53 protein-coding genes (2 of these 53 only partly in view) are annotated in these 56,408 nt (G+C 60.1%); 24 read left to right on the forward strand and 29 right to left on the reverse strand.

The genetic code is table 11. The features are described from left to right. Positions 1–894: the 3' portion of a bifunctional acylase PvdQ gene (pvdQ, locus tag ACTJK7_RS13525; RefSeq protein WP_440779755.1), read on the forward strand. The gene continues 1,443 nt to the left of window position 1, outside the view; the window shows 894 of its 2,337 coding nt (coding positions 1,444–2,337); the start codon falls outside the window, past its left edge; its stop codon occupies positions 892–894. A gap of 62 nt (positions 895–956) precedes the next feature. On the opposite strand, the gene ACTJK7_RS13530 is transcribed toward pvdQ, so the two are convergent. Further along, positions 957–1,958, reverse strand: coding sequence for a FecR family protein (locus ACTJK7_RS13530; RefSeq protein ID WP_108561772.1), 1,002 nt, complete (start codon positions 1,956–1,958; stop codon positions 957–959). Between the two features lie 155 nt (positions 1,959–2,113). Here ACTJK7_RS13530 and ACTJK7_RS13535 point away from each other — a divergent pair, with 155 nt between their 5' ends. Then, a complete protein-coding gene (locus ACTJK7_RS13535) occupies positions 2,114–2,383 on the forward strand; it encodes a PepSY domain-containing protein (protein WP_108561774.1) in 270 nt (89 codons plus the stop codon). Positions 2,384–2,443: 60 nt separating this feature from the next. Here ACTJK7_RS13535 and ACTJK7_RS13540 read toward each other — a convergent pair whose 3' ends face one another. Then, entirely contained in the window at positions 2,444–7,273 is a 4,830-nt protein-coding gene (locus ACTJK7_RS13540; protein WP_440779754.1) for a dermonecrotic toxin domain-containing protein, read from the reverse strand. Between the two features lie 207 nt (positions 7,274–7,480). Here ACTJK7_RS13540 and ACTJK7_RS13545 point away from each other — a divergent pair, with 207 nt between their 5' ends. Next, entirely contained in the window at positions 7,481–8,512 is a 1,032-nt protein-coding gene (locus tag ACTJK7_RS13545) for an Ldh family oxidoreductase (protein WP_108561778.1), read from the forward strand. A 55-nt stretch (positions 8,513–8,567) separates the two neighbouring features. On the opposite strand, the gene ACTJK7_RS13550 is transcribed toward ACTJK7_RS13545, so the two are convergent. After that, entirely contained in the window at positions 8,568–8,885 is a 318-nt protein-coding gene (locus ACTJK7_RS13550) for a DUF883 family protein (RefSeq protein WP_007957537.1), read from the reverse strand. 153 nt (positions 8,886–9,038) lie between these two features. Between ACTJK7_RS13550 and ACTJK7_RS13555 the strand changes: the two genes are divergently transcribed. Next, on the forward strand, positions 9,039–9,293 hold the full coding sequence (locus ACTJK7_RS13555) for a hypothetical protein (protein ID WP_007957535.1): 255 nt from the start codon (positions 9,039–9,041) through the stop codon (positions 9,291–9,293). On the opposite strand, the gene ACTJK7_RS13560 is transcribed toward ACTJK7_RS13555, so the two are convergent. Next, on the reverse strand, positions 9,294–10,208 hold the full coding sequence (locus tag ACTJK7_RS13560) for a LysR substrate-binding domain-containing protein (RefSeq protein WP_440779753.1): 915 nt from the start codon (positions 10,206–10,208) through the stop codon (positions 9,294–9,296). Positions 10,209–10,292: 84 nt separating this feature from the next. Between ACTJK7_RS13560 and ACTJK7_RS13565 the strand changes: the two genes are divergently transcribed. Then, positions 10,293–11,216 carry a carbon-nitrogen hydrolase family protein gene (locus ACTJK7_RS13565; RefSeq protein WP_323151069.1) on the forward strand — a complete coding sequence of 308 codons (924 nt, stop codon included), beginning with the start codon at positions 10,293–10,295 and terminating at the stop codon, positions 11,214–11,216. Between the two features lie 12 nt (positions 11,217–11,228). Here ACTJK7_RS13565 and ACTJK7_RS13570 read toward each other — a convergent pair whose 3' ends face one another. The 3 genes from ACTJK7_RS13570 to ACTJK7_RS13580 all read right to left on the reverse strand — a co-directional run bounded on the left by ACTJK7_RS13570 (position 11,229) and on the right by ACTJK7_RS13580 (position 14,281). Then, positions 11,229–11,702: an LEA type 2 family protein gene (locus ACTJK7_RS13570; protein ID WP_163975095.1), complete on the reverse strand. Its 474-nt coding sequence runs from the start codon at positions 11,700–11,702 to the stop codon at positions 11,229–11,231. Between the two features lie 70 nt (positions 11,703–11,772). Next, entirely contained in the window at positions 11,773–13,239 is a 1,467-nt protein-coding gene (locus ACTJK7_RS13575) for a nucleobase:cation symporter-2 family protein (RefSeq protein ID WP_074690938.1), read from the reverse strand. A 142-nt stretch (positions 13,240–13,381) separates the two neighbouring features. Next, entirely contained in the window at positions 13,382–14,281 is a 900-nt protein-coding gene (locus tag ACTJK7_RS13580) for a LysR family transcriptional regulator (RefSeq protein ID WP_440779751.1), read from the reverse strand. A gap of 99 nt (positions 14,282–14,380) precedes the next feature. Between ACTJK7_RS13580 and ACTJK7_RS13585 the strand changes: the two genes are divergently transcribed. The 6 genes from ACTJK7_RS13585 (at position 14,381) to ACTJK7_RS13610 (ending at position 19,397) form a co-directional block, all read left to right on the forward strand. Beyond that, positions 14,381–15,472 (forward strand): polyamine ABC transporter substrate-binding protein, encoded by a 1,092-nt coding sequence (locus tag ACTJK7_RS13585; RefSeq protein ID WP_108563680.1) that lies wholly within the window; start codon positions 14,381–14,383, stop codon positions 15,470–15,472. Positions 15,473–15,498: 26 nt separating this feature from the next. After that, positions 15,499–16,458 (forward strand): agmatinase, encoded by a 960-nt coding sequence (gene speB, locus ACTJK7_RS13590; RefSeq protein ID WP_108561792.1) that lies wholly within the window; start codon positions 15,499–15,501, stop codon positions 16,456–16,458. Between the two features lie 88 nt (positions 16,459–16,546). Beyond that, complete coding sequence (locus ACTJK7_RS13595) at positions 16,547–17,263, forward strand: helix-turn-helix transcriptional regulator (protein ID WP_085654063.1); 717 nt, start codon at positions 16,547–16,549, stop codon at positions 17,261–17,263. Positions 17,264–17,314: 51 nt separating this feature from the next. Beyond that, the gene (locus ACTJK7_RS13600; protein WP_007957516.1) at positions 17,315–17,656 is read left to right on the forward strand and encodes a nuclear transport factor 2 family protein; all 342 of its coding nucleotides are present in this window, start codon (positions 17,315–17,317) and stop codon (positions 17,654–17,656) included. Between the two features lie 22 nt (positions 17,657–17,678). Next, entirely contained in the window at positions 17,679–18,797 is a 1,119-nt protein-coding gene (gene zapE / locus ACTJK7_RS13605; RefSeq protein ID WP_085654064.1) for a cell division protein ZapE, read from the forward strand. An 18-nt stretch (positions 18,798–18,815) separates the two neighbouring features. Then, the gene (locus tag ACTJK7_RS13610; RefSeq protein ID WP_108561798.1) at positions 18,816–19,397 is read left to right on the forward strand and encodes a DinB family protein; all 582 of its coding nucleotides are present in this window, start codon (positions 18,816–18,818) and stop codon (positions 19,395–19,397) included. Between the two features lie 121 nt (positions 19,398–19,518). On the opposite strand, the gene ACTJK7_RS13615 is transcribed toward ACTJK7_RS13610, so the two are convergent. The 4 genes from ACTJK7_RS13615 to ACTJK7_RS13630 all read right to left on the reverse strand — a co-directional run bounded on the left by ACTJK7_RS13615 (position 19,519) and on the right by ACTJK7_RS13630 (position 24,430). Beyond that, entirely contained in the window at positions 19,519–19,725 is a 207-nt protein-coding gene (locus ACTJK7_RS13615; protein WP_440779779.1) for a hypothetical protein, read from the reverse strand. Between the two features lie 173 nt (positions 19,726–19,898). After that, positions 19,899–22,145, reverse strand: a complete 2,247-nt coding sequence (locus tag ACTJK7_RS13620; protein ID WP_440779750.1) for a TonB-dependent siderophore receptor — start codon at positions 22,143–22,145, stop codon at positions 19,899–19,901. Between the two features lie 145 nt (positions 22,146–22,290). Then, positions 22,291–24,036: a phosphoethanolamine transferase CptA gene (locus ACTJK7_RS13625; RefSeq protein WP_323151064.1), complete on the reverse strand. Its 1,746-nt coding sequence runs from the start codon at positions 24,034–24,036 to the stop codon at positions 22,291–22,293. 211 nt (positions 24,037–24,247) lie between these two features. Continuing rightward, positions 24,248–24,430: a DUF6026 family protein gene (locus tag ACTJK7_RS13630; RefSeq protein ID WP_007957508.1), complete on the reverse strand. Its 183-nt coding sequence runs from the start codon at positions 24,428–24,430 to the stop codon at positions 24,248–24,250. A gap of 274 nt (positions 24,431–24,704) precedes the next feature. Between ACTJK7_RS13630 and gnd the strand changes: the two genes are divergently transcribed. From gnd to ACTJK7_RS13645, 3 genes are read left to right on the forward strand one after another with little or no spacing between them, the layout of a single operon-like run. Further along, positions 24,705–25,685 (forward strand): phosphogluconate dehydrogenase (NAD(+)-dependent, decarboxylating), encoded by a 981-nt coding sequence (gene gnd, locus ACTJK7_RS13635; RefSeq protein ID WP_085654068.1) that lies wholly within the window; start codon positions 24,705–24,707, stop codon positions 25,683–25,685. Further along, complete coding sequence (zwf, locus tag ACTJK7_RS13640; RefSeq protein WP_108561806.1) at positions 25,682–27,205, forward strand: glucose-6-phosphate dehydrogenase; 1,524 nt, start codon at positions 25,682–25,684, stop codon at positions 27,203–27,205. Before gnd ends, zwf begins: the two co-directional genes overlap by 4 nt. Continuing rightward, on the forward strand, positions 27,202–28,011 hold the full coding sequence (locus ACTJK7_RS13645) for an HAD family hydrolase (RefSeq protein WP_440779748.1): 810 nt from the start codon (positions 27,202–27,204) through the stop codon (positions 28,009–28,011). The genes zwf and ACTJK7_RS13645 overlap by 4 nt, the downstream gene beginning before the upstream one ends. A gap of 45 nt (positions 28,012–28,056) precedes the next feature. Here ACTJK7_RS13645 and nhaB read toward each other — a convergent pair whose 3' ends face one another. The 3 genes from nhaB to ACTJK7_RS13660 form a co-directional block, all read right to left on the reverse strand. Continuing rightward, on the reverse strand, positions 28,057–29,559 hold the full coding sequence (gene nhaB, locus ACTJK7_RS13650; protein WP_197868183.1) for a sodium/proton antiporter NhaB: 1,503 nt from the start codon (positions 29,557–29,559) through the stop codon (positions 28,057–28,059). Between the two features lie 74 nt (positions 29,560–29,633). Next, entirely contained in the window at positions 29,634–30,923 is a 1,290-nt protein-coding gene (locus ACTJK7_RS13655) for a hypothetical protein (RefSeq protein ID WP_197868182.1), read from the reverse strand. 285 nt (positions 30,924–31,208) lie between these two features. Then, a complete protein-coding gene (locus tag ACTJK7_RS13660; protein ID WP_064381767.1) occupies positions 31,209–31,475 on the reverse strand; it encodes a hypothetical protein in 267 nt (88 codons plus the stop codon). Positions 31,476–31,821: 346 nt separating this feature from the next. Between ACTJK7_RS13660 and ACTJK7_RS13665 the strand changes: the two genes are divergently transcribed. Continuing rightward, positions 31,822–33,147 carry a sigma-54 dependent transcriptional regulator gene (locus tag ACTJK7_RS13665; protein ID WP_064381766.1) on the forward strand — a complete coding sequence of 442 codons (1,326 nt, stop codon included), beginning with the start codon at positions 31,822–31,824 and terminating at the stop codon, positions 33,145–33,147. Between the two features lie 82 nt (positions 33,148–33,229). On the opposite strand, the gene ACTJK7_RS13670 is transcribed toward ACTJK7_RS13665, so the two are convergent. From ACTJK7_RS13670 to ACTJK7_RS13710, 9 genes are all read right to left on the reverse strand, one after another. Further along, positions 33,230–34,534: a transporter gene (locus tag ACTJK7_RS13670; RefSeq protein ID WP_039768189.1), complete on the reverse strand. Its 1,305-nt coding sequence runs from the start codon at positions 34,532–34,534 to the stop codon at positions 33,230–33,232. 45 nt (positions 34,535–34,579) lie between these two features. Further along, entirely contained in the window at positions 34,580–35,326 is a 747-nt protein-coding gene (locus ACTJK7_RS13675; protein WP_108561815.1) for a hypothetical protein, read from the reverse strand. A gap of 43 nt (positions 35,327–35,369) precedes the next feature. Beyond that, complete coding sequence (locus tag ACTJK7_RS13680; RefSeq protein ID WP_108561817.1) at positions 35,370–36,050, reverse strand: C39 family peptidase; 681 nt, start codon at positions 36,048–36,050, stop codon at positions 35,370–35,372. 63 nt (positions 36,051–36,113) lie between these two features. Beyond that, positions 36,114–37,103: a heme utilization protein gene (locus ACTJK7_RS13685; protein WP_108561819.1), complete on the reverse strand. Its 990-nt coding sequence runs from the start codon at positions 37,101–37,103 to the stop codon at positions 36,114–36,116. Between the two features lie 71 nt (positions 37,104–37,174). Next, positions 37,175–37,744 carry an adhesin gene (locus ACTJK7_RS13690; RefSeq protein WP_102686234.1) on the reverse strand — a complete coding sequence of 190 codons (570 nt, stop codon included), beginning with the start codon at positions 37,742–37,744 and terminating at the stop codon, positions 37,175–37,177. Continuing rightward, positions 37,745–38,194 (reverse strand): hypothetical protein, encoded by a 450-nt coding sequence (locus tag ACTJK7_RS13695; protein ID WP_064381761.1) that lies wholly within the window; start codon positions 38,192–38,194, stop codon positions 37,745–37,747. It lies immediately after the preceding gene. Positions 38,195–38,550: 356 nt separating this feature from the next. Continuing rightward, positions 38,551–39,075, reverse strand: coding sequence for an AAA family ATPase (locus ACTJK7_RS13700; RefSeq protein ID WP_064381760.1), 525 nt, complete (start codon positions 39,073–39,075; stop codon positions 38,551–38,553). Further along, the gene (gene pnuC, locus ACTJK7_RS13705; RefSeq protein ID WP_064381759.1) at positions 39,072–39,635 is read right to left on the reverse strand and encodes a nicotinamide riboside transporter PnuC; all 564 of its coding nucleotides are present in this window, start codon (positions 39,633–39,635) and stop codon (positions 39,072–39,074) included. The genes ACTJK7_RS13700 and pnuC overlap by 4 nt, the downstream gene beginning before the upstream one ends. An 81-nt stretch (positions 39,636–39,716) precedes the next feature. Next, positions 39,717–41,351: a methyl-accepting chemotaxis protein gene (locus ACTJK7_RS13710; protein ID WP_064381758.1), complete on the reverse strand. Its 1,635-nt coding sequence runs from the start codon at positions 41,349–41,351 to the stop codon at positions 39,717–39,719. Between the two features lie 303 nt (positions 41,352–41,654). On the opposite strand from ACTJK7_RS13710, the gene ACTJK7_RS13715 reads away from it, so the two are divergent. Beyond that, positions 41,655–42,485, forward strand: coding sequence for an undecaprenyl-diphosphate phosphatase (locus tag ACTJK7_RS13715; RefSeq protein ID WP_440779746.1), 831 nt, complete (start codon positions 41,655–41,657; stop codon positions 42,483–42,485). Continuing rightward, a complete protein-coding gene (locus ACTJK7_RS13720; protein WP_039768201.1) occupies positions 42,482–42,910 on the forward strand; it encodes a DUF1294 domain-containing protein in 429 nt (142 codons plus the stop codon). The genes ACTJK7_RS13715 and ACTJK7_RS13720 overlap by 4 nt, the downstream gene beginning before the upstream one ends. Here the strand turns inward: ACTJK7_RS13720 and ACTJK7_RS13725 are convergent. Then, complete coding sequence (locus tag ACTJK7_RS13725) at positions 42,907–43,266, reverse strand: MmcQ/YjbR family DNA-binding protein (RefSeq protein ID WP_064381756.1); 360 nt, start codon at positions 43,264–43,266, stop codon at positions 42,907–42,909. The genes ACTJK7_RS13720 and ACTJK7_RS13725 overlap by 4 nt on opposite strands. Then, positions 43,263–44,171, reverse strand: coding sequence for a LysR substrate-binding domain-containing protein (locus tag ACTJK7_RS13730; protein ID WP_011334020.1), 909 nt, complete (start codon positions 44,169–44,171; stop codon positions 43,263–43,265). Before ACTJK7_RS13730 ends, ACTJK7_RS13725 begins: the two co-directional genes overlap by 4 nt. A gap of 127 nt (positions 44,172–44,298) precedes the next feature. Here ACTJK7_RS13730 and ACTJK7_RS13735 point away from each other — a divergent pair, with 127 nt between their 5' ends. Further along, positions 44,299–44,910, forward strand: a complete 612-nt coding sequence (locus ACTJK7_RS13735; RefSeq protein WP_108561829.1) for an FMN-dependent NADH-azoreductase — start codon at positions 44,299–44,301, stop codon at positions 44,908–44,910. Between the two features lie 235 nt (positions 44,911–45,145). Next, complete coding sequence (locus tag ACTJK7_RS13740) at positions 45,146–46,183, forward strand: alpha/beta hydrolase family protein (protein WP_440779743.1); 1,038 nt, start codon at positions 45,146–45,148, stop codon at positions 46,181–46,183. A gap of 4 nt (positions 46,184–46,187) precedes the next feature. Here ACTJK7_RS13740 and ACTJK7_RS13745 read toward each other — a convergent pair whose 3' ends face one another. Together ACTJK7_RS13745 and ACTJK7_RS13750 are read right to left on the reverse strand one after the other, a co-directional pair. Beyond that, positions 46,188–47,375, reverse strand: a complete 1,188-nt coding sequence (locus tag ACTJK7_RS13745; RefSeq protein ID WP_064381752.1) for an MFS transporter — start codon at positions 47,373–47,375, stop codon at positions 46,188–46,190. A gap of 193 nt (positions 47,376–47,568) precedes the next feature. Then, on the reverse strand, positions 47,569–49,155 hold the full coding sequence (locus ACTJK7_RS13750) for an ABC-F family ATPase (RefSeq protein WP_108561835.1): 1,587 nt from the start codon (positions 49,153–49,155) through the stop codon (positions 47,569–47,571). 391 nt (positions 49,156–49,546) lie between these two features. Between ACTJK7_RS13750 and lpxO the strand changes: the two genes are divergently transcribed. Beyond that, the gene (gene lpxO / locus ACTJK7_RS13755) at positions 49,547–50,446 is read left to right on the forward strand and encodes a lipid A hydroxylase LpxO (RefSeq protein ID WP_108563681.1); all 900 of its coding nucleotides are present in this window, start codon (positions 49,547–49,549) and stop codon (positions 50,444–50,446) included. A gap of 42 nt (positions 50,447–50,488) precedes the next feature. Here the strand turns inward: lpxO and ku are convergent, their stop codons facing one another. Continuing rightward, positions 50,489–51,349, reverse strand: coding sequence for a non-homologous end joining protein Ku (gene ku, locus ACTJK7_RS13760; RefSeq protein WP_323151059.1), 861 nt, complete (start codon positions 51,347–51,349; stop codon positions 50,489–50,491). Positions 51,350–51,540: 191 nt separating this feature from the next. Between ku and ACTJK7_RS13765 the strand changes: the two genes are divergently transcribed. Both ACTJK7_RS13765 and ACTJK7_RS13770 read left to right on the forward strand, forming a co-directional pair. Next, on the forward strand, positions 51,541–51,882 hold the full coding sequence (locus ACTJK7_RS13765) for a hypothetical protein (protein ID WP_323151058.1): 342 nt from the start codon (positions 51,541–51,543) through the stop codon (positions 51,880–51,882). Between the two features lie 50 nt (positions 51,883–51,932). Further along, positions 51,933–53,078: a PQQ-dependent sugar dehydrogenase gene (locus ACTJK7_RS13770; protein WP_323151057.1), complete on the forward strand. Its 1,146-nt coding sequence runs from the start codon at positions 51,933–51,935 to the stop codon at positions 53,076–53,078. On the opposite strand, the gene ACTJK7_RS13775 is transcribed toward ACTJK7_RS13770, so the two are convergent. After that, positions 53,071–54,171 carry a GNAT family N-acetyltransferase/peptidase C39 family protein gene (locus ACTJK7_RS13775; protein WP_323151056.1) on the reverse strand — a complete coding sequence of 367 codons (1,101 nt, stop codon included), beginning with the start codon at positions 54,169–54,171 and terminating at the stop codon, positions 53,071–53,073. The genes ACTJK7_RS13770 and ACTJK7_RS13775 overlap by 8 nt on opposite strands. A 92-nt stretch (positions 54,172–54,263) precedes the next feature. On the opposite strand from ACTJK7_RS13775, the gene ACTJK7_RS13780 reads away from it, so the two are divergent. After that, complete coding sequence (locus ACTJK7_RS13780) at positions 54,264–55,838, forward strand: RimK family protein (protein WP_323151055.1); 1,575 nt, start codon at positions 54,264–54,266, stop codon at positions 55,836–55,838. Between the two features lie 7 nt (positions 55,839–55,845). Next, positions 55,846–56,408 carry the 5' portion of a magnesium transporter CorA family protein gene (locus tag ACTJK7_RS13785; RefSeq protein WP_440779742.1) on the forward strand. It continues 361 nt past the right edge of the window, so only the first 563 of its 924 coding nucleotides appear in the window; its start codon is at positions 55,846–55,848; its stop codon lies off the right edge, out of view.

Below are 56,408 nucleotides of genomic sequence, written 5' to 3' on the forward strand. Positions count from 1 at the left end.
GTCCAGCACTCCAACGACTCGGCCTGGCTGGCCAACCCGGCGCAACCGCTGACCGGTTTCTCGCCGCTGATCAGTCAGGACGGTCAGCCTCTGGGCCTGCGCTCGCGCTTTGCGCTGGATCGTCTGGCGACCCTGAGCAAGAAAGGCCAGGTGTCGGTGCAGGACCTGCAACACATGGTGATGGACGATCAGGTGTTCCTGGCGACTCAGGTAGTACCGGATCTGTTGAAGTTCTGCGCTTCCCAGTCTGAAGCCGCGTTGAAATCGGTGTGCAGCAGCCTGAAAGCGTGGGACGGCCGGGCGAATCTGGAGTCGGGCGTTGGCCTGGTGTATTTCCAGAGCATCATGCAAGCGATGCAGCAATCGCCGCAGGCCTGGCGCGTGGCATTCGATCCGAAGGATGCGCAACACACACCGCGCGGGCTGGCTATTGAAAAGCCGGAAGTGGCCAAGGCATTGCGCGAGGCAATGCTGGCGTCGGCCGCGACGGCCGCCAAAATGGGCCTGACCAAGAAAACCCGTTGGGGCGATGTGCAGGTGGTCAGCAGTGGCGGTCAGCAAACGCCGATCCACGGTGGTCCCGGAACGCTGGGCATTTACAACGCCATTCAGAGCGTGCCCCGTGAAGATGGCAGGCTCGAAGTGGTCAGCGGCACCAGTTACCTGCAAGTCGTGACGTTCGATGACAAAGGGCCGCATGCCCAGGGTCTGCTGGCGTTCTCGCTGTCCAGCGATCCGGCGTCGAAATATTCTCGTGACCAGACCGAGGCCTTCTCGAAAAAACAGTGGAGCGTTTTGCCATTCACCGAGCAGCAGATCAAGGCCGATCCGCAGTATCAGGTGCAGACCGTACGCGATGAGCTGGAAAAAACGGGGAAAGTGGCGGCGCAGTAAACAGCTGTTCAACTCGTCTACAGCCGCTAAAGCAGAAGGCCGCTCCCTCACGGGAACGGCCTTCAGTTTTTTGGCGGCTGTTGCGGCATCGGATTGATGACCGGGTTGCCGTCCTTGTTGCGGGTCAGGAAGACCGGCAAGACTTTGGGCAGGGTACTGGCGAAGCTGTTCAGTTCCTTGATGTTGTAGATCCCGCCGACCCGGATCGAGCCGGTCGAGTTGTCGGCGAGCATCAGGGGTTTGTCCAGATAGCGATTGATCTGCGGCAACGCTTCGTTCAGCGACAGGTTGTCGAGCACCAGTCTGCCGCTGCGCCAGGCCAGCGAATTATCGTTGGCGTAGGTCTGACTGATTTGCGGCATGTCGTCGCCGTGCTTGTAGCGAGCCTGCATCGAGGGGCCCAGGCGCAAGCCGTCGCCGCTCAGGCGGGCGTTGCTGGTGACCAGCACGGAGCCCTCAATCAGGTTCACCTTGACCTGATCCTCATACATCCAGACGTTGAAGCGGGTGCCGGTGACGCGAATCCTGCCTTCGGCCGCCCTGACGATGAAGGGGTGGCCAAGGTCATGGCTGACTTCGAAGAACGCCTCACCCTTTTTCAGCGTGACGCGACGCTCGTCCTTGTAATTGCTGTAGGTCAGCTCGGTGTTGAGGTTCAGCTCGACCTGACTGCCATCGCCCAGGGTGACATGGCGGACATTGTCGGTCGCTGCAAAATGCTGATAGCTGTTGGGGAGCCAGCCGAGGTTCCATCCGGCCCAAGCGGCCAGCGGCAATGCCAGGGCACAGACCGAAGCCCCCACTGCGTACCGGCGCCATGAGCTGGCGGGTTGGCGAATCGGCACGACCGGTGCGGGTTCCGGGCGCGGCAAGTGCTCGGCCACCTCCCAGATTTCCAGCATCGCCTCATACTCGAACGCGTGAAGCGGGTGCGCATCACGCCATTGTTCGAACGCCTGGCGCTCTTCAGCAGTGCAGTCGACGGCATGCAGACGCATGCACCAATGCGCGGCGGCATCGGTGATCGCATCGTATTCGGCTTCCGAGAGGGTGTTCTGGGTCATTGACTCATCCTGATTTCGCGCATTCTAACCTTCAGGGGAAGGTGCCGAGAACATCGTCATGGCATTTACCCATCAAAACGTGGAACTTTTTTGCGCGCAGGCGCCCCAAAAAACCAGGACTTGCCCGTGAACAGTATCTACAAATGGAGTGAAAAATGATCAAACGAACCCTCGCCGCTTGCGTCGCGACTGCCAGTCTTCTGAGCGCCGGAGCAGCCCTGGCCGACCGCCCGGGCGCTGGATGGATCACCATTGAAAAAGCCATCGAGATCGTGAAAACCAAGGCCGGTTATGTCGAAGTCTACGAAATCGGGGCCGACAACGACGGTTATTGGAAAGGGGAAGGGCGCAAGGCCGATGGCGTTGTGTACGAATTCCGTATCGATGGGGCTTCGGGCAATGTGCTGCGGGATCAGAAGGACTGATTCGGCTCCCAAAGGCATTAAATGCGCAGGTGTTGCACCTGCGCATTTTTTTCGTCTGTTTCAGGGCGATTGCATGGGGTCGAGTTGCCGCCCGATTTCGCAGATCAGCCGGGTGACGGAGTCGGCATTGCGCAGGATCACCTTGATGCGAACGTCGGGATTTTGTCGATCAAGGAAGGCGTTGCGCGCTTCAGGAAGGTTTTTGGCGCCGGTCAGTTGCAGGACTTCATCGTAGATCAGTTGCATGTCCGCAATCTTGTCGATCCCCATCCAGGTTTTGAGGGTGGTGTTCCATTCGGCAAACAGTTGCTCTCGTGGCGTACGCAGTGACAAGGCAGAGCTCTGATCGAACTCCAGATCCTCGTACAACCTCAAGCCATCCGGAGTGAGGGTCGATATCAGGTCGCAGAACGGCTCACGTGCACGCAATGTTGCGATATCCATCGTCTTGCTGAATTGATGGGAAAACTCGTGAATCAAGGTGGATGCCTGGGCATGCCCGTCGACATCGAATGGCACCTGCATAAAAGGTTTGAATGCGTCCAATTGCTGGTCGAAAAAGTGTTCGGTGAAGTGCACCAATCGCTTCTGGTCGCCATCCAGGACAAACGCGATCACATCGGGCAGATACTTGTTGGAACCGACGACGAAGCGCTCTGTTTCCAACAACTCATCAGCGGGGTCAACCAGGGCTTTGCAGATGGGGATGATGGCGGTGCCGATTTTTTTGAGCATTTCGCCGGTAATCTTCGGCGCATCAAAAAAGCCTTCGAGAAAAAGGCTGACCCGGGGGTTGGCTATACCCTTGGTGAGCGGAACCAGGTTATGCAGGCAGTAAAAGGCATAGCGTCGGGCGAGGTCGATTGCATGCACCAACTCCTGGGCTTTTTGCGGGTATTTGAGGCGAATCTCATTCATCCCGTGGGCTTCGATGTTCAACATGTTGCGGCGCAAGCGGGTAATGGTCGTGCGTTCGGCGAGTTTCCTGATGGCCTGGCCGTAGTGAACGGTCTGACCAGGTGAAATGATGACCTGGCGTGATTCGCTGATCTGAATCATCGGGCCGGATTGATCCGGGCTGCGCAGTTGCCAGGCTTCACCCTTCTGAACGACCGGGTAGACCTTGCCTTCAATCACGGCGTAATGGCGGTTGTTCGACACATCCCGGTAGGTGTTCAGCCTGGGGCTGAAGACGAGATCCTCCAGCGCAACCTCCCTCGCCTCGAAAGGACCCAGCTGCGTGCGTCGAGGCGAAGTGGGTTCGATGTCGGCCCTATCCGGCGTGGTCGTTTCTTCCATGTTTTTCGCCATGGTTTCGGCTGCGTCTGTGCTTTGCTGCTCGACGGCATCACTGGCGATGGAGGTTTCGGCCGACATCTGCGGCAAAAGCCCCATCATCACCATTTGCGCCGCCCCCCCGATAAAAGACTGCAGCGCGCGTTTCCAGTGGTGATCCTGCAGTGCTTCGGCCGAGTCCTTGAACTCGTCGTACGCTTTCCAGAGAAAAGGGATGACGGCAAGCTTGCCCGGCAGCAAACCGGGAACCTGTTTGATTTCATCGCTGAGCAGAACTTTTGCTGTCTCCCAGTCAGTCTGCGCTTCGCTCTGTTTCTGGGTCCCCAGCAGTTGGGTGAGCAACTTGAGATTGTCGGTGTACAGGTACTCCAGCAGGTTGCCGGTGATTGCTCGCAAGTCCAGGCTCATTTCACTGGTCTGACCCAGTGTGGATTCCAGCAGGCTGCGAAACAGCGCGCGCTCGGCTTCTGGCAGGCGGCGCAGCAAGAGGTTCTGCAAATGTCCGGGGATGTTCAACGCCGCTATCAGCGATTTTTCGTCATCGAATTCGTGAAAGACCTGTTCGTCATAGGGGGCGTAGAGCACCAGTGGCTCTCTGTTCTCGCCGCCGGCCGTGAACACATGCATTCCGGGAACGATGACCGCTGGCGTGCCTTCGGTCTTGATCAGCGAAAGCGGGCAGGCAATGGCCGGCGCCTCTGCGGCGGCCCGGGCAATACCGTCGGGCATGTCCAGCACCTGGCGTACGTAATCGAAGGCGGTGTCACACAGCCGTTGCTGCAGTTTCAGGGCATGGGCCTGTTGCATCAGTTGCCAGGGCAGCTGACGGAAAAAGCGCTGCTTGCGCTCACGACCTTCGGCCGTGTCGATCGACAGTGAACCGGCCACTTTTGCGCTGAAGCTTGTCGGTATAGCCAGTGAAAGCAGCAATTGCGTCACCGCTCCCTGATCCAGCCCGGCCGGCATCGTCTGCCGGTTTTTCGATGACACCCGAAAGCCCGTTCCCTGGGCGACGTTGATGTGGTTCAGGGCGAATTCCACCAGCGTCTGCGGGGGGCCGGCCAACGCCAGGTGAGGGGTGATTTCCATTTCTCGCGGATCGAGCCGATGCCCCGCAAAGCGCTGGCCGAGCAAGGTCTCGAGCGTCTGTTCGACGTGGCTGACCAAAGTCGGCACGCCCGTCAGGTAATCCTGATCGTTCGAAACGCTCTGGTACCACTGTTCCAGCAATTCAACGTGCCTTTTCTGTTCCATTACCGGCGCCATTCCCAGCCAGGCGGGCAATGTCTGTGCGGTGGCGATGGCTTGCGCATGGCTGGCTGCCAGAGGCAGGTTGGTGTTGATCGTCGTCCCGCGCAGTTGTTCCAGAGCCCTTTCCAGGCGGGTCTGGTCCGTGATCCGTGAGCGCACCTGTTCGCATCGATCCAGGTAATGCTCGATGCTCGACTCCATGCGATCAAGCAGCACGTTGCCGCCAATGAAAAGCAGCGGTCCCAGGGTATATCGCTGATGGGTCTGGAACTGTGATGCAAGGATGTTTTCCAGCAAAGCAAGGCGTTGTGTACCGTCGAGGAGTCGCCGGTTCAACTGCCTGCGGACACTGGCCACGCTGTCGAAAACCTCCAGCCCCTGTGAAGGCGTCCATAGCACTGCAAACCCCGAGTGTTGTTCGTCGAGGCCTCCACGTTCGGTTAACAGGATGCAATGTGCCAGGCGCACCAGATGGCGTTCACCGGGACTTTCGAGTGTGAGCGAATAGGCATCCGGGCGGAAACCGTTGAGCGCCTCGCGCTGCGTGCGGGTGGGGCGGTCGGCGCTGATCACAGTATTGACGATCGCTTCAGCCCAGGCCGGCAGGGTTGCATTCAATCGGCGGAGCCTGGCCTCACCGTTCAGGCCGACAAACCAGGCGTGTGCCAGATCCGGTTTCATGGTTTCCAGCCAGTAACGCTGGATGGCCCGATTCTTCATGGGTTGACTGGCAAGCCGGTTGACCAGGGGACCCTCAACCGAACGGAAGGTCTTCACCGCCGCAAGGGCTTTCTCCGCGAGCACAGCAGAGGGTTGCCGGTCGCCGGCGATCACCGGGTGTGTGCTCCAGCGTCCCCTCGTGTCCAGCTGCAACAACCGTTCATGGATCATCGAGCGGATATCCAGACTTTTGTCGAACAGCGCATGAAGGTTCACGGCACCGTCGCTGTGTCGAAACACCTGCAACGCGTATTCGATGTTCTGTCGTTGCTTGGTGATGATCGATTCGAACAGGATTTTGAAGATTTCCCCGACGATCCGTTCTCCCGATACCTTGGGTTGATCGAAACCGAGAAAGCGATTTTGCTCATCCAGGTTCAACAATCCGAAGAGCTCGTCTTCGTGACCCCTGGCGAGAAATTTGTCCTGCAGCGTCTGCTTGAGATCTTCGTAATCCTCGAGCAATTGCAGGCCCTGGGCGGGCGTATAAAGAAACGCGTGAGGTTCGCTGATCATCAGCGAACCCGCCAGTTCCACGTAATTGGCGGCGTGTTCCCACAGCCGTACGCTCTCCACCACAGGAAAACGGGCGGCGGACGAAACCGGGCGTATGAGTTGATGCACGGTGTTGAACTGCTCGCGATCGAGGATCCCGGCTTCGCGCTTGAGCATCCATTCGCAGCGTGCCTGGTCTTCCAGCACTCGAGCGAAGAAGACACGACGGGTGGTGCCAACGGCGGAGGGGGCGTCCCAGAAACCTTCCAGTTCGCGAAACAGCAGCACCGGCAACCGTCCCGAAGTGTTCTTGACGACGTCTTCCCAGACGGTCTGATCGTCAATTGCCGGTTTTCTGCCCGGATTGGAAAACACCGGTTGCCGGCCCGCCGGCCAGTGCTGATGTCGGTAATACGCCAGTACGGCCTCACTCAGGCTCATGGATTCGGGCCAGTGCCTGTCGGTCAATTCCAAGGGGCGGGCGCTGTCACTGGCAAGCGGACGGAAACTGACACGTGTATGTGTTTGTCGCAAATTCCCGAAATGAGGCTTGAGCACGTTATCGAGTATGGCTTCGAGCATGTCCGTGAGCGTGGCGATGGCTTGCAGTTCGGCGCACAGGGCTTCGGTGTTCAATGCCTGGCCTTGCTCGAGGCTTGCGCGCTGCTCTTCGAATATATCCCCGTCGATAACGCTGAAGCTCACCGAAAGGGGCCCGGCGTCGAGTAGACGCTTGCGTTGGGGCTCGGCCAGAAATGCCAAAAGAGGCTCCTGCTCATCGGCGTCGTTGAGGCGTCGTTCGAGTTGCACCTTCAGGGATTGCTGACTGTGGTGTTTTTTGAGGCCGTCGTACGGGGTGTAGAGCATCACACCCTTGTCATCTGGCGTCTCCCCGAGCATGAAGGCGCCGGGCAGCGGTTGGGGAGTCTGGTTAGCGACATTCAGCAGCAGGCGTTCGGCACGCATGGGTGGCGTCTGCTGGCTGCGCAGGGCAGCCGACGTCAGCCGGGCATGGGCGAGCCAGCGAAAATCCTTTTCGCGCAGGCCGTGTGCCTTGCCCAGTTCGGGCCAGAGTCCCGGTGAATCAATGGCTTCGGGGAATAACAAGGGAGGGGTTGGGGCTGACATCGTCGAGTCTCGCTGAGGGCGTTTGCACGCACGGAAGGTTTGAGGCTCAAGATTGAAAGGCGGCCGGGATCGGCAGGTGGTACATGGATATTGCGCCAGGTTCGATGCGCATCACGGGGTTGACAGGTTGCCGGCTGCATGTGGTTAATCCGGTTGCGGGTTGTTCGTTCGCTGTTGTTCCCTCCAATAATTACTCTGGAGCTTCAGATGTCTGCGCCACACGATCATGCGGTCTCGTCCACGGTGTCCCTGGACGAGCTGACTCAACTGCTGGAAAGGATTTTCACCCGTCACGGCACCTCGGCCGAAGTCGCCAGAACCCTGGCCACCAATTGCGCCAATGCCGAGCGGGACGGTGCGCACAGTCACGGCGTATTCCGGATCCCCGGCTATGTCTCAACGCTCAACAGCGGCTGGGTCAACGGCAAGGCTGTACCGAAAGTCGAGGATGTGGCTTCCGGGTTTGTCAGTGTCGATGCCGACAACGGTTTTGCCCAGCCTGCGCTGGCGGCGGCGCGTCCACTGTTGGTGGAGAAGGCCCGCAGCGCCGGGATCGCGGTGTTGGCGATCCGCAATTCCCATCACTTTGCCGCGCTGTGGCCGGACGTCGAGCCTTTCGCCGACGAAGGTCTGGTGGCGCTGAGCGTGGTCAACAGCATGACCTGCGTGGTGCCCCACGGCGCCGACCGGCCATTGTTCGGCACCAACCCGATCGCCTTCGCCGCGCCACGGGCCGACGGTGCGCCGATCGTGTTCGACCTGGCCACCAGCGCCATTGCCCATGGCGATGTGCAGATTGCTGCACGCAAGGGCGAAAAACTGCCGGCAGGCATGGGCGTCGACAGCCTCGGCCAGCCGACCTGCGACCCTAAGGCGATTCTGGAAGGCGGCGCCTTGCTGCCGTTTGGCGGACACAAGGGGTCAGCGCTGTCGATGATGGTCGAGCTGCTCGCCGCTGCGCTGACTGGCGGCAATTTCTCGTTCGAATTCGACTGGAAAAACCATCCGGGGGCCAAGACACCGTGGACCGGTCAGCTTTTGATCGTGATCGACCCGAGCAAGACCGCCGGACAAAGCTTCGCCGAACGCAGTCAGGAACTGGTGCGGCAGATGCACGGGGTAGGGCTCAAGCGTTTGCCGGGTGATCGGCGGCATTTGCAGCGGGCCAAGTCATTGGCCAAAGGGATTGAGCTGGATCAACAGACCCTGTCGCAGTTGCGTGAACTGGCCGGCGAGTAAGTTTTTGCCGGGCATGAAAAAGGCGAGCCCAAGGGCTCGCCTTTTTTGTTCGCGCTCAGCGGCGACCGAGCAGCAATCCGACCACCAGACCGAAACCGGCGGAAATCGCCACGGTCTGCCACGGATGCCCGCCGATGTAGCTCTCGGTGGCGTCCACCGCCGGTTTGGTGCGGTCTCGCACGCTGGTGACCGAATCGAGCGCCTGCTGCAATTTCTGGGCGATTTGCCCGCGCAGGGTCTCCGCTTCCTCGCCGACCAGCGAGGCACTGCTCTTGAGCAGTTTTTCCGACTCTTCGATCAGCGCCTGAAGTTCGCTGAAGGCCTGGTCCTTGATTTGGTCTTCGGCGGCTTGAACGGCGGTTTTCCGGGCCATTGGGTGACTCCTTGCAGGTGAATGGACAGTGAACAATGGAGTGTGGCGCGCCTTGAAAAGTTGCAGCGATTTTCCATCCGGAGCAAAAACCAGCGTCAGAGGTTTCCGTCCAGCGTGTAAGATGTCGCCATTTCATGCAGCAGGTAATTCCCGATGAGTTTCAATCTGGCCGACAAATCCCTCGCAGAGCGCGCCGCGCTGGAAGATGAAAAATCCCGACTGTTCGAACTCTGGCAGAACAATCTGGGCAAAGCCAAGGGCGAAGCCGCACGATTGTTTGGCGAGCGCTCCAAGCGCAAGGGTAAATGGGCCGAATTCGTGCGCGCCGAACTGGACGGCATGTCGCCGCCGGAATTTGCCAACATGGTGCGCAGTGAAGTCAATCGCCTGATGGCGGCCAACAAGTAATCACTCGGTTCTGAAACTGGCGCCTATCGCTTCGCGCACCGTCAGTACCACCGGATCGATCTGGGTGCTGGTGCGCCAGCCCAGTTCGATCGGGTAGCGCGGCAGCGCCAGCGGGCAGGGCAGCAGCGCCAGCCCGCTCATTGAAGCAATGGCCTGCGCGGCGTGGGTCGGAATGGTCGCCACCGCATCGCTGCCCTTGAGCAGGTGCGGCAACGCGGCGAAATGCGTGGTCGAGGCGCAGACCCGGCGAGTCCGGCCCAGCGCTGCCAGCCCTTCATCGGTGATCCCGATAAAACCGCCCGACGACACCAGCAGGTGCTCGCGAGTGACGAACTCCTCCAGATCGATCTGCTGCTGGCCCGGCGCCAGGCTCGCCGGATCCACCAGACACGCATAACCCCCTTCACCCAACACCTGACGGCTGAGCAGCCGTTCGGCGAATCCGCCGGCGGTGATTGCCAGATCGATGCTGCGCTCCATCAGCGCCCGGGCGACGATCTGGCTGTGGGTCTGGCGAAAGATCAGCCGCAGTTTCGGCGCGTGGCGGGCGATTTCCTCGATCAGCCGCCGGCCGTAAGCGATCTCGAAGTCGTCCGAGAGGCCCACAGTGACCGAGCGTCCGTCGTAGTGATTGGCGGTCGGGTCGACCATGGCCAGGCTTTGCCGACATTTGTTCAGCGCATCGCTGACCACCGGTTTCAACTGGTTGGCCTTGAGCGTCGGGGCCAAACCCCGTCCGGTACGCACGAACAATTGATCGCCATACACCTCGCGCAACCGGCGCAAGGCTGCGCTGACTGCCGATTGGGTCACGCCCAGACGCAACGCCGCGCGGCTGGCACTGGACTCTTCATGCAGGGCTTCGAAGACTTTCAGCAGGTTGAGGTCAACGGTTGCGATATTCATCTGGCTCATATCATTCAGCAGTGGATCGGTCTTTATTCATGATCCCGTGGCGTCGGAGAATCAGCAACACCTGAACTTCACGGAGTGACCGCCATGCCCAAATCAATCGTTGCCGCCCTGCAGATCGGCGCCTTGCCCGGTGGCAAGGCTGAAACCCTGGAACAGATCCTGAGCTGGGAAACCGCGATCATCGAATCCGGTGCCGCGCTGGTGGTAATGCCCGAAGCCTTGCTCGGTGGTTACCCGAAAGGCGAGGGCTTCGGCACGCAGCTGGGTTATCGCTTGCCGGAAGGCCGCGAGGCCTACGCCCGTTACTTCGCCAACGCCATCGATGTGCCGGGTGCGGAAACCGAAACGCTGGCCGGTCTGTCGGCACGTACCGGGGCCAACCTGGTGATCGGCGTGATCGAGCGGGCCGGCAGCACCTTGCATTGCACGGCGCTGTATTTCGATCCGCAGGCAGGCCTGGTGGCCAAGCACCGCAAATTGATGCCGACCGGCACCGAACGGCTGATCTGGGGCAAGGGCGACGGTTCGACGCTGCCGGTGCTCGACACTCAGGTCGGCAAGCTCGGCGCGGTGATCTGCTGGGAAAACATGATGCCGCTGATGCGCACGGCGATGTACGCCAAGGGCATTGAAGTGTGGTGTGCGCCGACTGTGGATGAGCGCGAGATGTGGCAGGTCAGCATGCGTCACATCGCCCATGAAGGGCGCTGCTTCGTGGTCAGCGCCTGTCAGGTCCAGGCCTCGCCGAATGAACTGGGTGTGGAGATCGCCAACTGGCCGGGGGATCGACCGCTGATCGCCGGTGGCAGCGTGATCGTCGGGCCGATGGGCGACGTATTGGCCGGGCCGTTGCGCGGCGAGGCCGGCTTGCTCACCGCCGAGATCGACACCGAAGAACTGGTGCGCGCCCGCTACGACTACGACGTGGTCGGCCACTATGCACGGCCGGATGTGTTCGAGTTGAGCGTCGACGAGCGGGCGAAACCGGGCGTGCGTTTCACCGCTTGACGACGGTGCGGTTTACCAGGTGGCAGCACTGGCCCTCGGCAGACTGAGCTTGCCGGTGTCGACAAAGCGCATCGTGCCAAACAACCCGCCGGCCAGTTTGCCGCGCAGTACATAGGGCAGGTTGTCGAGGGTTTGGGTCTGGCTCAGGCCGAGGGTCTGGCGTAGCACCGAGAACGCGGAAATGCTCACCGGGACGCTGACGATGGTTTCGGAAAACCGTGGAATCGAGCCGGTCTGATCGCTCACACCCGACGCCAGCGAGTGACCGTTGACCTCCAGATCCAGCGCGATGCCGTTGTAGTCGATGGGCGTTTCGTTAGGGTTCTGCACCCGCAGCTTGATCGCGAAGCGCACTTCCAGATCCTGGCTCGGCAGCGGTTCGAGGCCGACCACGTTGATGTTCACCGGGTCGCGGTTGGGGAACAGCGCACAGGCGCTGAGGGAGAGCAGAAGCAGGGACAGGATGACGGCGTGGAGGCGGCGCATTGATGCTCTCTCATTGAAAAAGGGCTGAACCGTCGTCGGTATCAGCCCTTTTTTCATGGAGCGGACAGGATCAACGGTTCAACTGTGCGACAGCGGCCGGCGCGGCGGGTTCAGCTTTGGCCGGCAGGTCGGGGTTTTCCATGACCTGAAGGATAGAGGCTTCCGGGTCGAAGTCATCTTCTTCCAGTTCGATGAATTCTTCCGGCAGGAAGATATTCAGCACGATGGCACACAGCGCGCCGACGGTGATCGGCGATTCGAAGATGTTGCGCAGCGCCTGCGGCAGTTCGCGCAGCACTTCCGGCACGGCGGCGATGCCCAGGCCCATGCCGACGGAAATCGCCACGATCAGCATGTTGCGCCGATGCAGGCCGGCCTCGGCGAGGATCTTGATCCCGGCCACCGCCACGGTGCCGAACATCACCAGCTCTGCGCCGCCGAGCACCGGTTTCGGCATCAGTTGCAGCACCGCGCCGATCATCGGGAACAGCCCCAGCAGCACCAGCAGACCGGCAATGAAAAACGCAACGTAACGGCTGGCCACGCCAGTCAGCTGAATCACCCCGTTGTTCTGGGCGAAAGTCACCATCGGCATGCTGTTGAACACGGCCGCCATCGCGGAGTTGAGGCCATCGGCGAGCAGTCCGGACTTGATCCGGCGAATGTACAGCGGGCCTTTCACCGGTTGCCGGGAAATCATCGAGTTGGCAGTCAGGTCACCGGCCGCTTCCAGCGGCGACACCAGGAAAATCACCGCCACCGGCACGAACGCCACCCAGTCGAAGTTGAAACCGTACTTGAACGGCACCGGCACGCTGACCACCGGCACTTGCGGCAGATTGGCGAAGTCCACGGTGCCCATCAGCCACGCCACCACGTAGCCGAGGGTCAGGCCGATGACGATCGCGCCCAAGCGCAGGAACGGCACGTCAACCCGGTTCAACACCACGATGGTGCCCAGCACCAGCGCTGCCAGGAACACATGGCTGGCCGCGCCCAGATCCGCCGCGCCGAAGCCGCCGGCAATGTCGGTCATCGCCACCTTGATCAGCGACAGGCCCATCAGGGTGATGATGGTACCGGTCACCACCGGGGTGATCAGCATGCGCAATTTGCCGATGAACTGGCTCAGCACCACTTCGATGAAGGCGGCAAAGAAGCACACGCCGAAGATCGTCGACAGAATCTCATCGGTGCCGCCGCCCCGGGCCTTGACCATGAAACCGGCGCTGAGAATCACGCTGATAAAGGAAAAACTGGTGCCTTGCAGGCACAGCAGCCCCGAACCGACCGGGCCGAAGCGCTTGGCCTGAACAAAGGTGCCAAGGCCCGAGACGAACAGCGCCATGCTGATCAGGTACGGGATTTCGCTTTGCAGGCCGAGGGCGCCGCCCATGATCAGGGTCGGGGTGATGATGCCGACGAAGCTGGCCAGCACATGTTGCAGGGCGGCAAACACCGTTGCGGTGAAGTGCGGACGGTCGTTGAGGCCGTAGATCAGATCGTTGTTGCGCGGGGCTTTTTCAGAGACGGTCATGGTGGTTTGCGTGCCGCAATGCGGGGCCGGGTCGGAAAATGGGTGCGCAGGATGCCGTAAGAGGGGAGCGAGGGCAACGCATGATCGTTCCCACGCTCTGCGTGGGAATGCAGCCGGGGACGCTCCGCGTTCCAAAAAATGATCAGGTTCGACCAAAGGCTGACAGCAGATCTTCTTCAAAAGCCTTCTGCGCATCGCCGGGCACCTGCGCCCGATGGCGGGCCAGATGGAACGCCACGTCAAAGCTCAATTCGCCTTCGCGCACCGGTCGCAACAGGCCCTTGTCCTGCCATTGGCGGGCGTAATGGTTGGGCAGATAACCGACGTGTTTGCCGGACAGAATGAAGGCGAGGGTGCCTTCGACCTGTTCCGAGCGTGCCGAACAGAGCTTGCCCTGAAACGGCTCGTCACTGCGCAGAAACCTGTACGGGTGATCGACCCGGTCGCAGGCCTGCAACGCCGCATCATCGGGCTCCTCGTCGGCGAACAGCGGATGGCCGGGCGCGCAGTACAGATGCTGGGTTTCGCTGAACAATTCGCGGTAGTCGAACGCGCTCTGCACCTGGGAGAAATAGCCGATGGCCAGGTCCAGCCGCTGTTGCAACAGCAGGCGCTCCATTTCGCCGGGCATGGCGCTGATCAGCTCGATCCGTACCGATTCGTCCCGTTCGCGAAAACGCCGGATCGCATCGGCCACCCGGTGCAGCACCGATTGGTCCACCGCTTCCGACAGACCCAGCCGCACTTCGCCGATCAAGCGCCCGGCGACGCCGTTGGATTGATGGCGGAAGGTTTCGATCGAATCGAACAGTGCCCGTGCGGCAATCAACAGTTGCTCGCCCTTGGGCGTCAGGCTGAAGCCGCCCTTGCCCCGGTTGCACACCCGGTAGCCGAGGCGGGTTTCCAGCTTGGCCATTTGCTGGCTGATGCTCGACTGGCTCAGCCCCAGTTCACCCTGCGCCGCGCTGAAGCCATTGGCTTCGACCACGCCGAGAAACAGCCGCAGAAGCTGAAGATCGACATCGTGGAGTTGACCGAGCATCACATTACTCCGGGATAAAGTCAGGTTAACAAACTTGATATTTCTCGAATGTATCCGACGGCGCATCCTGCCACTACTTCCTTCGGTCAGGTGTTCGTCATGGCTCCCGTCTTCAAGCTGTGTTTGCCCGCGTTGTTGCTTACCGTCTCCATCGCCGCCCAGGCCGAAGAGAAGACGCTCAATCTTTACAGCTGGGCCGATTACGTGGCACCGGAAACCTTGCAGCGCTTCGAAAAGGAAACCGGCATTCACGTGCGCTACGACACCTTCGATACGTCCGAGGTGTTGGAAACCAAGCTGCTCACCGGCGGCAGCGGTTACGACGTGGTGGTGCCTTCGTCCAGCGTGTTGGCCCGAGGTCTGGCCGCCGGCGCGCTGAAGGAAATCCCTCACGAAGGGCTCAAGGGTTACGCCAATCTCGATCCGGATCTGCTGGAAAAACTGGCGGCGGTCGATCCCGGCAACCGCTACGGCGTGCCGTACACCTGGGGCACCCTCGGCCTGGGCATGAACGTCGAAGCGGTCAAACAGCGGCTGCCGGATGTGCCGCTCAACAGCCTCGATCTGCTGTTCAAGCCTGAATACGCCAGCAAACTCAAGGATTGCGGGATCGCCATTCTCGACTCGCCGCAGGAAGTGATCGGCCTCGCGCTGCACTATCTCGGTAAAGATCCCTACAGCACCGACAAGGCCGATCTGGCCGCCGCCGAAGCCTTGTTGCAGCAGTTGCAGCCCTCGGTGCTGTACGTCGCCACCGGCCGGCAGATCAATGATCTGGCCAATGGCAGCGTGTGCCTGGCGTTGACCTACAACGGTGACGCAAGCATGGCCGCCGATCAGGCGCGCAAGGCCAACAAGCCGTTTGAGGTTGCTTACCGGATTCCCAAGGAAGGCACGCTGGTGTGGCAGGACAACCTCGCCATTCCCAAAGACGCGCCGCATCCCGAGGCCGCGCGCACCTTCATCGAGTTCATGTTGCGCCCCGAATCCGTTGCGGCGCTGACCAATACGCTGTTCTTCGCCACCGCCAACCAGGCCGCCACGCCGCTGGTGGATGAAGCGGTGCGCAAAGACCCGGACATCTACCCGAAACCCGACGTGCGCGAGCGGCTGTACGCCGACCACAGCATGAGCCTCAAGGACATGCGCCAGCGCACGCGCTTGTGGACCACTTTCCGTAGCCGCCAATAGCCCTTCATAACAACAGGAACACACCGATGGACGTGCCCATGCAAAACGATCAGGCCCTGACCCGTGACAGCCTCTACGGCACCGCTGCCGAAAGTACCTATGCCGGGATCACCAGTTTCATGCGCCGGCGCTACAGCCGCGACCTGCGCGGCGTGGACGTGGCGGTCAGCGGTGTGCCGTTCGACACCGCGACCAGCAACCGTCCGGGCGCGCGTTTCGGGCCGCGCGGGATTCGTGCAGCGTCCACCGGGATTGCCTGGGAACGGCACTGGCCATGGGCGTTCGACCCGTTCGATCATCTGGCGGTGATCGACTACGGCGACTGCGACTTCGATTACGGCTCGCCGCACACCATCCCGGAAAGCATCGAGGCCCACGCCGAGCACATTCTCCGCTCCGGCAGCGCGATGCTCACCTTCGGCGGCGACCACTTCATCAGTTATCCGCTGCTCAAGGCGCATGCGCGCAAGCACGGCACGCTGTCGCTGATCCACTTCGATGCCCACAGCGACACCTGGCCGGACGAGGGCGGTAAACGGGTCGATCACGGCACCATGTTCTGGCATGCGGCGCGGGAAGGGCTGGTGGATCCGGCGCGTTCGGTGCAGATCGGCTTGCGCACCACCAATGACGATCATCAGGGCTTTCAGGTGCTGGACGCGCGGCAAGTGCATCGGCGCGGCTGCGAAGCGATCGTCGAGGCCATTCGTGCGCGAGTCGGGGATAACCCGGTGTACCTGACGTTCGACATCGATTGCCTGGATCCGGCCTTCGCACCGGGCACCGGTACGCCAGTCTGCGGCGGGTTGAGCACGGTGCAAGCGCTGGAGATCCTTGGCGGCCTGCGCGGGATCAATCTGGTGGGCATGGATGTGGTGGAAGTGGCCCCGGCTTACGACCACGCGGACGTGACGTCGCTGGCGGCGGCAACCCTGGCCATGGAGATGCTTTGCCTGTACGCGGCCCGGCACAAAGTCGACGCGTGATCCCCTCCGAGTCTGGTGAAAACTCCTGACAATTTCTGACACCAGGCTCTGCTAAGCTCCGGCAAACTTTTGTCCGGAGCCTCTCACCGTGTCGCGAACCACTCGCCTGTTGACCCTGCTGCAAGTGCTGCGTGGCAAGAAACGCCCGGTGACCGCCGCGACGCTGGCGTCCGAGCTGGAAATCTCCGAACGCACGCTCTATCGCGACATCGCCGAACTGACCGCACTCGGTGCACCGATCCACGGCGAGGCGGGCATCGGTTATGTGTTGCGCAGCGGCCTGTTTCTACCCCCGCTGATGCTCAACGCCGACGAGACCGAAGCCATCGTGCTGGGCCTGCGTTATGTCGATCAGCGTGGGGATGAGGTGCTGAGCAAAGCCGCCGCTGACGCGCTGGCGAAAATCGCTGCCGTGCTGGACCCGCAGGCCCAGGAGGCGCTGCGCAATCCGACGGTCATGCCCGGGCCGCCGGGCTACGGCTTTCCGCAGAACGCGGTGCCGTTGAACGTTTTCCGCCATGCGATCCGCGATCAGGCCAAGCTGCACATCGATTACGCCGATGCGCAGCAGGTGCAGAGCCAGCGCTTGATCTGGCCGCTGGCGCTGGGCTTTCTCAACGAGGTGCGGATCATCGTCGCGTGGTGCGAGTTGCGCGGCGCCTATCGCACCTTTCGCACCGACCGGATTGCCGCCGCCAGCCTGCAGGGCGAGCGCTATCCGGGGCGTCGCAGCGACCTGTTGCGCATCTGGCAACGGCAGATGCAACTGGACGAAAACGGCCGTTTCACTCCTGACAGGAATTGACGCAGGGCTGTTCTAGGATGGCGACAGAACCCGAAAAAAGGAGCTGTAACCATGTTCCACCCCACCTCGATACTCGCCCCGGCCATCGTTGAGTACATCAACGCCGCCAATGCTCGCGATACGTCCCGGGTCGGCAGTTTTTTTGCCGAGGATGCCCATGTGTTCGATGAAGGCCATCATCAGGTCGGCCCGCAGGCCATTGCCAATTGGATGCAGGACACCGCCCAGCGCTATCAGCCACGGGTCGAAGTACTCGGCGTCCAGCAGCGCACCGGTAAAGTGCTGGTGCAGGGGCTGATCTCCGGAACGTTCCCCGGCAGCCCGCTGGAGCTGCGCTACACGTTCCGCCTCAACGAACAGGGCAAAATCGCTCGGCTGGATATTTCCCTGTAGCCATCGTGGCATACTGCCGCGCATGACTTTCGACTCCCCTTTGAGCGCCTGGCAATACGCCGTCGACCACAAGGGCTTCATCCAGGATGAAGCCCAGGAACACGCGGTCTGGGCCTTGCAAAAATGCCATGAAGCCCTGCATGCCGGTGCCCGTTCGGTCACCGGCGTTTACCTGTGGGGCCCGGTCGGGCGCGGCAAGACCTGGCTGATGGATCAATTCCATCAAAGCCTGCGGGTGCCGGCGCGGCGGCAGCACTTTCATCACTTCATGGGCTGGGTGCATCAACGCTCCTTTCAGTTGACCGGAATCGCCGATCCGTTGCGGGCGCTGGCCCGTGAGCTGGCGGCCGAGGTGCGGGTGCTGTGTTTCGACGAGTTGTTCGTCAATGACATCGGTGACGCGATCATTCTCGGGCGCTTGTTTCAGGTGATGTTCGACGAAGGCGTGGTGGTGGTCTGTACCTCCAACCTGCCGCCGGATCAGCTGTATGCCGACGGCTTCAACCGCGACCGCTTCCTGCCGGCGATCACCGCGATCAAACAGCACATGCAAGTGGTTGCGGTGAATGGCGCCGAAGATCACCGATTGCACCCCGGCGCCATCGAGCAGCGTTACTGGGTCGCATCACCGGGGCAGGGCAGCGCACTAAGCCAGGTGTTCGACGCGTTGGCCGCCGGGCAAACCGTCAGTGCCGAACCGGTGCCGGTGGGTTACCGCGCCCTGAACGTAGTGCAGGCCAGCGATTCGGTGCTGTGGTGCCGTTACGCCGACCTGTGCGAGCAACCGTTCGCCGCCATGGATTTCATCGCGCTGTGCGACACCTACCGGGCTATCCTGTTGAGCGAGGTGCCGAACCTCAGCGCGAAAAAACGCGAAGGGCGGATCGCCCGTGGCACCGAGGATGGCGCGGAGCGGGTGATGGCCGGTGATCGCGAATTGCCGCAACTGTCGGTGCATGACGACGGCGTGCGCCGGTTCATCGCGCTGGTCGACGAGTGCTACGACCGCAAGGTGCCGCTGTACATCGAGGCCGAAGTGCCGATGGACGCGCTGTACACCGAGGGCTACCTGGAATTCCCGTTCCGCCGGACCCTCAGCCGCTTGCAGGAGATGCAGCTGCAACGCTTCGCCGAGATCTGAAAACACGGAGGGCGCGACATGACTCAGCCACTGTCCCACCATTTGCTGACCATGGCCTATCAGAATGCCTGGGCCAACCATCGACTGGCCAAGGCCTGGAGCCAGCTTGATGACGCGGAGCTGGCGGCGCCACGGGTCAGTTTCTTCCCGAGCATCCGCCTGACCCTCAATCACATCCTGACCTGCGACTGGTTCTACGTCGATGCGCTGGAACGTGAGTTGCGCGGTGACGAACCGCATCCCGATTGCTACGTGTTCTTCAACGCTGACGAACCCTTCACCGATGCGCAGGCCTTGCGGCATGAGCAGGCGCATGTCGACCGCCGACTGATCGCCTACTGCGAGCAACTGCGCGATGCCGATCTTGGGCGCATCGTTACCATCGCCCGCGACACGCCGCAGCACGACAGTCGTCTGCGGATGATTTCGCATTTGTTCGAGCACCAGATCCACCACCGTGGCCAAGTCCACGCGATGCTCAGCGGCACTTCGGTGAAACCGCCGCAACTGGACGAGTTTTTCTGTGCCGGCGAGTCCGGTTTGCGAGCAGAAGATTTTGCCGAGCTGGGCTGGACCGAAGAACTCATCTGGGGCCACTGATGTCTCGGATTCTGCCGATCCAAGATCTGCAGGCATAAAAAAAGGCGCCCGGAAAGGGCGCCCAACTGTCATCTGCGAGGCCAGAGCCGAGCCATCGCAGGTCCATCGGTAAAGCGTTCGCTCAAGGGCGATAGGACTCGGTGACCTGGGCGGTCTGGTCGTCCGGAACCTTGAGTTCGTCAGACTTCGTATCAGCCTGCTGGCTTTGTGCAGAGTGGATCGGAAAATTGGCCCAGTAATGTCTCATGCGCTCGGCGCCGCCTTCAGCGAATGCGCTGGCGGATGCGAGGGTGAGTAGACCGGCAAGGATTGCAGTCGTGGTTTTAATGGTGCCTCCTACGAAAAATGTCGGAGCCGTTCGTCCATGAATCTAAGCCTCGGGGCGCAGTGTCCACCGAGGGCATTAACCAAGGGTTAACGCTCGTTCAGTGTGAGGAATGACGGGGTATTGGACGAACGCTGCACGCGTGAGTGACGCGTGCAAGTCGCGAGGGAAGGGTGTCAGAGTTTCCAGTCGAGGCTCAGCGTCACGGTGCGCGGATCGCCCCAGAACACACCGTTGTAGAAACCGACGTTGTCGTAATACTTCTTGTCGAACAGGTTGTCGACGTTGAGAGACGCCGACAGGTGCTTGTCGAACTCATAACGCGACATCAGCTTCACCACCGTGTAGGCGTCCTGACTGATCCGCGCACGCTCGGTGATGATCCGGCCATTGGCGCCGCGTCCGACCGGGCGATTGGAGTTGCCGTAGACGTCGCTCTGCCAATTCACCGCGCCGCCCACCGTCAGAGCGTTCCAGTTACCCGGCAGGCGATAGGCCGTGGACAGGCGGAACAGGTTCAGCGGCTGATTGGTGTTGCTGCGTTGTTTCTCGCCGTTGACCGAGTGGGTGTAGGTGTAGCCGGCGGTCATGTTCCAGCCGTCGAGGATCTCACCCGAAACCTCGGCTTCGAAACCGTTGACCTTGTTGCCCTTGCCACCGGACTTGTAGAACTCTTCCTGGGTTACTGGATCAGGCAGAACCGAGTCATCGACTTCGGCGACGTTGTCCTGCTTGCTCCAGAAAATGGCGGTGGCCAGATTCAGGCGCTCGTCCAGCAGGCTGCCCTTGAGCCCGACTTCATAGTTGCTGCCGACGATCGGTTCGATGAACTTGCGGTTGGCGTCGCGGTAGGTCTGCGGTTTGAAGATGTCGGTATAGCTGGCGTAAACGGTGTACTCCGGCGTCAGGTCGTACAGCAGGCCGGCGTAGGGCGTCCACATGTCGTTGTGCTGCTGGCGGCTGGCATCGACGCTTTCCAGTTGCAGGTTGTCGTCGAAGGTATTAGCGGTTTTCGACGCTTTCCAGCTGCCGTAGCGGGTGCCGAGTACGGCGTGCAACTCGTTCGTCAGACTGAGGCGGGTCGCCAGATAACCTGCTTTTTGCTGCGTACTGTCTTTGGCGCTGGTGAGCCCGGTCACGGTGTCCGGGAATTTGGCGATGTCGCCCATGTATTTCCAGTCGCGGATGGTGCTGTAGTCGCGTGCAACAGCTCCGTCTACGGTATAGGGCGAGCTGGAGCTGCGTTCGGCTTCGCCATAGCCGATCATCATCTGATGTTCGCGACCCAGCAGTGAATAAGGGCCGGACAGGTTGAAGTCGTACGCCTTCATGCGCTGCGGGCCAATCATGTGCGAGGTGTAGGCGGTCATGCCGCTGCGATCAGGCTCGGGAAAACCGGCACCGGCGTAGTAAACCTTGCCGTCGGTGTCGCTCTTGCGGTGGGTGTAGGCGGCTTTCAGGTGCCAGTCGCCGGCCAGGGTCTGATCGAGGGTGGCGAACGCGGTCTTGTCGCGCAGCGGCCAGGAACTCCAGGACGTCGCCATGTTGGTCGAGCGTCCGAGTCCGGCCTTGCTGCCATCGGCGTTCCAGTACGGCAAGGTTCCCCATGAGGAGCCTTGCACCTGTTTGTCCTGATAGTCGTAACCGACGGCCAGTACGGTGGAATCGGTCAGGTCCGCTTCGAGAATGCCGTAGCCGACTTCCCGCTGGAGGGCGTACTTGTCGCGAAACGATCCCTGGTCGCGATAGGCCAGCACACTGCGCCCGCGCAACCGTCCGTCGAAGGCCAGCGGGCCGCCGACATCGACGTAACTGTAGTAATCGTCATAGCTGCCGCCGCTGGCGCCGGCCTGAGCCTGCCACTGCGCGGTTGGACGCTTGCGCACCATGTTGATGGTCGCCGACGGGTCGCCTGCGCCGGTGGTCAGGCCGGTGGCGCCGCGCACGACTTCGATGCGGTCGTAGATGATGGTGTCCGAATCGGACTTCATGTACTGGAAGGTGTTGAGCATCCCGTCGATCTGGAAATTGTTGATCGAGTAGCCGCGGGATGAGTAGCTGACCCGATCCGAATCGTTGTGCTGCACCACAATGCCGGTGGTCTGGCTCATGGCCTCGGACAATGTACCGAGCTTGAAATCATCCATCTGCTGACGGGTGACCACGGACACCGATTGCGGGGTTTCCTTGATCGACAGGTTCAACCGCGTCGCCGTGCTCATGGCGCCAGTGGTGTAGGCGTGGGTGTTTTCAGTGGTGCTGCCAAGACCCTGGGCGGTAACGCTGGTGGACGCCAGCTCGAGTGCCGGGGCAGCGGCGGGCGACTGTTTTTCCGTGTCGGTTTCAGCCAGCAGATCCGGGCTCAATGCAACGCTGCACAGGCCAAGGGTCAGGGTCATGGAACGGGTGATGGGCGCGAACATCGCAGCCGACTCCTTGTCTTTGAGGGAAAAATTCCGTTTGTTCAAAGACGAAGGTGAAGGGGGCGATTTAGTACCAAACGAGAAATATTATTATTTGAAGGTGTTTCAGTCAGACGGAAAAAAGGGCCGTTTCCGGCCCTTCTCGTTACTGCTGCAGCACCACTTCTGTGGCGGCGGGTTTTTTCGGCTTCATCAGGCTGAAGTCGATCAGGGCCCGCTGTTCGCGTTCATAAGGGTTGCCGATCAGCAGCGGACGCGGCTTGAAGCTGTCGCTGACCAGACTCTTGCTGCGATCCAGCTCATCGAAACTCAAACCGGCCAGATCCGCCCAGGTGTGGATCAGGTGTGAGCTGCTGTAGGGCCGGCTCAAATCCCCGGTGAAGTTCCAGTTGTGGGTTTCACGCCACTTTGGCGAGGCCCAGGCCATGAACGGAATGGTGTACATCGGCGCCGTCGGCTTGTTTTCGTTGCGACCCAGAGTGCCGTGGCCCACCGAGTCGAACACGTCTTCGCCGTGGTCGGAGAGGTACAGCAAAAAGCCGTTCGGATCGGATTTGGCGTAGTCCTTGATCAGGCTCGATACCACGAAATCGTTGTACAGCACCGCGTTGTCGTAGCTGTTGTAAGTCGGCACCTGATCGTCACGCACACCGGCCGGAACGCCGTTGCGATCCTGGAACTTGTCGAAGCTCGGCGGATAACGGTACTGGTAGCTCATGTGCGTACCGAGCAAGTGCACGACGATCAATTTGCGCGGCGCCGCGTCGGCCAGGGCCTTGTTGAACGGCTCGATCACGTCACCGTCGTACTGTGCGGCGTTCTGGTTGCGGTTGTTGTTCAGGTACACCTGCTCGTCGGCCTGTTCGGAGAAGGTCGTGAGCATGGTGTTGCGCTTGGTCATGGTCTGCTGGTTGGTGATCCAGAAGGTCTTGTAGCCAGCCTGCTTCATCATGCTGACCAGCGAAGGCGTGGACAGGTACAGATCCGGATTTTCTTCGTCGGCGAAGGTCAGTACCTGTTGCAGCGCTTCGATGGTGTACGGGCGCGGGGTGATGACGTTGTCGAAGACCGACAGTTGATCCTTGAGCTTGTCCAGTTCCGGCGTGGTTTTACGCGGGTAACCGTAGAGGCTCATGCGCTGGCGGTTGGTGGACTCGCCGATCACCAGCACCAGGGTCGCCGGCTGGTTGGCGCCCGAGTCCTTGAGATTTTTCAATGGCGGGATCTTGCTCGCGCTGTGCAGCATGCCCTGCATGTCGGCCAGGGTTTCCTGATAGCGGTGATACGCCACGGCCATCTGCCACGGCACGGCCGGCTCGATGCGGGTTTCGAATTTTTCGAAGCCCTGGGCAAAGCTGCCGGTGCGCATCGTCTGCTTGACCAGCGGGTAACCGATCACGGCCACCAGAATCGCCATGGCAGCGACGAATGCCTGACCACGGGGCAGGTACACCGGACGCAAGCGGGTCCACAGGAAATACGCGAACGCGGTGTGCGCGAGGAACGCCGGAACCATCCACCAGGCAAAGTACTGGGTCATGTACTCGCCGGCTTCGGACACGTTCGACTCGAACATGATGAAGATCACGCTCTGGGAGAATTCCTGCTGGTAAATGAAGAAGTAACCCAGGCTGGCCATCGAGCAGGCCCACAGCACCAAGCCGATCACGGCGGCGAGCAGGCGGGTGCGTTTGGGGAACAGCAGCATCGGCGCGAGCCACACGGCGCTCATCACGAAAGCCTGGCGGAACCCGGTGAACCCTGAGGTGCCTGTCAGCTGGATCAGCAGTTGGGTGATACCGGAGAAGTACCAGAAGAACACGAACAGCCAGATGAAACCGGCCCAGTCGAAACCTGTCGCAGTCGTTTTGCTGCGTTTGAACACCGCCATTCAGCACTCCAGCTCAGTCGTCACATCCACCGCCGGGCGCTTCATGCAACCGGCGCATGAACCCGACGAACGGAGGCCGTGCACACACGCACGGCCAGAATGCGCCGGAGTATCAACAAGCGGATGTGAAAACTTTGTTAGTTGCCGAAAAGGGCCAGAGGTGCAGCATGTCGGGAACGGCGATGGCCGCTCCCAAAGCGGGCGGGGGAGATCAGGCGTGGGGCGAGCGCTGTACGCGCGGCAGAGGCTGTGGCTCGGCGCCCTGGGTCAGCAGGCGCAATTGCGCGAGTTCCTGCTTGAGCTGATCGCGTTCATCTTTCAACTGCCGCAATTCATCGCGACGGATGGTGACGTAGAGGGTTTGTGGCGGCATTGCTGTGTGTACTGTGCCCATTGCTCACCTCGCAAATGGCGTGTCTCAACTGCAGATCAGCCCCCGGTTTGGAGCCTTGATCTGCTATCGGCGCCGATTTTGATTTCTTTTGCTCGTGAATGGAACTTTTTTATTTTTCATGGTCGTTGTGTCTTCGGCACGTTTCCCGACGTTATCAGTCTGGATCGGGCACAATGCCCGGAAACTTCACACCGACGCTCTGGACTAAGCTCCAGGAGTTACGTTGGGCTATAACCTTTGACACACTTTTATTTGTAGTAAGGAGCATCAGCACATGCAACTCGGGATTATTGGACTGGGCCGCATGGGCGGCAATATTGCGCGACGTCTGATGCTCAACGGTCACACCACCGTTGTTTACGACCGCAATACCGCCTTTGTCGACACCCTGGCCGCCGAGGGCTCTACCGGCGTCGCCGATCTGCCTGCACTGGTCGCAGGCCTGGCCAAGCCGCGTGCGGTGTGGGTCATGCTGCCGGCCGGCGCACCGACTGAAGACACCATCGAAACCCTGAGCCATCTGCTCGAGGCGGGCGACACCATCATCGATGGCGGCAACACCAACTACAAGGACGACATCCGTCGGGCCAAGACCCTGGCCGAGAAGGGCCTGCACTACATCGATGTCGGCACCTCCGGCGGCGTCTGGGGCCTGGAGCGCGGTTACTGCATGATGATCGGCGGCGATGCCGAGACCGTTAAGCGTCTGGACCCGCTGTTCGCCTCGCTGGCGCCGGGCATGGGCGACATCCCGCGCACCAGGGACCGCAAGTCCGATGACCACCGCGCCGAGCACGGCTACATCCACGCCGGTCCCGCCGGTGCCGGTCACTTCGTCAAGATGATCCACAACGGGATCGAGTACGGCATGATGGCGGCCTTCGCCGAAGGCTTCGACATCCTCAAGACCAAGTCCAGCGAGTTTTTGCCGCAGGACCAGCGTTTCGACCTGAACGTGGCCGACATCGCCGAAGTCTGGCGTCGTGGCAGCGTGGTGTCGTCCTGGCTGCTCGACCTGACCGCCGATGCCCTGGCGGTCGACCCGAAACTCGACGGTTTCTCCGGCTCCGTGGCTGACAGCGGCGAAGGTCAATGGACCATCGAAGCGGCCATGGAACAGAAGGTGCCGGTACCGGTGCTGTCCAACTCGCTGTTCTCGCGCTACCGCTCTCGCGGCCAGGGCACTTTCGGCGACAAGATTCTTTCGGCCCAGCGCTTCGGCTTCGGCGGCCACGTGGAGACACCGAAGAAATGACCCATACGATCCGCAGGAAATCCAAGGCAGAACCCGCGCCACCGACCACGCTGTTTCTGTTCGGCGCCCACGGTGATCTGGTCAAGCGCCTGCTGATGCCGGCGCTGTACAACCTGAGTCGCGACGGCCTGCTGGATGATGGCCTGCGGATCGTTGGCGTTGACCACAACGCCATCACCGATGAAGCCTTCGCGCAAAAGCTTGAAGACTTCATCCGCACCGAGGTGGCAGCCAAGGTCGGCAAGGGCGATCAGATGCTTGATCCGTCCTTGTGGGCCAAACTCGCCAAAGGCATCAGCTACGTCCAGGGCGATTTCCTGGACGACAGCACTTATTCGGCTCTGGCGGCGAAAATCGCCGACAGCGGCACTGGCAATGCGGTGTTCTACCTGGCCACCGCGCCACGTTTCTTCAGCGAAGTGGTGCGCCGTCTCGGCAGCGCCGGATTGCTCGAAGAAACCCCGGAAGCCTTTAGAAGGGTGGTGATCGAAAAACCGTTCGGCTCCGACCTGCAAACCGCCGAGGCGTTGAACGCCTGCCTGCTCAAGGTCATGTCGGAAAAGCAGATCTACCGGATCGATCACTATCTGGGCAAGGAAACCGTACAGAACATTCTCGTCAGCCGGTTCTCCAACAGCCTGTTCGAAGCGTTCTGGAACAACCACTACATCGACCACGTGCAGATCACCGCCGCCGAAACCGTCGGCGTCGAAACCCGTGGCAGTTTTTACGAACACACCGGCGCCCTGCGGGACATGGTGCCCAATCACCTGTTCCAGCTGCTGGCCATGGTGGCGATGGAGCCGCCGGCCGCGTTCGGCGCCGATGCGGTGCGGGGCGAGAAGGCCAAGGTGGTCGGCGCGATTCGCCCCTGGACCACCGAGGAAGCGCGAGAAAACTCGGTACGCGGCCAATACAGCGCCGGTGAAATCGCTGGCAAACCGGTGGCCGGTTATCGCGATGAAAACAATGTCTCGCCCGACAGCACCACTGAAACCTACGTGGCGCTGAAAGTGATGATCGACAACTGGCGCTGGGTCGGCGTGCCGTTCTACCTGCGCACCGGCAAGCGCATGAGCGTGCGCGACACCGAGATCGTCATCTGCTTCAAACCGGCGCCGTATGCGCAATTCCGCGATACCGAGGTCGACGAATTGCAGCCGACCTATCTGCGTATCCAGATCCAGCCCAACGAAGGCATGTGGTTCGACCTGCTGGCCAAACGGCCGGGGCCGGCGCTGAACATGGCCAATATCGAGCTGGGCTTCGCCTACAAGGACTTCTTCGAAATGCAGCCGTCCACCGGCTACGAAACCCTGATCTATGACTGCCTGACTGGTGACCAGACGCTGTTCCAGCGTGCTGACAACATCGAGAACGGCTGGCGCGCGGTGCAGCCGTTCCTCGACGCCTGGCAACAGGACGCGAGCGTGCAGAGTTATGCCGCTGGCGAAGACGGGCCGAAAGCCGCCGATGATCTGCTGACTCGCGATGGTCGCGTCTGGCATGGTCTCGGATGAGTGAGCCGATCCGTTTTCTGTTGAGCGACATGGACGGCACGCTGTTGTTGCCCGATCACAGCCTGAGTCAGCGCACTATCGACGCGGTTCGTTCGCTGCGCGAAGCGGGCGTGTTGTTCAGTCTCGCCACGGGGCGGCCACCCAAAGCGATGCTGCAACAAATCGAAGCCCTGGGCGTCAATCTGCCGACCGCTGCGTTCAATGGCGGCACGATCGTCAATCCGGACGGCAGCATTCTGGTCGCGCATTACCTGCCGGCCACGGCAGCGTTGACCGCACTGGCACTGTTCGCCGATCAGCCGGATGTCGAAATCTGGGTGTTCAGCGGTGGCGACTGGCTGCTCAAGGATCCGCACGGGCCGATGGTGCCGCGCGAGCAGCATGGGCTCGGTTATCCGCCGGTGGTGGTGGAGAGTTTCGAGCCTTATCTGGAGCGTATCGACAAGATCGTCGCTACCAGCAACAACACTGAGCTGCTGATCGAACTGGAGGCGCGGTTGCTGCCGAAGGTCGAGGGCATGGCGCAGGTGTCGCGTTCGCAGCCGGTGTATCTGGACGTGACGGCGGTCGAGGCCAACAAGGGCTCGGCGCTGGTGACGCTGGCTGAACATCTGGGCGTGTCACTGGCGCAAACGGCGGCGATTGGCGATGGCGGCAATGATCCGGCGATGTTCCATGTTGCCGGTCTGTCGATTGCCATGGGCCAGGCAGAAGACGCGGTGAAGCGTCAGGCCGACGTGGTGACCGGGCCGAACACCGAGGACGGTGTGGCGCAGGCCATCGAAAAGTACATCTTGCCGCGCTGATCGAGGCATAAAAAAACGGGAGCCCCAAGGCTCCCGTTATTGTTTCTACAGCCAGTAGCTCACGGCATACCAGCCGAGCAGCCCCATCACCACGGTGTAAGGCAACGCCATCCATACCATTCGCCCGTACGACAACCTTACCAGCGGTGCAATCGCCGACGTCAGCAGGAACAGAAACGCGGCCTGACCATTGGGCGTCGCCACGCTCGGCAGGTTGGTGCCGGTGTTGATCGCAATCGCCAGTGTCTCGAAGTGTTCTCGGCTCATGTGGCCGGACAGGAACGCCTGTTTGACCTCGGTGATGTAAATCGTCGCCACGAACACATTGTCACTGATTGCCGACAACAGACCGTTGGCGATGAATAGCATTCCCGGTTGTTGCTCGGCCGGCAGTGCCAGGACCCACTGGATCAGCGGCGCGAACAGTTGCTGGTCGTGAATCACCGCGACCACGGCGAAAAACACCACCAGCAATGCGGTAAACGGCATGGCGTCCTTGAATGCACTGCCCAGTCGGTGTTCGTCGGTGATCCCGGTGAAGGCGGTGATCAGCACGATCACCATAAGGCCGATCAGGCCGACTTCCGCGATATGGAATGCCAGACCTGCAATCAGGATCAACGCAGCGCAGCCTTGCACCAGCAGGGCGGCGCGTTGACGCGGGGTGCGTTCGGCATTGTCTTCGGCGGCGTAGTTGGCCAGCACGGCACGTACGTTATCCGGCAGCAGCGTGCCGTAGCCGAACCAGCGCAGTTTCTCCAGCAACACGCACGTCACCAGTCCCGCGAGCAGAACCGGCAGGGAAACCGGTGCGACCTTCAGGAAAAACTCGGCGAAGTGCCAACCCATCTCGTGGCCGATCAACAGGTTTTGCGGTTCGCCAACCAGTGTGCAGACGCCGCCCAGTGCAGTACCGACGGCGCCGTGCATCAACAGACTGCGCAGGAAGGCGCGAAACTGTTCCAGATCCTCGTGATGCAGCGGGGGCAGATGCCGGTCATCGCTGAATTCGCTGTCCTGGCGCGGATCGTTACCGGAGGCCACCCGGTGGTAAACCGAATAGAAGCCGACGGCGGCGCTGATGATCACAGCGGTCACGGTCAGCGCATCGAGAAATGCCGAAAGAAATGCCGACAGAAAGCAGAACATCAGGGCCAGCAGCGCCTTCGAACGCACGCCCAGCAACAGGCGCGAGAACAGGAACAGCAACAGGTCTTTCATGAAATAGATGCCGGCGACCATGAACATCAACAGCAGAATCACCGGGAAATTGTGCTGCAACTCTTCGTACAGTGCCTGGGGCGTGGTCATTTTCAGCAGCAGCGCTTCGATCAGCAGCAAGCCGCCGGGCATCAGCGGGTAGCACTTGAGCGCCATGGCGAGGGTGAAAATGAACTCGATCACCAGCAACCAGCCAGCGGCGACCGGGCCGACGCTCCACAGCACCAGTGCGTTGAGGATCAGGAACCCGACGATGCACGCCTTGTACCAGCGGGGCGAATGCCCGAGAAAATTGTGCGCGAACGCCTGGGCCATCGAACCGGACATCAGCTGCTCCTTGTCTTAAGAAGCGCGCAAGTTGCCGTAAGCCATGGGGAAGATCAAGTGTGGGAAGATTCGCATCAGTGATTCAGATAGCGCGCCACTACTGCGCGGTAGTTGCCATCGAGCGAATAGCCGCCCACCAGAATCGCGCCATCGGGCTGTATCGCCACTGATGTGGCGGTATCGAGGCTGCGGCCCAGTCGCGTGCGCAACCAGCCATTGCCGGAACCGAAACTTCGATCCAGACGGCCGTCGACCAGATAGCGGGCGATGATGAAGTCGGCCTCAACTCCGCCGATCGTCGCGCCAACCGCTACGATGCGACCGTCCGGCATTACCTGCGCCGCGCTCCACTGGCAGCCGCTGGGTCCGATATCCAGCAGATGCGGCTGACCGTCATTGCAGTGCAGGTCGGGGCGACCGTTGCCGTGGACAGACAGGGCCATGCATCGGATCGGATCGCGACTGCTGCCAAAACAATGCAAATGCTCCGCTGATTCGATGACTTGATTGACCAGAGCACTGCGTCCCTGGACTTTGAAGGCCATGAAGCCGTCCACCGCAAAACGTTCGTCGAGCTGCCCGTCCGGCAGATAGCGTGCAAGCAGGCCTTCCTGCGGAAAGTCGATGGAGCCGCCCACCACGATTCTTCCGTCTTCTTGCAGCAGCACGCTGCCCAGCCAGGTATTGAGCAGCAAGTGGCGAACCATGACGAAGCCGCGACCATTGAAGGATGGATCCAGGCTGCCGTCGGGTTTGAGGCGGATCAGCATGCCGACGTGATCGGCCAGCTCGAAGTGATGATTGGCGATCAGCAGGATGTGGCCGTCCGGTTGCACTGCGAAGTCGCAGGCTTCTGCGCCCGGAACGCCCGGCGGCAGCCAGGCGTCACGGGTGCCCATCGAGAGGTCACCGGGCAGGCGGACGATTTGCCGACCATTGTCGCCGAAGTCCGGGTCAGGTCGGCCCTGGGCATCGAACATCGCCAGGGCGGGCAGGGTGCGATGTTCTGATTCGTAGTGCAGGCCCGCCAGCAGAATCCGCCCGTCGGGCAAGACTTGAACCTTGCCGCCGGTGGCTTCGAAACCGGCAGCGAACCGGCCTATCACGCTGCCTTGAAAGCCGAACCCCAGATCCGCCGAGCCGTCCTCAAGCAGACGGGCCAGACCGAAACAACTGCCTTGAGCAGTGCCCACCTTGGCGGCGACCAGGATCCTGCCCTGCGCGTCGAGCGCCACGCTCTGGATCAGGCTGGACGTACTGCTGGCGAAATAAACCTGAGCCAGGCCGTTGCTGGAAAAGGTCTTGTCGAGTTGTCCGGCGTTATTCGCTAGCGTCGGGAGTGCGATAGCGGTCTGGGTTGACATGCATGCTTCTCCTTGCGAGTCGACCGACTTCCGGGAGGCGGAACGGGTAACTGCATGAGGGAGACATTCAATCCCTGAATACACGCAAGTACAACTGACAGAATTAACAGGTGGAGGGTCGCACTGTGCCAGAACAGTGTCTTTTTGAACCAGTCGCAAGCCTGCCAAGTATTCAGGCGCGAAAGTATTGAGGAAAGTTGTACAGAAAGACTGAAGTTGGAAATGGATTCGCAACTAGCAGAAGAGGGCGGATGACTTGAACGTCATCCGCATTACCCACAAATATCAGTGTGGCATCGACCAGGATTGCAACGCATAGCCTTCTTCGCTTAGTTCGGCGCGGGCCTGTTGCAGCAGGTGTTCAAGTTGCGCCGGATCGGAGTAGGCGCTGCTTGGGATCTGGGTGCGACCGATGTGGGAATTGGTGCGGTCGATCACGGTGAGGCAGAGTTCGCCATTCCCGTCTTGCGGGGCCCAGGCGACGCATTGGAAAGGTTTGAATGCGCGGTTGGCGATCAAAAGAGCTTCGTTGATACGGAGCGGGGCGTTCATTGGGGTCTTCTCTCTATAGTGCCCAATCAAGTGATGTGCCGTCGGTTGGGCTGACCGTTCGGCGAGTTACTTGTACTGATGCACGCAACCCGCTGACAGGTCACACGGAATCTGAAGAAATTTCGACTTTCTTTCATACACTCAATATTCAGACAGTTTTTTGAAAGCCTGGCGAAAGAATCAAGTCGATAGCTAACTAATAAAGCCGCTTCTTATAACCGCTTCACTTGTATACCTATAAGCAATCGATACAAGACGCCGTCAAATTCTTGCTAATGTAACAGTCAGGTTTGCCAAATGACTGTTTTTACGATCATTTCCTAAAATTTGGCGCCAAGGAACAGTCATGAACGAAGCGCCTGCATTACGACGTTTACTGGTCGTCGACCCGTGCGACGACTGTCACCGATTATTGCCGGGTTTACGTGCTGCAGGTTGGGACGTCGACAGTTGCAGCCTGGAAAATGCCGCCGACCGAACGTGCGATGTAGGCCTGTTGCGTTTACAGCCTTTTCATCTGGAACGTCCCGAAGCCGTCAAAGAGCTGATCAGCCGCAGTGGTACCGAATGGATAGCCGTGTTGAATCAGGAAGTGCTGCGTTTGCAGAACGTCGGTGATTTCGTTTGCGAGTGGTTTTTCGATTTCCACACCTTGCCGTTTGACGTGTCGCGGGTGCAGGTCACCCTCGGCCGCGCGTTCGGAATGGCGCGCCTGCGCGGTCAGGGTACGATACACGTCGATCAGCAGGAACATGAGCTGCTGGGTGACAGCAAACCGATCCGCGAGCTGCGCAAGCTGCTGAGCAAACTGGCCCCCACCGAGTCGCCGGTGTTGATTCGCGGCGAAAGCGGTACCGGCAAGGAACTGGTCGCCCGCACCCTGCACCGGCAGTCGCAACGCCACAGCAAACCGTTTGTGGCGATCAACTGCGGGGCGATTCCCGAGCATTTGATCCAGTCCGAACTGTTCGGTCACGAGAAAGGCGCGTTCACCGGAGCCCATCAGCGCAAGGTCGGGCGTATCGAAGCGGCCAATGGCGGCACCTTGTTTCTCGATGAAATCGGCGATCTGCCGCTGGAACTGCAAGCCAATCTGTTGCGCTTTCTTCAGGAAAAACACATTGAACGGGTCGGCGGCAGCCAGCCGATTCCGGTCGATGTGCGGGTGTTGGCGGCGACTCACGTCGATCTCGAAGCCGCCATCGAGAAGAAGCGGTTTCGTGAGGATTTGTACTACCGGCTCAATGTGCTGCAAGTGGTGACCGCGCCGTTACGTGAGCGCCACGGCGATCTGTCGATGCTGGCCAACCATTTTTCCCATTTCTACAGCCACGAAACCGGCCGTCGTCCGCGCAGTTTCAGTGAAGACGCGCTGATCGCCATGGGCAAACACGACTGGCCGGGCAATGTCCGTGAACTGGCCAACCGTGTGCGCCGGGGCTTGGTGTTGGCTGAAGGGCGGCAGATCGAAGCCCGTGACCTGGGGCTGATCAGCCAGCAGTCGATCGCGGCACCGATGGGTACTCTTGAAGACTACAAGACCCGTGCTGAACGCCAGGCGTTGTGTGATGTGTTGAACCGTCACAGCGACAATCTCAGCGTTGCCGCCAAAGTGCTCGGGGTTTCCCGGCCGACTTTCTACCGTTTGCTGCACAAGCACCAGATCCGCTAGGGCGCGGCGCTTCCTGGCTCCAGGAAGCTGAAAAGGCCCGCTGCGATGCAAGTCGCAGCGGGCCTTTTCATGCTGTTGCGGTTTAGAAGTAGTACGGGAATTTCAGGCTGAAGGAGAAGTCCGGGGCATCGTCCGTCATGCCGATGGACAGGTTGGGCACGATGGTCAGGTTGTCGGTGGCCGCGATGGTCATGCCGACGTTGAAGTAACCGGCGTTGGCGTCGCTGGACACCACCGATTCCCAATCCCCGCCATCCTGTTTCAGCTTGCTCTTGCGTTGCACCAGGTCAGACACGGAGAACGACATACTCATCTTCTCGTTCAGTGCGAAGGCAACACCGGCACCAATCTGGAAGCTGTCGCCGATGCGAACCTTGCCCGGGTTTTTCTGGTTGACCGTGGAGCTGATGTCGTCGAACGACTCCTCGAAGTTGTGGGTGTAGGACAGACTGCCGAACAGCACGGCCGGGTCAAACGTCTTGACCAGCGAGATGCCCGGGGTGATCGACCAGACGCCGTTGCCGGTAGGCAAGGTGTCAGGCACGAACAGGTTCGAGTTGGCATCGGTCTGGCGCAGCTTGATCCCGAACGGGTCCTTGCCCGTAGGCGCCTTGACCCGTAAGGAAACCACGGCGTCCGGGGTGTTGACCGACTCGTCCAGGAACTTGTACGCAATGCCGAAGTTGACGTCGCCGAGAGTCGGATCGCGGCTGACGTCCTGTTCGGTGGTGACGTTGGATGCACCGCCGTTGCCGCCACCGGACTGATAGGTCGATTCGCGGTAGACCACCGGCACGTTCAGGTCGAACTGCCAGCGGTTGTCGAAGTTGTAGCGGCCCGTCAGGTCCAGGGTCCAGGTGTCGGCCTTGATCCGGTCGAGGTTGATGTTGCCGAGGAAAATCGAGTCCAGGGCGAGGAAGCCGTTGAGAATCAGCTGGCGGGTGTCGTAGCGCGAATAGGTCACGCCGGTTTCAAAGCTGAACTTGCCGCCGCCGAAGAAACCGCTGGCTTCGTCGTACAGGTTGGACACACTCTGTGCCGGTTGCGAATCGTCGGCCAGTGACTGGCCATAGGATGCGCCGCTACCCCCAGCGGCGCCCCCCGAAGCCGCTGCAGCCCCGGTGCCGGTGGCGACCCGGTTGCCTTTCATGTCCGAAGGCGATTTGGCCAGGCGTTTTGGGGGTGGAGAAGCGGGTTGTTCTTCGACCTGCCGGACCCGCTGTTCGAGCACCGCCAGGGCTTTCTGTTGTACTTCGTATCGTTGCTTAAGCTCCAGAAGTTCCTGTTTCAGGGCTTCTACGTCGGCATCGGGTGCTGCTTGCAGCATCGCCGCCGGTAGAAGAGTACTCAAACATACAGCGGCACGCAGTGATACTGATCGATACATGAATAAGCCGTCCCTTTAAGCCCAATGATCGAGACTCAGCGTAGTTCAATATCCGATGTTGCGTAGTGCCCTGAGTTGAGTCAGGTTGCAGTCCAGTGCGCCGGCACTCATGCCGTTATTGTTAAGGACAACGTTGAGTTGCGTCAGGTTGTTGACTACGTTCGCGTTACCCAGCAGACGGGTGTTTTGCAACAGTCCACCCTGGGCGACCTGTTGCAAGGCTGTACCCTGATTGCCGGAGGCCTGAATGGCCATTTGCACACCGCCATTTGTGGCTGAAACCGCGACGCTGCCGGCACCGTTGCTGCCGGAAATGGTCTGGCCTGCCATCAAGGCCTGGCCTTGGGCGGGCGCCAGGGCGGGTGCCTGACTGGCTTCTTTGACGTTGATCGCAACGTTGTTGTAGGCGGAGTTGCCGTCACCAGCGGCGCGCACACTCTGCGTTACGCCCTGGCTGGAGTTGAGTCCCGCGCCACCCACGACCGAGCCAGTCCCCAGTTCCGGGGTATTGCCGTTGCCGTGTTCCTTGATGGTCGAGACGTAGAATTCAGGTTTTACCGAAGCGGCCTGCAATTGCATCGTGGCCGATGCCCCGATCAGGTCGCCACTGGCGTTGCGCCAGGTACTGCTCATGACGACGCCGAAGCTGATGATCCGCCCCGGCATGACATAACGACCGCGCAGCTCTGCGAGCTCCTGGTCCTTGATTTCGATGGGTTTGAATCCTGCATTGGCATAGCCTGATGCGCTCGCTGCCAGGCAGGCGGCGGCCAGCCAGTATGAGGTTTTCATCTGCTGCTCCCGGGACATCCAGCCCCAATCTTGTAATCGGCGATTAAAAGAAGTCGCTCTGTATGAACCCGAAGTCCATCAATTCAGCATCTTTGACCGGGTTGAATCCATCCAGCTTGTTTTTGGCCGTCAGCGGTGTCGGAGGACTGCGTAATGCATTGGTCTTGTCGTATCCGGGGCCGACGATGGCAAAGACAATGCCGTTCCAACCTTTCACAAAGTCATCATGGGAGTAGCGTTTGTGTCCTAAAACCGGGTCTCCGATGTAAACCCAATCCTTGTCCGCCCGCTGCATCACCACGAAATGCTTGTAGCCGCGAATTTCCATCAGTACCACCACCGGGATCGTGACTGCGTCGAGTTTTTCCCGGGGAATCTTGTAGCCCCTGGCGCGCATGCCGATGCTTTCTATGTAGCGCTTCATGTCGAGCATGGAGAAACCTTGAGTACGGACAAGGTCCTGGTCAGCGTTGACCAGCATGCCTTTGATGATGTGCTCTTCATCGACGTCGAGCCAATAAGCCTGGCGCAATACCGTCGCCAGTGCGGCGGCGCCGCAACTGAAGTCGGTTTTCTGTTCGACGATGTCGGCAAACTTGCGCTCACGAATGCTTTGCACGTTCTTGTAGACAAGCGTGCCGCCAGGCAAGGCAGCAACCGGCATCTGGGCAGCCTGGGTCAGGCCACAGAAGCAAAGCAGAGCGAGAAGGGCAGTCTTACGCATGATCGATACGCCTTTGCGGACTGAGGAAAAGCCCCGTTTCCGGGGCTTTCGTTTCGATCGCGATTACATGCAGGATTTGCAACCTGCGGCGATGGACAGCGTATTGCTTTGTTGGTTGCTAACGCCAGCGGCGTTGTTGTAACCAGCGTTACCCGAGAAGTTGTTACCAACATTGGAGATGGAAGCGTTGTTGGTCACAGGGTTTTTCCAGCCATCAGGGGTCATCACTTGTTGAGTGGTCACACCTGCCAGGCCAAAGACGCCCACTGCTTCGAATTTGGCTTTTTGATCTTTGTCGCCACCATGGCCTCTGTCGTTATTGCCATATCCGCCATGACCGTGATCGTCGTCTTCGATTTTTGCAGTGCCCTTCGCGTAGAACGCGCCAGCCCCGGCGAAAGTACCGGTGAGGGTATCTTTTTTGTAGGTTTGAGTGCCATTGTTGGCCACAGTCAGGCCAGTGGAGCTTTGGTTCGCAGCAGCAGCGGCGTTAGCTACACGACCACCCGATACAGCAATTGCCAGGTTGTTTTTCTGTTGGTTGAAGTTGCCGGCACTGTTGTTCACGCCAATGTTGCCGGAACCGCCGTTACCCACGTTGTTGAGGTTGGCGTTGTTGGTGGTGGAGTAGTTGGCAACAGCGTTGTTGTTGTTGACCTGAGTTGCGCTGGAAACAGACACCGCAGAGCCGAAGATGAAGCTTTCGTCGGCAGTGGCCAGAGCGGCGGCGTTGTCTTGCTGGTTGCCATCGCCGGCGGTGTTGTTCATGCCAACGTTGCCGTTGGTGCCATTGGCAGAGTTGTTGACGTTGGCATCATTCTTGGTGCCTTGGTTGCCAACCAGGTTGCCATCGCTGTTTTGAGTGTCGAGCACTGCAGCCCCGGCGCCAGCGCCGATTTGCAGCAGTTGTTCCAGGGTTGGGCCTTTTGGTTCATGGTTGCCATGCCCGTTACCATGACCGTGATTATCATCACGACCGCCTGCCTGTGCTGCGATTGCCATCACTGCTGCGAGTGCGAAAACCAGTGGTTTGAGGGCCATTGTAGGTTTCATGGTGTTTCTCCGTCGTGCTTATTAGTTGGTTAAGTGTTGGTACTTTCTAATTGCACTGCTTCTTGTTTGGGTCAGTCAGCGACCCGGATGCTCAGGGTGTTAGCCATTCGGTTCCCCACCCCGGCACTCTGGTTCACCTGGATTACCCCGCGACTGCCGGTGAAGGCCTGATCACTCGTCGTGACCTGGCGACTGCCGGGGGTACCAGTTGCTCCTGAGCTCGGTAACAACGCCACGTTCTGTTGAGAAAGGGCGCTATCGTCAACGCTCTGCGGGGCAGCACTGATGCTGACGCGCGTCACGTTGGCCATCTGGTTATTGGCCCCGGCGCCCTGGTTCACGCCCAGGATCCCGTTGCCATTGCTAAAAGAGTTGCCGCCAATGTTGGCGCTGGCATTGCCAGTGCGGTCGGCGGGCGTATTGATGTGCTGAATGACACTGGTGGTCGCGCTGGCACTGGTGCCGATGGCGATCGCTTTGGTGTTGGTTTGTTGCATCTGGTCGCCGGCCGCCTGGTTGACGTTGTAGTTGCCGCGGTACTGGATGCCGGTTTCCTGAATGTTCGCGTTGTTCACGGAACTCGGGTCAGCCATAGCGCTGGTGCAGCCGAGGAGGGCGAGCAAGAGCAGAGAGCGATTCATTTATTGGCCTCCAGCCATGCGAGTCAGAGGGGCAAGACCGGAGCTCATGGCACGGTTGACGGTATTGGAGATCGAGCCGCCGGCACCGCCGCCGTGACCGCCTCCCATACCAGGCAAGCCATTCGGATTGGTCACAGTGTTCATGCCGGGGATGTTCGAAGTCGGGGTGGTGATACTTCCGCGAATCGAGGATCCGCTGGCTACACTGGCAAATTCACCGTCGTTGAGTTCGGTGCTGGTCATTGCTTGACCGATGCGGCCCGAAGGATTGGCATTGACGGTGGTGGGATACGGGTCTTTGCCGCCGCTGCGGCCGATCGGGATCGGCTGGACGTCACGATTGAGCACGATCACGCCATTGCCTTCGGCCTGAACGTTGAAACTGAGGAAAGTGCTGGCGGCTGATCCGATCAGCAGAAGGCAGGTGAAGGCTTTATTGATATTCCCCACGACGGCAATTCCTTCTTCAGTGGGCTGAGCCTGTTCAGCGTTGTGAAGGAGAGAGCGAAAGCTGTGCCGCTTTTGAAATGTCTTTAAATTTCAATGCGTTGGGTTTGACGAGCGCAGGCCCGTTACAAAAGCTGTTTCATCGTTGAAACAAGTCACTGCCTTCGCAACCCCCTTATGCCGTTGCAAAGCTCTGGAACAAGGGTTTGCGCGCAGGTGTTTCAATTGCGTAACAAGTCGCATGACAAAGGGATGAAGGGCGCTGAGACGGGCACTTTGCATCCGCAGGAGTGTTTCAGGAACGGACACTTTGACCCCAAAACAGGGGATGCACCGGGTCAACCAACCCGAAAACCGGGTCAGTTCGCGAGCAGGTCGCGAACCGCTTTGAAGGCTTGCTGCTGGCGTTCGGCCCAGTTGCCCTGAATGATCTGCAAGGGCCGATGATGTTTCTGCAGCCAGGTTCGAGTGGCGTGATAGAACGCGAGCCGTTCATCCAGGTCAGGCTGGCAGCGCTGACCATCGTCCGTCCACTCGATCTGTTCGGGAGAGAGCAACAGGTGCAAGTCGTAATGACGGGCCAGTAATTCGCCTTCCAGCCACGGCGGGCAGTCGCCAAACAGGGTCTGGCTCCACAGAATGTTGCTCAACAGATGCGTATCGAGAATCAGCAGGCGCGGCTGCTGCGCGCGTGCCGCATCTTCCCACTGCAACTGGCCGCGAGCGATCTCGGGAATATCGGCCAGGCAGGTATCGCGAGGGTTCTGCTCCATGAACCAGCGCACGTACTCGTCCACTCGCAAACCGCCGAATTGCTGTTGGATTCCGGCCGCCAGCCAGCTCTTGCCGGTGGACTCGGGGCCGGTCAGGACAATCACTTTCATCGTTGCAACGCCGGGTCGGCACGCCATTCGCGCCAGCCTTGCACCGCGATCAGGGTGAACAGGGCATACAGCGCCGCCGTGAGGTACAGCCCTTTATAAAGGAACAGGCCGACGAAGATCACATCCAGCACGAACCACAACGCCCAGCATTGCAGACGCTTGTGAGCCATCCAGAATTGTGCGACCAGGCTGAAACCGGTCAGCGCTGCGTCGAGCCACGGTTGCGCCGCGTCGGTCCAATGGGCCATCGCAGCGCCCAGCAGCAGACTGCCAACAGTGCCGATGGCCAGTCCCTGCACTATCGAGCGCGTGTCGAGCCGGCTGACCTCGCGCCCGTCATGCATCGTCCCGGCTCGGGTCCATTGCCACCAGCCATAGATTTGCAGTCCGGCATAAACCACCTGCAGCAACATGTCTGAATACAGTTTCACCTCGAAGAACACCCAGGTGTAGAGCGACACCATGACCAGCCCGATCGGCCAGCACCACGGATTCTGTTTGACCGTGAGCCACACGGCGATCACGCCGAGGGCGGCGGCAAACAGTTCTAGCCCGGACATGCAGGATCCTTGGGGGAATAAATGAGGGAGCGGATTGTACCGAAAAACAGGTGGGAAACGAGTTCCCACCTGTTGCAGGGATCAGACTCGGAACTGGCGCAGCAGCCCGTTCAGTTGTTCGCTGAGCTGGCCGAGTTTCACGCTGGCCACGCTCGACTGCTCGGCCGCCAGCGCGGTGCTGTGGGACAGGCCCGCCGCCTGGGTGACGTTCTGGTTGATGTCTTCGACCACGTGCGCCTGTTGCAGCGTTGCGCTGGCAATCGAGGCGTTCAGACCATTGAGGTTGCGCAGGGCCTGGCCGATGGCATTCAGGCTCGCACTGGCCAGGCCGGCCTGTTCGATGGTCAGTTGCGAAGCCTTGCTGCTGTCGCCGATCACCTTCACGGCGGCTTCGGAATGATTTTGCAGGCGTTCGATCATCGTCTGGATTTCCGCCGTGGACTTCTGCGTGCGCTGAGCCAGCAAACGTACTTCGTCAGCAACCACCGCAAAACCGCGACCCTGTTCACCGGCGCGAGCCGCTTCAATCGCGGCGTTCAAGGCGAGCAGGTTGGTCTGCTCGGCAATCGAGCGGATCACCTCCAGCACGCTGCCGATCTGCGTGCTCTCGGTCGCCAGCGTGCGAATCACTTCGACGGCCTGATCGATGGTGCCTGACAACTTGTCGATCTGCTGCAGGCTGCCGTCGATGTTGACCTGGCCTTGCTGGGCCTGAGCCTCGGCGTCACGCATTTCGCTGGCCGCGTGCTCGGCGTTTTTCGCCACGTCCTGCACGCCGTAGGTCACTTCGTTGACCGCGGTGGCCACCAGCTCCATCTGCTGCGACTGCTGCTGGCTGCGTTGCTGGGCCTGCGCCGCATCGTTGCCCAGTTCGCTGGACGACTGGCCCAATGCGCTGGCGGACACCTGCAAGTCACCGATCACCCGGCGCAGCTTGGCGGTGAAGGCATTGAAGTGATGGGCCAGTTGAGTGACTTCGTCCTGGCCGTGGGTATCGAGACTGCGGGTCAGGTCGCTTTCGCCGCTGGCGATGTTGGCCATGGCGTTCACGGTCTCCTGCAACGGACGGACGATGCTGCGGGCAATCAGAATCACCAGTAACGCCATGATCACCGCGATGACCAGACCTACCACCGACGCCTTGATCACCTGGCCCTGGAACTCGGCCTGCACGTCATCGACGTAAACGCCGGAACCGATCACCCAGCCCCAAGGCTCGAACAGTTTCACGTACGACGTCTTGGCCACCGGTTCACTGGCGCCCGGCTTGGGCCAGCGGTAGTTGACCATGCCGGCACCTTTGGCCTTGGCGATGGCGACCATTTCGTTGAACACCGCAAAGCCGTCAGGGTCGCGGATAGCCGAGAGGTTCTGGCCTTCAAGCTTGGGATTGGTCGGGTGCATGACCATCACGGGCGTGAGGTCGTTGATCCAGAAGTAATCGTTCTGGTCATAACGCAGGCCACGGATCGCGGTCAGCGCCTGTTTCTGCGCTACGTCGCGGGTCAGGGTTCCTGCTGCTTCGAGGCTCTGGTAGTAAGTCAGCAAACCGCTGGCGGTCTGCACCACATGCTGGGTTTTCTGGGCCTTGGCATGGTAGAGGTCATCATGGATCTGCTTGAGCATCAACACGCCCAACGTCAACAGCATGACCACGGCCACAATCAAGATGAGCCACAAGCGTCGGCTGATCGACACACTGCGCAAGCTGTTCATAACGCTGTCACTCCGGATTCTTTTTCTTGTAATAAACCACCGCCAGCATCCAATCACGTTTCGGTGACCGGGCATACGCGACCCAAGTCGTAGAACGCGGCAGCGCTATTACGGCTTGTCTGTTAGGATTTCGGCCCCGCGCGTAAAAACCTGAATCCAAATTGTTTTTTCACGGAATTTTGACTGTTTCGTGTGGATCCTGTGCGTGCGGAATCGGTACAGCTTTAACCAGCTACGCTGAACGCAGTGAACGTAAAAAATACTATCGGGGCATGCCTCTGTGCATCGCTCTCTGGGGGATTGATGGATCTTTGGACGGCCTTGCAGGCACTGATTCTAGGAGTTGTAGAGGGGCTGACGGAGTTTTTGCCCATTTCCAGTACCGGACACCAGATCATTGTTGCCGACTTGCTCGATTTCGGAGGCGAGCGGGCCATGGCGTTCAACATCATCATCCAGCTCGGTGCGATTCTCGCGGTGGTCTGGGAATTCCGCCGCAAGATCCTCGACGTGGTCATCGGCTTGCCGACCCAGCCGAGTGCCCGGCGTTTCACCGCCAACCTGCTGATCGCCTTCCTGCCCGCCGTGGTGCTGGGGGTGATCTTCGCCGATCTGATACACCATTACCTGTTCAACCCGATCACCGTGGCCGCCGCGCTGGTGGTGGGCGGGATCGTGATGTTGTGGGCCGAGCAGCGTCAGCATGAAGTGCACGCCGAAACGGTCGATGACATTCGCTGGACGGATGCGCTGAAGATCGGATTCGCCCAATGCCTGGCGATGATCCCCGGCACTTCGCGCTCCGGCTCGACCATCATCGGCGGCCTGTTGTTCGGCCTGTCGCGCAAGACTGCCACCGAGTTTTCGTTTTTCCTGGCGATGCCGACCATGGTTGGTGCGGCGGTGTATTCGGGCTACAAGTATCGCGACCTGTTCGTACCGGCGGACTTCCCGGTATTCGCCATCGGTTTCGTCACCGCGTTCATCTTCGCCATGATCGCGGTGCGCGGCCTGCTCAAGTTCATCGGCAGCCACAGCTACGCGGCGTTTGCCTGGTACCGGATCGTCTTCGGTCTGGTGATTCTGGCAACGTGGCAGTTTGGCTGGGTCGACTGGACGGCCGCTCAGCCATGAGTGACTCGCGCGCACGCCGCCCGGATCGCGGTCCTTCCGGTGGCAATATCCAGCACTTGAAATTGAAGCTGGTGGTGCTGCTGATCGTCTGCGCGCTGCCACTGTTCGGCTCGTTGTCGATGTGGCTGCGCGGGATTTCTCTCGTGCCGCTGACGGCTTACGGGCTGGTCAGCGTGCTGGCGTTTTTTCTGTACTGGGCGGACAAGCGCAAGGCGCGGGCCGACGCCTGGCGCACACCGGAAAACATCCTGCACGCGGTAGAACTGGCGGGAGGCTGGCCGGGTGCGTTGATCGCCCAGCAGGTCTTCCGGCACAAGACGCGCAAGGTGTCTTTTCAGGTGCTGTTCTGGATGATCGTCGCGTTGCACCAGGTGTTCTGGATCGATCAGCTGTTTCTGGGTTCGAACCTGCTGGCGCTGTTCTAGAGCAGCAAACCGACCTGCACGCGCTTGGGCAGCTTGCTCACCACCAGTTGATGGGAGCGCTGCAGCAAGCCTTGCAATTCCTCGGCGCCCAGCGGGTAGGGCGGGTGCATGATGATCCACTGCGCCCGGGCCAGATACGGCGCCGGGTGAATGCCAGGCCGGTCGCAATGACCGAGAAACAGATCCTTGTCGACCTTGAACGCCAGCGAATCACCACGCAATCCCTGCAAGGCGAACATCTTGTTGCCGGCAATCGAAAACACCCGCACGCCACCCCATTTGTAGTCTTCCCGGGCGCCGGGCAGGGCCAGGCAGAACTCTGCGACGTCCTTCTCGCTCATCTTCCCTTGTTTCATAACAGCCGTTCTCCACAGGCATTGAACGATTCGACCAGATGATCGATCCACGCGCGCACCGCCGGCATCACCCCGCGCCGATGCGGATACACCGCTTGCAGCCAGCCGCCGGGCAGTGACCAGTCCGGCAACAATTGCACCAGCGTGCCGTTGTTCAGTTCCGTTTCGCAATACATCATCGGCAACAGGGTGAAACCCTGGCCGGCCAGTACGCACGCCTTGCGCACAATGAAATCGTCGATCCCCAGCCGGGCTTCCAGCGCCAGATCACAACTCTTGCCGTGCTGATCGAGCAGGCGCACATGCACCATGCGATCGGCTTCCAGAGCGCCCAGCACCGGCAGGTTTTTCAAATCCTGCGGATGATTGATTTCCAGACCCTGGACAAAGGAAGGGCTCGCCACCACCACCATTTGCGCCTGACGCAAGCGGCGGGTCACCAGCATCGGTTCTTCATCGCCGTGTTCGCGTACGCGCAGGGCCACGTCGATGCCTTCGGTAATCAGGTCGACCCGGCGATTGATCAAGGTGACTTCCAGTTGCACCTGAGGATATTTGCCAAGGAAATTGCTGATCACCACCGGCAACATTTCATGAGCCAGCCCCGTCGGGCTTGAAACCCGCAAGCGTCCTCGGGGCTCGCTGGACATACTGGCCACCGTCTCGTCGGCCATTTCCGCTTCCAGCAGCATGGCCTGACAGTGACGCAAATAGCGTTCGCCGACCGCCGTCAGCTTCAATTGGCGGGTGGTGCGTTGTAGCAGACGTGCGCCGAGGCGTTCTTCCAGCTCGGCGATGCGCCGCGAAAGGCGTGACTTGGGAATGCCGAGCAATCGGCCGGCTGCGGCGAATCCGCCGGCCTCCACCACTTTGGCGAAATAGTAGAGATCGTTGAGGTCTTGCATGGGGAAATCCGACTGTTCTATCAGTGGGACGAACTATCGCATTGTTGCCGTCTAATCAGCTATTGGTTTCGTCGGTAGGATTGTCTCCATTCCGTCGCCACCGGCGATTCATTCCAGGAGATTCCACATGAAACTGCTGCACATCGATTCGAGCATTCTGGGCGACAACTCCGCTTCCCGTCAGCTGAGCAGTCAAGTCACTAAAGCCTGGCAAGCTGCCGAGCCAAGCGCTGTCGTGACTTACCGCGACCTGGCCGCCGACGCCATCAGCCACTTCTCGTCGACCACTCTGGTTGCCGCCGGCACCGCCGCTGAACTGCGCAACGCCGCACAACAGCACGAAGCCGAACTGAGCGCCACCACCCTGGCCGAATTCGTCGCCGCCGACGCCATCGTCGTCGCTGCCCCGATGTACAACTTCACCGTGCCGACCCAGCTCAAAGCGTGGATCGACCGCATCGCCGTCGCCGGCCAGACCTTCCGTTACACCGAAGCCGGCCCTGAAGGCCTGTGCGGTGGCAAGAAAGTGGTGATCGTGTCCACCGCTGGCGGCATCCACGCCGGTCAGGCTTCGGGCGTGGCCCACGAAGAATATCTGAAACTGGTCTTCGGCTTCCTCGGCATCACCGACATCGAAGTGGTTCGTGCCGAAGGCCTGGCCTATGGCGAAGAAGTACGCAACAACGCCATGAGCGCCGCTCAAGCGAAAATCGACGAGCAGTTGTTCGCCGCCGCGTAAGGCTTGCATAAAGAACAGCTGCTGTTCAGGAAAACCCCAAAAAACTCTGTATTCTGGTTCTGCAAGGGCCAGGTACGGAGTTTTTTGTTTCTGACTGTTACATAATCTGGCCCGGGTTATGCAGTCCGATGATCAACGTCTGAGTGCAACGTCGCGCCGGATCACCGAACCTCGGAATCTCGGACGTCGAACACAACGGATCTTTCGATTGAGTAACAACAGGGTGGGGCATCCCATGATGCGTCTTTGTGCAGCGTTACTGATTTGCCTGCTCGGCAGCCTGAATTCAGTGCACGCTGCGCCCGGGCAGCACCCGCGCTGGAGCGTCGGTTATCACGAGATGACGTTCCTCGACCCGCTCGACCTGCAACCGATGCGCGCCATCGCGTTCTATCCCTCCAGCGACCGCGAACACATGAGCCTGCTCGAAGGCTATTCGGTCGAGGCCGGCGAAGACACCAAAGTCGCCATCGGCCGTTTCCCGATGCTGATGCTGTCCCACGGCAACACCGGCACGCCACTGGCGCTGCACGATTTGGCCACGTCATTGGCACGCAAGGGCTTTGTGGTGGTGGCGGTGATTCACCCCGGCGACAACTCCAGGGATCACAGCCGCCTCGGCACGTTGAGCAATCTTTATGGCCGGCCGATCCAGATTTCCGAAGCGATTACCGCGACGTTGGGCGACCGCATGCTCGCGCCGTACGTGAACGCCGAACAGGTTGGCGTGATCGGCTATTCGGCGGGTGGCGAAACGGCGTTGATTCTGTCCGGCGCGCAGCCGGATCTGGATCGTCTGCGCCGTTATTGCCAGGAACGCCCGGACGACCGCGACGCCTGCAACACGAAGGGCGAGTTGATTGTTGATCGCGACGATCTGCAACCGGTGGCTGATCCGCGCGTGCATGCGTTGCTGCTGATGGCGCCGCTGAGCCTGAAGTTCGGTCGCCATACGCTGGCCGATGTGCATGTGCCGGTGCTGCTCTACAGCGGTGACGGCGACAAACTGGTGGCCTTCGACAAAAACGCCGCCGCTCTGGCGCGCAAACTGCCAACGGCACCGGATTTCAAATTGCTGGCTGGGGCAGGGCACTTCGTGTTCATGGCACCATGCAATGAGGAACAGATTCGTGCGATGCCGGCCCTGTGCACCGATGCCGATGGCGTGGACCGCGAAGACATCCACCGCAACCTGATTTCCGAGGCCGGACGGTTCTTCTCCCATGCCTTGGGCAGGCCGACCCGCGCAGGGATGCAGACGGCGGATCAGTGAGCGCTTACGCCATGGCCCGGCGCTTGAGCAGCAGGGTCAACGCCAGTCCGGTTACGGACAGCATGGCCGCACTGAAGAAAATCCACGAATACCCCAGGTTCAGCGCCACCGCACCCATCAACGGCCCGGCAATCGCCAGCGCCAGATCGAAAAACACCGCATAGGCACTCAACCCGGCCCCGCGACTGGAGTTGGGCACTTGCTTGATCGCCTCGACGCCCAAAGCCGGGTACACCAGCGACAGGCCGAATCCTGCCAGACCGGCACCGATCAAGGCATACGCGGTCGAAGGCGCCAGCCACAGCAGTACCAGGCCGACGGTTTCGATAGTCATGCAGGCAATTGCCGAGGTGAATCCGCCGAAACGGCCGATGGCGGAAATGAACAGCAGCCGCGACAGAATGAAACATACGCCGAACACGGTCAGGCAGTACGCCGCGCCGGTCCAGCCGCGATTGAGGTAATACAGGGTGATGAAGGTGGTCAGCGTGCCGTAGCCAATCGACGCCAGGCTCAGGCTGGCGCCGAACGGTGCAATCCGCCCGAACACCGCCCAGAACGGCAGCCGTTCACCGCGCACCACCGGTACCGACGGTTTGTTACGGATCAGCAGCAAGGCGCCGGCCGCGAGCAGTGACAACACAATGCCCAGGCTCTCGAAACCATAATCGGCGACCATCACCACGCCCAGCGGCGCGCCGATGGCAATCGCACCATAGGAAGCGATGCCGTTCCAGGAAATCGAGCGCGCGGTGTGTTCGGCACCGACCTGGCCCATGCACCAACTGATGGTGCCGACGCCAATCAGGCCTTGGGCGATCCCCAGCAGCAGGCGACCGACAATCAGGATCGACAGGCTCAACAGCGGCAAGCTCTGCAGCAGCGTCGAAATCAGTGTCAGCACACCGCTGAGCACAATCCCCGACAAGCCATACACAATTGCCCGTTTGGTGCCGACGGTGTCCGACATCCGTCCGGCCATCGGCCGGCTGAGCAGGGTGGCCAGGTATTGCGAACCGATCACCAGCCCCGCGATCACGGCACTGAAACCCAGTTGTTCGTGCACGTAGCCGGGCAGCACCGCAATCGGCAGGCCGATGCAGAGGAAGGCTATAAAGGTATAGAAAACGATGGAAACGATCTGCAGGGTGATCGCCATGGAGCTTTGCGGTGGCAGTTGCTGCGCAGACATGAGGACTCGTTCGCGGGCGGCGGTGGGAGAGTCCGCATCATGGCGTGGCGCTGAAATAAAAGAAAGCAGGCTAACTATCGTTTCCACGTCCTTACGCTGATCGTTCCCACGCGGAGCGTGGGAACGATCAGCAATGAGCAAAAAAAAAGCCCTGTCACAAGGACAGGGCTTTCTATTTACCGCTCGATTCGACTCAGAACACTACGCCTTGGCTGCGCAGGTAATCGTCGTAGGTGCCGCTGAAGTCGGTCACGCCGTTCGGGCTCAGCTCGATGATACGCGTGGCCAGGGACGATACGAACTCACGGTCGTGGCTGACGAAGATCAGCGTGCCCGGATAGTTTTCCAGCGCCAGGTTCAGCGCCTCGATCGATTCCATGTCCAGGTGGTTGGTCGGTTCGTCCATCACCAGCACGTTCGGCTTTTGCAGGATCAGCTTGCCGAACAGCATGCGACCTTGCTCACCACCGGAAATCACCTTCACCGACTTGAGGATCTCGTCGTTGGAGAACAGCATGCGACCGAGGGTGCCGCGGATCACTTGCTCGCCCTGAGTCCACTGACCCATCCAGTCGAACAGGCTGACGTCCTCTTCGAAGTCGTGGGCGTGGTCCTGAGCGTAGTAGCCCAGCTCCGCACTTTCGGTCCACTTCACCGAACCTGCGTCCGGGGTCAGTTCGCCCATCAGCGTGCGCAGCAGCGTGGTCTTGCCGATACCGTTCGGGCCGATGATCGCCACGCGCTCGCCGGCTTCGACGGTAAAGCTGAAGTTCTTGAACAGAGTCTTGCCGTCGAAGCCCTTGGACATCTGCTCGATGGTCACGGCCTGGCGGTGCAGCTTCTTGGTCTGTTCGAAACGGATGAACGGGCTCACGCGGCTCGATGGCTTGACCTCGGCCAGCTGGATCTTGTCGATCTGCTTGGCGCGGGAAGTGGCCTGCTTGGCTTTCGAGGCGTTGGCCGAGAAGCGGCTGACGAACGTTTGCAGTTCGGCGATCTGGGCTTTCTTCTTGGCGTTGTCCGACAGCAATTGCTCGCGGGACTGGGTCGCCGCGGTCATGTACTCGTCGTAGTTGCCCGGGAACAGGCGCAGCTCGCCGTAGTCCAGGTCGGCCATGTGGGTGCAGACGCTGTTCAGGAAGTGACGGTCGTGGGAAATGATGATCATGGTGCTGTTACGCGCCGTCAAAATCGTTTCCAGCCAGCGGATGGTGTTGATGTCCAGGTGGTTGGTCGGTTCGTCGAGCAGCAGCACTTCCGGATCGGAGAACAGTGCCTGAGCCAACAGAACACGCAGTTTCCAGCCTGGCGCAACTTCGGTCATCGGACCGAAATGCTGTTCCAGCGGAATGCCCAGACCCAGCAGCAGTTCGCCGGCGCGGGATTCGGCGGTGTAGCCGTCCATCTCGGCGAATTCGGTTTCCAGCTCGGCCACGGCCATGCCGTCTTCTTCGCTCATTTCCGGCAGCGAGTAGATGCGGTCGCGCTCGGCCTTGACCTTCCACAGCTCTTCGTGACCCATGATCACAGTGTCGATCACGGTGAACTCTTCGTAGGCGAACTGATCCTGGCGCAGTTTACCCAGACGTACGTTGGGCTCGAGCATGACCTGGCCGCCGGACGGCTCGAGGTCGCCGCCGAGGATTTTCATGAAGGTCGACTTGCCGCAACCGTTGGCGCCGATCAGGCCGTAGCGGTTGCCGCCGTTGAATTTGACCGAAACGTTTTCAAACAGCGGCTTGGCGCCGAACTGCATGGTGATGTTAGCTGTAGAAATCAAAGGTTTTTCCTGCGAAGCGTGCTGAGTAGCGAGGGTGCAGCCGGAGCGCTTGGCCCGAGTCGAAGTGCGCTGAGGCGGGACTATCCCGTCATCAACCAAGGGGGCGCGTAAAGTTTGGCGGCGATTGTACTGGTCTGGCTCTTTAAACGATAGGGCGCTGACATTCCGATTGCCGTTTGGAGCAATCGCGAGACAGTTTTTCACAGATGAAGGTTCACTATTGGTTACAAACTGTGGCTAAAATGCCATCCATTCACCCAGTGCCTTGTCCGGCATGGGCTCAAGGATGCGCCACCGGGACGTTTATTTTGATTTCAGACCACTGCCACAGACCTTGGGCCACAGCCCGAAAGGCGCGCAGTTTGTTCACTTCTGACGTGTGACGATTTTCGTGAAACTCATCATTGCCGCTGTATATGTCATTTCCATTGCATACGTGCACTTGCGCGGGCGCGTACGACACAAACTCGGTCGTCAACTGAGCGATCACTCTTCGTTTCTGGCACCGATCAACTGCTTCCTTTATCTGTTCTCGAAAAAGCCCAACACGCCGTACCTCGATCCGAAGGACTTTCCCGATCTGAGCCCGTTGCAGGCCCACTGGGAAGAAATTCGCGAGGAAGGCCGCAACCTGCTGCGCGCTGGCGAGATCAAGCGCTCGAATCAGTACGACGACGTCGGTTTCAACTCGTTCTTCAAGACCGGCTGGAAGCGTTTCTACCTGAAGTGGTACGGCGACAGCCACCCGTCGGCGCTGCAACTGTGCCCGCGCACCACTGAGCTGGTGCAGAGCATCGGCTCAATCAAGGCTGCGATGTTTGCCGAGTTGCCACCGGGCTCGAAACTGGTGCGTCACCGCGACCCGTATGCTGGTTCGTACCGCTACCACCTTGGCCTGGAAACGCCGAACGATGCCGGTTGCTACATCAACGTCGATGGCGAGAACTATCACTGGCGTGATGGCGAAGCAGTGATGTTTGACGAGACCTTCATTCATTACGCGGAAAACACTACGGATCAGAACCGGATCATTCTGTTCTGTGACGTTGAGCGTCCGATGAAGTATCGCTGGGCGGCGGCGTTCAATGGCTGGTTCAGCCGTACCGTGATGTCGGCGGCGGGTGCGCCGAACGATGCGGGTGACCGCACCGGTGGCATCAACCGGTTGTTCACCAGGATCTACAAGATTCGCCTGCGCGGCAAAGAGCTGAAAAAACGCAATCGCAAGCTCTACTACATGGAAAAGTGGGCGATCTTCGGCGGTTTGCTGGCGGTCTTCATTTTGATCTGACGAATCGGGCGACTGTTGCAAGACAGTCGCCCGATTGACTTTTTACGAGGCTTGTTTGGTCTTCTTCGCCGGCGCTGCCTTACTGGTGGTCTTCTTCGCCGGTTTCGCCGGGGCTTTCCCGCCGAGGCTGCGCTTGAGCAGTTCGGTCAAGTCGATCACATCAGCCGATTTGCGCTCTTCTTCTCCGGAAACCGTTTCAACGTCTTCGATCTTGCCTTCATGGGCCTTCTTGTCAACGAGTGCCATGATCTTGTTTTCGAACTCGTCCTTATAGTCTTCGGGCGTCCAGTCCGCCGTCATGTCTTCTACCAGCCGTTTGGCCATGTCCAGTTCGCCCTTTGCCAGTTGCGGCTTGGTCACTTCGCTGCCCAGTTCAAGTTCGTCGAGGCTGCGCACCTCCTGCGGCCAGCGCAGCTTCACCAGCACCAGCGCCGACTCCAGAGGCATCAACGCTGCCAGGTATTGGCGGGTGTGTAAAACGACGCGGGCGAGGGCGACTTTCTGGGTTTTGCTCAGGGTCTCACGCAGCAAGGCGTAGACCTTGCCGCCGCGCTTGTCCGGGGCCAGGTAATAAGGCGTGTCGATGTTCTGCAACGGAATCTGGTCACTGTCGACGAAGGCGAAAATGTCGATGGTCTGGGTCGAAACCGGGTGCGCCGAACGGATTTCTTCCTCGCTGAGCACCACATAGCGGCCCTTTTCGAACTGCACGCCTTTAACGATGTGCTCTTTGGTGACTTCCTTGCCAGTAACCTTGTTGACTCGTTTATAGCCGACCGGGTCCATGCTGCGGCTGTCGAGCCAGTCAAAGTCGACGCCCTGGGATGACGTCGCCGAGACCAGTGCCACGGGGATGTGCACCAGACCGAAACTGATTGCGCCTTTCCAGATTGCCCGAGCCATGTGCCGTCCTCCGAGTGATGTTCGGGTGACCCGTGGTCCGGCGTAAAAGTTTCCGTTGTTTGTGGGGCGGCGGTAAACGGCAGGTCAAGCCGTGTTACATCTTGTTTAGCGGTGACGGGTTAACAAATCCGAACCCACGGCGTAGCGTGGACTCGAAGGCTCTAGTCCCTGCGCACCGAAAGAGGCCGTTCATGAACCGTTTCCTGCTTGGCATTGCGTTGCTCGCCCTCAGTGGCGGGCTGGTTCACGCCGATGGCGCAATAACCCGTTCATCGCTGTTGCTGGCACAAAGTCCGACCGGCAACAGCAACAATCCCTACAACAGCCCGATCCGCCGGGCGAACCCCAACAGCATGCAGGGCACCCAGCCCGGCACTCCGCCCGTTCGCGGGCCGAACACCGTTCCCGTGCCGCGTCCGCCGACCCTGGAAAATCGCGGCATCGGCAATGGCCAGCCGCTGCGCTCGGTCCCGAGCAAGCCACCGACCTTCATTCTCAATCCTCCAGCCCGTGACAGCGGGAGCAACCGTTGAATGGCAGAACCGTTTCTGTCAGCCCTTCACACGAACAAAAGGAATCGTGCATGTTGCGTAAAACCCTTCTGGCCGGCCTGTGTGCCAGTGCACTGATCGCCGCCCCGGCGTTCGCTGCCGCTCCCAAAGAGCTGCAAAGCGAACAGGGCACCCTCGAAGTCACGACGATTACCCAAGGCCTTGAACACCCATGGGCCTTGGCTTTCCTGCCGGATCGCCAGGGCATGCTGGTGACCGAACGCCCCGGCAACCTGCGTGTGGTAGACGCTGACGGCAAACTGTCCGCGCCGATCACCGGTGTGCCGGATGTCTGGGCCAAGGGGCAGGGCGGATTGCTCGACGTGGTGCTGTCACCGGACTTCAAACAGGATCGCCTTGTATACCTGTCTTACGCCGAAGGCGGCGGTGCGGGTGACAAGGCAGGAACGGCGGTGGGGCGCGGGCGCCTGTCGGATGACCTGAAAACCTTGAAGGACTTCCAGGTGATTTTCCGCCAGGAGCCAAAACTGTCGGTCGGCAACCACTTCGGTTCGCGACTGGTGTTCGATCGGGACGGTTATCTGTTCATCACTTTGGGCGAAAACAACGACCGCCCGACCGCACAGGATCTGGACAAGCTGCAAGGCAAGGTCGTGCGGATCTACCCCGACGGCAAGGTGCCCGATGACAATCCCTTTGTCGGTCAGTCCGGCGTACGCCCGGAAATCTGGTCCTACGGCCACCGCAATCCCCAGGGCGCCGCGCTCAATCCGTGGACCGGCACCTTGTGGGAAAACGAACACGGCCCGCGCGGCGGCGATGAGGTGAACATCATCGAGCGCGGCAAGAACTACGGCTGGCCGTTGGCGACCCACGGCATCAACTACTCCATGCAACCGATCCCGGAAGCCAAGGGCAAGACCGCCGAAGGCACGGTCGGGCCGCACCATGTCTGGGAAAAATCCCCGGGCGTCACCGGTATGGCTTTTTACGATGCCGATCGATTCAAGCCGTGGCAGCACAATCTGTTCATCGGTGCGCTGGTGACGCAGGAGCTGATCCGCTTGCAGTTCGACGGCGACAAGGTGGTGCATGAAGAACGCTTGCTGGGCGAACTGAAACAGCGGATCCGTGATGTACGTCAGGGGCCGGACGGTTACCTGTATGTGCTGACGGATGAGTCCAACGGTTCGCTGTACAAGGTCGGACTCAAGTAGTCCGGGCGTAGAGCACCACCGCCGCCCGCAATTTGCCACGACCGAAGCGGCACATTTTCTCGAACTCCCCATGGCTGACCGGCACGTGCTGGCAGTCCATGGGCTGGCGATGCTGGCTGTGGTCGACATCCGGGTCGTGCAGGTAGACGAAGTCTTCGTCGCAATCGGTAACGATCACCCAGTGCGGCGACTTCGAGCGGGTCAGGCGATAGCTGCTGATCAGCACCAGAGGCTGGCCACCGTTGGCCAGCAGTGCGGGTACGTCCATCGTTACGCCAATGGATTGATCGACATCGGTGTCATTCAGTTGCGCCATGAACTCGTCATGCACCAGGCGCATGACGTCTTTTTTATGCGCATCGCGCACGCCGTCGAGAAACAGCGGCCCGCTCATGCTCAGTTGCAAACGCACTCTGAAACCCCGGCGCCACGCCGCCAATGCCAGGCCTTGCGGGCTGCAACCGCCATGGCCAGCTGTCATGAACACCGTGGTTGCCTCGCGCCACAACTGCAACTCTTCGCGCCGCTCCAATAAGCGATCGGCCTGCAATGCTCCCATGGCCATCAGCAGGCAGGCCGGGCCGCAGGTGAAATCGGTGGTTTGTCGGTAATAGGGGACCTTGATGTTGCGTGAGTCGCGGTGCTGGAGAATGCGTTTCTCCAGACGCAACGCGTCGGCGTGATCCTCGTAGTAGTCATGGATCAGCGCAAAGCGCCGGTAGCCGTTGCGCTCGTACAGGGCGATGGCGGTGGGGTTATCGGTGCGCACTTCCAGCCGCAGATAGGCGCAGTCGTGCTCGAGCGCGCAGGCCTCGATCCGTTGCAGCAATTGTTTTCCCAGACCGCCGCCGCGTGCCTCGGGGGCAATCGCAATGGAGTACAAGCGGGCCAGCGAGGTGCCGCGATGAAACAGCACCAGCGCATAACCGGCCAGTTGACCCTCGCGCTCGGCCACCCATAATTGCCCGTGGGCCCGGGTGATCATCCATTGGAAACTGCGGCGGGTGAGCCGGTCCGTGGTGAAACAGTGCATCTCCAGCGTCAGCAACGCTGGCAAATCATCAACGACCGCCAGGCGAAAAACAGCATTCATATGACCACCGTAAAAGTTGCGTAACGAAACGGGACTTTCGAAAAACTTCGTGCTTAATAGAAAAGGTCTTGTTCTCCAACGGATCAATTTCTATGTCAGCGGTACAGGGTCATTGGCGCGAAGTATCCAGTCAAAGTTTGCCACCGGCAACTTATTTAAAACCGCAGATCAGAACGTCCAGTCAAGTGTTGATCATCGTCGAACGCAAGGAAGACTGGGCCTCGTACTTTCCCAGCGAAGACATCCTGACGGCCCAGGAATACCTCGAACAACCACCCGATAACGAACCGGGAAAACGAGTGCAGGTGATCAATCTGTGCCGCAGCTACAAGTACCTGGGCCACGGCTACTACTGCTCGCTGTTGGCGGAAGCCAGGGGCCATAAGGTGATTCCGTCGGTGCGGACCATCAGCGAACTGACCCGAAAATCCCTTTACGGCCTGGCGCTGGACGACCTGGATAAAACTCTGGAAAAAGCCCTCAGCCATCACCTCTACAGCGACACCGAAGGTTTTACGCTGACACTTTATTTCGGCAGAACCCATATCGAGCCGTTGCAGGATCTGGCCCGGCAATTATTTGAAGTATTTCCATGTCCGATTCTGTTAGTTGAGTTCCGTCGAACTAACGGTTGGCACATCGAAGGCATAAAGTCCGGGGCCTTGCACAAGTTACGCGACGATCAGGAAGATCAGTTTGCCAATGCGCTGGACGACTTCAGTCGCAAGATCTGGCGTGTACCGCGCTCGCCGCAAGTAGCGCGATATGACCTGGCGATCCTGCATGATCCGCAGGAAGCCTTGCCACCGTCCAATGCCCGCGCACTGGAAAACTTCGTGCGGGTCGGCAAAGGCATGGGCATTGATGTCGAGCTGATCGAACGCAAGGATTACGCAAGGCTTGCCGAGTACGACGGCTTGCTGATCCGCGAGACCACCAGCGTTGACAACCACACTTACCGCTTCGCCAAGAAGGCCGAAAGCGAAGGGCTGGTGGTGATGGACGACCCGACGTCGATCCTGCGCTGCACCAACAAGGTCTACCTCACCGACCTGCTCAACAGCCATCAACTGGGCATGCCGGCCACGGAAATTCTCTACAAGGAGCGACCCGAAGACTTCGAGCGGGTCGGCGAACGCCTCGGTTTTCCGCTGGTGCTGAAGATCCCGGATGGCTGTTTCTCCCGTGGCGTGATCAAGGTCGAGAGCCAGCAGGCCTTGCTGGAAGCCACCGCCGAACTGTTCGAGCATTCGGTGCTGTTGCTGGCCCAGGAATTCTTCTACACCGAGTACGACTGGCGCATCGGCGTGCTCAACCGCAAACCGATCTTTGCCTGCCAGTACTTCATGTCCAAAGGCCACTGGCAGATCTACAACCACAAGGCCAAGGGCCAGGATGTCAACGGCGAATGCCGCACGCTGGCGATCCACGAGGCGCCGCGCTCGGTGGTGGAACTGGCGGTGAAGACCGCCAACCTGATCGGCGATGGCTTGTATGGCGTCGATTTGAAACAGGCCGGCGACAAAGTGGTGGTGATCGAGGTCAACGACAACCCGAACCTCGACGCCGGCATCGAAGACGCCTACCTGCAGGACGACCTGTATTCGCTTGTACTGGAAGAGTTCGTGCGGCGTCTTGAGCTGAAACGCCGCGGTCAGGCCTGGTGACCGGCCGATGATCAACAGCTTTGCACTCAATCACGGCGCCTTGCAGCGGGTCGAGCGGCTGGACGCCGAGGTGATGCTGTTCAGCGACCCCGACGCTGCCGAGCGCGACTTGCTCCACAGTCACTTCAAACTCGATGAACACGCGCTGGCTTCGGCGCTCGACCCGGACGAGGTGTCACGGATCGAGTTTCACCCCGATCACTTGTTTCTGATCTGGAAACGCCCGGAAAACTATTCCGGCGGTGGCAGCCTGGCCTTTGAGGTTTCGTCCTGCGGCTTGCTGTTCTCGCCGGGCCAGTTGCTGGTGATCGCGACCGACGACACGCCGCTGCACGGCGTCGGCACACGCCAGCCATTGAACACGCCGCTGGATGTGTTGCTGGACCTGCTGTTCAACAACATCCATCACTACCTCGGGCATCTGAAGGTGATCAAACTGGTCGCCCGGGAGTTGCAGCAGAAATTCAACGCCTCGATGCAAAACCAGCATCTGGTGCAGATGTTCAACCTCAGCGAAAGCCTGATCTATTACATCAACGCCTTGCACAGCAACGGCGCGGTGCTCACGCG

Origin of the sequence: Pseudomonas sp. 22085 (assembly GCF_052045815.1) — a bacterium.
GTDB classification, from domain to species: Bacteria; Pseudomonadota; Gammaproteobacteria; order Pseudomonadales; family Pseudomonadaceae; genus Aquipseudomonas; species Aquipseudomonas glycinae.

Coding starts and splice junctions, on each gene's coding strand:
- ACTJK7_RS13530 (WP_108561772.1), bottom strand. CDS start 1,958: ATGACCCAGAACACCCTCTCGGAAGCCGAATACGATGCGATCACCGAT.
- ACTJK7_RS13535 (WP_108561774.1), top strand. CDS start 2,114: ATGATCAAACGAACCCTCGCCGCTTGCGTCGCGACTGCCAGTCTTCTG.
- ACTJK7_RS13540 (WP_440779754.1), bottom strand. CDS start 7,273: ATGTCAGCCCCAACCCCTCCCTTGTTATTCCCCGAAGCCATTGATTCA.
- ACTJK7_RS13545 (WP_108561778.1), top strand. CDS start 7,481: ATGTCTGCGCCACACGATCATGCGGTCTCGTCCACGGTGTCCCTGGAC.
- ACTJK7_RS13550 (WP_007957537.1), bottom strand. CDS start 8,885: ATGGCCCGGAAAACCGCCGTTCAAGCCGCCGAAGACCAAATCAAGGAC.
- ACTJK7_RS13555 (WP_007957535.1), top strand. CDS start 9,039: ATGAGTTTCAATCTGGCCGACAAATCCCTCGCAGAGCGCGCCGCGCTG.
- ACTJK7_RS13560 (WP_440779753.1), bottom strand. CDS start 10,208: ATGAGCCAGATGAATATCGCAACCGTTGACCTCAACCTGCTGAAAGTC.
- ACTJK7_RS13565 (WP_323151069.1), top strand. CDS start 10,293: ATGCCCAAATCAATCGTTGCCGCCCTGCAGATCGGCGCCTTGCCCGGT.
- ACTJK7_RS13570 (WP_163975095.1), bottom strand. CDS start 11,702: ATGCGCCGCCTCCACGCCGTCATCCTGTCCCTGCTTCTGCTCTCCCTC.
- ACTJK7_RS13575 (WP_074690938.1), bottom strand. CDS start 13,239: ATGACCGTCTCTGAAAAAGCCCCGCGCAACAACGATCTGATCTACGGC.
- ACTJK7_RS13580 (WP_440779751.1), bottom strand. CDS start 14,281: ATGCTCGGTCAACTCCACGATGTCGATCTTCAGCTTCTGCGGCTGTTT.
- ACTJK7_RS13585 (WP_108563680.1), top strand. CDS start 14,381: ATGGCTCCCGTCTTCAAGCTGTGTTTGCCCGCGTTGTTGCTTACCGTC.
- speB (WP_108561792.1), top strand. CDS start 15,499: ATGGACGTGCCCATGCAAAACGATCAGGCCCTGACCCGTGACAGCCTC.
- ACTJK7_RS13600 (WP_007957516.1), top strand. CDS start 17,315: ATGTTCCACCCCACCTCGATACTCGCCCCGGCCATCGTTGAGTACATC.
- zapE (WP_085654064.1), top strand. CDS start 17,679: ATGACTTTCGACTCCCCTTTGAGCGCCTGGCAATACGCCGTCGACCAC.
- ACTJK7_RS13610 (WP_108561798.1), top strand. CDS start 18,816: ATGACTCAGCCACTGTCCCACCATTTGCTGACCATGGCCTATCAGAAT.
- ACTJK7_RS13620 (WP_440779750.1), bottom strand. CDS start 22,145: ATGTTCGCGCCCATCACCCGTTCCATGACCCTGACCCTTGGCCTGTGC.
- ACTJK7_RS13625 (WP_323151064.1), bottom strand. CDS start 24,036: ATGGCGGTGTTCAAACGCAGCAAAACGACTGCGACAGGTTTCGACTGG.
- ACTJK7_RS13630 (WP_007957508.1), bottom strand. CDS start 24,430: ATGGGCACAGTACACACAGCAATGCCGCCACAAACCCTCTACGTCACC.
- gnd (WP_085654068.1), top strand. CDS start 24,705: ATGCAACTCGGGATTATTGGACTGGGCCGCATGGGCGGCAATATTGCG.
- zwf (WP_108561806.1), top strand. CDS start 25,682: ATGACCCATACGATCCGCAGGAAATCCAAGGCAGAACCCGCGCCACCG.
- ACTJK7_RS13645 (WP_440779748.1), top strand. CDS start 27,202: ATGAGTGAGCCGATCCGTTTTCTGTTGAGCGACATGGACGGCACGCTG.
- nhaB (WP_197868183.1), bottom strand. CDS start 29,559: ATGTCCGGTTCGATGGCCCAGGCGTTCGCGCACAATTTTCTCGGGCAT.
- ACTJK7_RS13655 (WP_197868182.1), bottom strand. CDS start 30,923: ATGTCAACCCAGACCGCTATCGCACTCCCGACGCTAGCGAATAACGCC.
- ACTJK7_RS13660 (WP_064381767.1), bottom strand. CDS start 31,475: ATGAACGCCCCGCTCCGTATCAACGAAGCTCTTTTGATCGCCAACCGC.
- ACTJK7_RS13665 (WP_064381766.1), top strand. CDS start 31,822: ATGAACGAAGCGCCTGCATTACGACGTTTACTGGTCGTCGACCCGTGC.
- ACTJK7_RS13670 (WP_039768189.1), bottom strand. CDS start 34,534: ATGTATCGATCAGTATCACTGCGTGCCGCTGTATGTTTGAGTACTCTT.
- ACTJK7_RS13675 (WP_108561815.1), bottom strand. CDS start 35,326: ATGAAAACCTCATACTGGCTGGCCGCCGCCTGCCTGGCAGCGAGCGCA.
- ACTJK7_RS13680 (WP_108561817.1), bottom strand. CDS start 36,050: ATGCGTAAGACTGCCCTTCTCGCTCTGCTTTGCTTCTGTGGCCTGACC.
- ACTJK7_RS13685 (WP_108561819.1), bottom strand. CDS start 37,103: ATGAAACCTACAATGGCCCTCAAACCACTGGTTTTCGCACTCGCAGCA.
- ACTJK7_RS13690 (WP_102686234.1), bottom strand. CDS start 37,744: ATGAATCGCTCTCTGCTCTTGCTCGCCCTCCTCGGCTGCACCAGCGCT.
- ACTJK7_RS13700 (WP_064381760.1), bottom strand. CDS start 39,075: ATGAAAGTGATTGTCCTGACCGGCCCCGAGTCCACCGGCAAGAGCTGG.
- pnuC (WP_064381759.1), bottom strand. CDS start 39,635: ATGTCCGGGCTAGAACTGTTTGCCGCCGCCCTCGGCGTGATCGCCGTG.
- ACTJK7_RS13710 (WP_064381758.1), bottom strand. CDS start 41,351: ATGAACAGCTTGCGCAGTGTGTCGATCAGCCGACGCTTGTGGCTCATC.
- ACTJK7_RS13715 (WP_440779746.1), top strand. CDS start 41,655: ATGGATCTTTGGACGGCCTTGCAGGCACTGATTCTAGGAGTTGTAGAG.
- ACTJK7_RS13720 (WP_039768201.1), top strand. CDS start 42,482: ATGAGTGACTCGCGCGCACGCCGCCCGGATCGCGGTCCTTCCGGTGGC.
- ACTJK7_RS13725 (WP_064381756.1), bottom strand. CDS start 43,266: ATGAAACAAGGGAAGATGAGCGAGAAGGACGTCGCAGAGTTCTGCCTG.
- ACTJK7_RS13730 (WP_011334020.1), bottom strand. CDS start 44,171: ATGCAAGACCTCAACGATCTCTACTATTTCGCCAAAGTGGTGGAGGCC.
- ACTJK7_RS13735 (WP_108561829.1), top strand. CDS start 44,299: ATGAAACTGCTGCACATCGATTCGAGCATTCTGGGCGACAACTCCGCT.
- ACTJK7_RS13740 (WP_440779743.1), top strand. CDS start 45,146: ATGATGCGTCTTTGTGCAGCGTTACTGATTTGCCTGCTCGGCAGCCTG.
- ACTJK7_RS13745 (WP_064381752.1), bottom strand. CDS start 47,375: ATGTCTGCGCAGCAACTGCCACCGCAAAGCTCCATGGCGATCACCCTG.
- ku (WP_323151059.1), bottom strand. CDS start 51,349: ATGGCTCGGGCAATCTGGAAAGGCGCAATCAGTTTCGGTCTGGTGCAC.
- ACTJK7_RS13765 (WP_323151058.1), top strand. CDS start 51,541: ATGAACCGTTTCCTGCTTGGCATTGCGTTGCTCGCCCTCAGTGGCGGG.
- ACTJK7_RS13770 (WP_323151057.1), top strand. CDS start 51,933: ATGTTGCGTAAAACCCTTCTGGCCGGCCTGTGTGCCAGTGCACTGATC.
- ACTJK7_RS13775 (WP_323151056.1), bottom strand. CDS start 54,171: ATGAATGCTGTTTTTCGCCTGGCGGTCGTTGATGATTTGCCAGCGTTG.
- ACTJK7_RS13780 (WP_323151055.1), top strand. CDS start 54,264: ATGTCAGCGGTACAGGGTCATTGGCGCGAAGTATCCAGTCAAAGTTTG.